This is a genomic window from Myxococcus sp. AS-1-15, from assembly GCF_020037055.1.
Taxonomy (GTDB): Bacteria; Myxococcota; Myxococcia; order Myxococcales; family Myxococcaceae; genus Myxococcus; species Myxococcus fulvus.
This window is the reverse complement of the sequence record NZ_JAIQDF010000003.1, coordinates 569,137-626,807: the sequence shown is the minus strand read 5'-3', so window position 1 is coordinate 626,807 and position 57,671 is coordinate 569,137. Positions and strand designations below refer to the sequence as shown.

Annotated in this window: 41 protein-coding genes (2 of these 41 only partly in view); 21 read left to right on the top strand and 20 right to left on the bottom strand. The window is 70.4% G+C overall.

Annotation, left to right across the window (positions count from 1 at the left end):
• Positions 1-639 carry the 5' portion of a hypothetical protein gene (locus K8625_RS12010; protein ID WP_223749698.1) on the bottom strand. It extends 147 nt beyond the left edge of the window, so the window shows 639 of its 786 coding nt (coding positions 1-639); the start codon lies at positions 637-639; its stop codon lies beyond the left edge, outside the window.
• Positions 640-755: 116 nt separating this feature from the next.
• On the bottom strand, positions 756-1,328 hold the full coding sequence (locus K8625_RS12005) for a hypothetical protein (protein ID WP_223749699.1): 573 nt from the start codon (positions 1,326-1,328) through the stop codon (positions 756-758).
• A gap of 404 nt (positions 1,329-1,732) precedes the next feature.
• Here K8625_RS12005 and K8625_RS12000 point away from each other — a divergent pair, with 404 nt between their 5' ends.
• The 3 genes from K8625_RS12000 (at position 1,733) to K8625_RS11990 (ending at position 5,186) form a co-directional block, all read left to right on the top strand.
• The gene (locus K8625_RS12000) at positions 1,733-1,969 is read left to right on the top strand and encodes a hypothetical protein (protein WP_046716565.1); all 237 of its coding nucleotides are present in this window, start codon (positions 1,733-1,735) and stop codon (positions 1,967-1,969) included.
• Between the two features lie 72 nt (positions 1,970-2,041).
• Complete coding sequence (locus tag K8625_RS11995) at positions 2,042-3,658, top strand: phospholipase D-like domain-containing protein (RefSeq protein WP_223782783.1); 1,617 nt, start codon at positions 2,042-2,044, stop codon at positions 3,656-3,658.
• A 124-nt stretch (positions 3,659-3,782) separates the two neighbouring features.
• Positions 3,783-5,186 carry a hypothetical protein gene (locus K8625_RS11990; protein WP_223749701.1) on the top strand — a complete coding sequence of 468 codons (1,404 nt, stop codon included), beginning with the start codon at positions 3,783-3,785 and terminating at the stop codon, positions 5,184-5,186.
• An 11-nt stretch (positions 5,187-5,197) separates the two neighbouring features.
• Here K8625_RS11990 and K8625_RS11985 read toward each other — a convergent pair whose 3' ends face one another.
• Positions 5,198-7,516, bottom strand: coding sequence for an ATP-binding protein (locus K8625_RS11985; RefSeq protein WP_223782782.1), 2,319 nt, complete (start codon positions 7,514-7,516; stop codon positions 5,198-5,200).
• 182 nt (positions 7,517-7,698) lie between these two features.
• On the opposite strand from K8625_RS11985, the gene K8625_RS11980 reads away from it, so the two are divergent.
• From K8625_RS11980 to K8625_RS11965, 4 genes are all read left to right on the top strand, one after another.
• The gene (locus tag K8625_RS11980; protein ID WP_141330281.1) at positions 7,699-8,082 is read left to right on the top strand and encodes a BlaI/MecI/CopY family transcriptional regulator; all 384 of its coding nucleotides are present in this window, start codon (positions 7,699-7,701) and stop codon (positions 8,080-8,082) included.
• A 3-nt stretch (positions 8,083-8,085) separates the two neighbouring features.
• Positions 8,086-10,272, top strand: coding sequence for a M56 family metallopeptidase (locus K8625_RS11975; RefSeq protein ID WP_223782781.1), 2,187 nt, complete (start codon positions 8,086-8,088; stop codon positions 10,270-10,272).
• Between the two features lie 91 nt (positions 10,273-10,363).
• Positions 10,364-12,082, top strand: coding sequence for an aldehyde dehydrogenase family protein (locus K8625_RS11970; RefSeq protein ID WP_223782780.1), 1,719 nt, complete (start codon positions 10,364-10,366; stop codon positions 12,080-12,082).
• Positions 12,083-12,160: 78 nt separating this feature from the next.
• A complete protein-coding gene (locus tag K8625_RS11965) occupies positions 12,161-13,333 on the top strand; it encodes a tetratricopeptide repeat protein (RefSeq protein WP_141330287.1) in 1,173 nt (390 codons plus the stop codon).
• A gap of 237 nt (positions 13,334-13,570) precedes the next feature.
• On the opposite strand, the gene K8625_RS44160 is transcribed toward K8625_RS11965, so the two are convergent.
• Genes K8625_RS44160 through K8625_RS11945 form a run of 3 tightly spaced genes read right to left on the bottom strand, consistent with a single transcriptional unit; the run spans position 13,571 to position 17,508 of the window.
• Positions 13,571-14,701 carry an NAD-binding protein gene (locus K8625_RS44160; protein ID WP_223749705.1) on the bottom strand — a complete coding sequence of 377 codons (1,131 nt, stop codon included), beginning with the start codon at positions 14,699-14,701 and terminating at the stop codon, positions 13,571-13,573.
• A complete protein-coding gene (locus tag K8625_RS11950; RefSeq protein ID WP_223749706.1) occupies positions 14,698-16,293 on the bottom strand; it encodes a sodium:proton antiporter in 1,596 nt (531 codons plus the stop codon). The genes K8625_RS44160 and K8625_RS11950 overlap by 4 nt, the downstream gene beginning before the upstream one ends.
• Positions 16,294-16,341: 48 nt before the next feature.
• Positions 16,342-17,508, bottom strand: a complete 1,167-nt coding sequence (locus K8625_RS11945; RefSeq protein WP_223782779.1) for a sorbosone dehydrogenase family protein — start codon at positions 17,506-17,508, stop codon at positions 16,342-16,344.
• Positions 17,509-17,719: 211 nt separating this feature from the next.
• Here K8625_RS11945 and K8625_RS11940 point away from each other — a divergent pair, with 211 nt between their 5' ends.
• Positions 17,720-18,301, top strand: coding sequence for a type 1 glutamine amidotransferase domain-containing protein (locus K8625_RS11940; RefSeq protein WP_223782778.1), 582 nt, complete (start codon positions 17,720-17,722; stop codon positions 18,299-18,301).
• A 141-nt stretch (positions 18,302-18,442) separates the two neighbouring features.
• On the opposite strand, the gene yjjJ is transcribed toward K8625_RS11940, so the two are convergent.
• Positions 18,443-19,744: a type II toxin-antitoxin system HipA family toxin YjjJ gene (gene yjjJ / locus K8625_RS11935; protein ID WP_223782777.1), complete on the bottom strand. Its 1,302-nt coding sequence runs from the start codon at positions 19,742-19,744 to the stop codon at positions 18,443-18,445.
• Between the two features lie 194 nt (positions 19,745-19,938).
• Positions 19,939-20,868, bottom strand: coding sequence for a DUF1684 domain-containing protein (locus K8625_RS11930; RefSeq protein WP_223782776.1), 930 nt, complete (start codon positions 20,866-20,868; stop codon positions 19,939-19,941).
• Between the two features lie 113 nt (positions 20,869-20,981).
• On the opposite strand from K8625_RS11930, the gene K8625_RS43735 reads away from it, so the two are divergent.
• The 3 genes from K8625_RS43735 to K8625_RS11910 are packed head-to-tail and all read left to right on the top strand — an operon-like array spanning position 20,982 to position 22,408.
• Positions 20,982-21,827, top strand: a complete 846-nt coding sequence (locus tag K8625_RS43735) for a 2-oxo acid dehydrogenase subunit E2 (protein WP_223750650.1) — start codon at positions 20,982-20,984, stop codon at positions 21,825-21,827.
• Positions 21,828-21,859: 32 nt separating this feature from the next.
• Positions 21,860-22,093, top strand: coding sequence for a hypothetical protein (locus tag K8625_RS11915; RefSeq protein ID WP_141330261.1), 234 nt, complete (start codon positions 21,860-21,862; stop codon positions 22,091-22,093).
• 18 nt (positions 22,094-22,111) lie between these two features.
• Entirely contained in the window at positions 22,112-22,408 is a 297-nt protein-coding gene (locus tag K8625_RS11910) for a cyclic-phosphate processing receiver domain-containing protein (RefSeq protein ID WP_223782775.1), read from the top strand.
• 147 nt (positions 22,409-22,555) lie between these two features.
• On the opposite strand, the gene K8625_RS11905 is transcribed toward K8625_RS11910, so the two are convergent.
• From K8625_RS11905 to K8625_RS11895, 3 genes are all read right to left on the bottom strand, one after another.
• Positions 22,556-23,461 carry a hypothetical protein gene (locus tag K8625_RS11905; protein WP_223782774.1) on the bottom strand — a complete coding sequence of 302 codons (906 nt, stop codon included), beginning with the start codon at positions 23,459-23,461 and terminating at the stop codon, positions 22,556-22,558.
• Positions 23,462-23,544: 83 nt separating this feature from the next.
• Positions 23,545-24,324, bottom strand: a complete 780-nt coding sequence (locus tag K8625_RS11900) for a hypothetical protein (protein ID WP_223782773.1) — start codon at positions 24,322-24,324, stop codon at positions 23,545-23,547.
• Positions 24,325-24,374: 50 nt separating this feature from the next.
• A complete protein-coding gene (locus K8625_RS11895; protein ID WP_223782772.1) occupies positions 24,375-26,816 on the bottom strand; it encodes a TonB-dependent receptor in 2,442 nt (813 codons plus the stop codon).
• A 173-nt stretch (positions 26,817-26,989) separates the two neighbouring features.
• On the opposite strand from K8625_RS11895, the gene K8625_RS11890 reads away from it, so the two are divergent.
• The 3 genes from K8625_RS11890 to K8625_RS11880 all read left to right on the top strand — a co-directional run bounded on the left by K8625_RS11890 (position 26,990) and on the right by K8625_RS11880 (position 37,569).
• On the top strand, positions 26,990-27,880 hold the full coding sequence (locus K8625_RS11890; RefSeq protein WP_223750655.1) for a hypothetical protein: 891 nt from the start codon (positions 26,990-26,992) through the stop codon (positions 27,878-27,880).
• A 420-nt stretch (positions 27,881-28,300) separates the two neighbouring features.
• Positions 28,301-35,467, top strand: coding sequence for a HAMP domain-containing protein (locus tag K8625_RS11885; RefSeq protein WP_255653666.1), 7,167 nt, complete (start codon positions 28,301-28,303; stop codon positions 35,465-35,467).
• A gap of 122 nt (positions 35,468-35,589) precedes the next feature.
• Positions 35,590-37,569 carry a PAS domain S-box protein gene (locus K8625_RS11880; protein WP_223750657.1) on the top strand — a complete coding sequence of 660 codons (1,980 nt, stop codon included), beginning with the start codon at positions 35,590-35,592 and terminating at the stop codon, positions 37,567-37,569.
• Positions 37,570-37,596: 27 nt separating this feature from the next.
• Here K8625_RS11880 and K8625_RS11875 read toward each other — a convergent pair whose 3' ends face one another.
• The gene (locus K8625_RS11875) at positions 37,597-39,888 is read right to left on the bottom strand and encodes a hypothetical protein (protein WP_223750660.1); all 2,292 of its coding nucleotides are present in this window, start codon (positions 39,886-39,888) and stop codon (positions 37,597-37,599) included.
• A 116-nt stretch (positions 39,889-40,004) separates the two neighbouring features.
• The gene (yedA, locus tag K8625_RS11870) at positions 40,005-40,949 is read right to left on the bottom strand and encodes a drug/metabolite exporter YedA (RefSeq protein ID WP_223750661.1); all 945 of its coding nucleotides are present in this window, start codon (positions 40,947-40,949) and stop codon (positions 40,005-40,007) included.
• 260 nt (positions 40,950-41,209) lie between these two features.
• Here yedA and hrcA point away from each other — a divergent pair, with 260 nt between their 5' ends.
• A complete protein-coding gene (hrcA, locus tag K8625_RS11865; protein WP_046716540.1) occupies positions 41,210-42,241 on the top strand; it encodes a heat-inducible transcriptional repressor HrcA in 1,032 nt (343 codons plus the stop codon).
• 32 nt (positions 42,242-42,273) lie between these two features.
• On the opposite strand, the gene K8625_RS11860 is transcribed toward hrcA, so the two are convergent.
• The 3 genes from K8625_RS11860 to K8625_RS11850 all read right to left on the bottom strand — a co-directional run bounded on the left by K8625_RS11860 (position 42,274) and on the right by K8625_RS11850 (position 47,425).
• Positions 42,274-45,144, bottom strand: a complete 2,871-nt coding sequence (locus K8625_RS11860) for a carboxypeptidase regulatory-like domain-containing protein (protein WP_223750662.1) — start codon at positions 45,142-45,144, stop codon at positions 42,274-42,276.
• 52 nt (positions 45,145-45,196) lie between these two features.
• Complete coding sequence (locus tag K8625_RS11855; protein ID WP_324289149.1) at positions 45,197-46,102, bottom strand: lipid kinase; 906 nt, start codon at positions 46,100-46,102, stop codon at positions 45,197-45,199.
• Positions 46,103-46,564: 462 nt separating this feature from the next.
• The gene (locus tag K8625_RS11850) at positions 46,565-47,425 is read right to left on the bottom strand and encodes a calcium-binding protein (RefSeq protein WP_223750663.1); all 861 of its coding nucleotides are present in this window, start codon (positions 47,423-47,425) and stop codon (positions 46,565-46,567) included.
• 163 nt (positions 47,426-47,588) lie between these two features.
• Here K8625_RS11850 and K8625_RS11845 point away from each other — a divergent pair, with 163 nt between their 5' ends.
• Positions 47,589-48,059: a transcriptional regulator gene (locus K8625_RS11845; protein ID WP_223750664.1), complete on the top strand. Its 471-nt coding sequence runs from the start codon at positions 47,589-47,591 to the stop codon at positions 48,057-48,059.
• A gap of 155 nt (positions 48,060-48,214) precedes the next feature.
• Here the strand turns inward: K8625_RS11845 and K8625_RS11840 are convergent, their stop codons facing one another.
• From K8625_RS11840 to K8625_RS11830, 3 genes are all read right to left on the bottom strand, one after another.
• Positions 48,215-48,931, bottom strand: a complete 717-nt coding sequence (locus K8625_RS11840; protein ID WP_141326661.1) for an HAD family hydrolase — start codon at positions 48,929-48,931, stop codon at positions 48,215-48,217.
• 42 nt (positions 48,932-48,973) lie between these two features.
• Positions 48,974-49,774 (bottom strand): hypothetical protein, encoded by an 801-nt coding sequence (locus tag K8625_RS11835; protein WP_223782771.1) that lies wholly within the window; start codon positions 49,772-49,774, stop codon positions 48,974-48,976.
• Between the two features lie 101 nt (positions 49,775-49,875).
• On the bottom strand, positions 49,876-50,223 hold the full coding sequence (locus K8625_RS11830; protein WP_223750666.1) for a hypothetical protein: 348 nt from the start codon (positions 50,221-50,223) through the stop codon (positions 49,876-49,878).
• 212 nt (positions 50,224-50,435) lie between these two features.
• Here K8625_RS11830 and K8625_RS11825 point away from each other — a divergent pair, with 212 nt between their 5' ends.
• The 5 genes from K8625_RS11825 (at position 50,436) to K8625_RS11805 (ending at position 57,275) form a co-directional block, all read left to right on the top strand.
• Positions 50,436-51,431 carry a site-2 protease family protein gene (locus K8625_RS11825; RefSeq protein ID WP_223750667.1) on the top strand — a complete coding sequence of 332 codons (996 nt, stop codon included), beginning with the start codon at positions 50,436-50,438 and terminating at the stop codon, positions 51,429-51,431.
• A complete protein-coding gene (locus K8625_RS11820) occupies positions 51,428-52,180 on the top strand; it encodes a hypothetical protein (protein WP_223750668.1) in 753 nt (250 codons plus the stop codon). Before K8625_RS11825 ends, K8625_RS11820 begins: the two co-directional genes overlap by 4 nt.
• Positions 52,181-52,319: 139 nt before the next feature.
• Positions 52,320-54,317 (top strand): ATP-dependent DNA helicase, encoded by a 1,998-nt coding sequence (locus K8625_RS11815; protein ID WP_223782770.1) that lies wholly within the window; start codon positions 52,320-52,322, stop codon positions 54,315-54,317.
• Positions 54,318-54,419: 102 nt separating this feature from the next.
• Entirely contained in the window at positions 54,420-55,769 is a 1,350-nt protein-coding gene (locus tag K8625_RS11810; RefSeq protein ID WP_223782769.1) for a hypothetical protein, read from the top strand.
• Between the two features lie 102 nt (positions 55,770-55,871).
• Complete coding sequence (locus K8625_RS11805; protein WP_223782768.1) at positions 55,872-57,275, top strand: hypothetical protein; 1,404 nt, start codon at positions 55,872-55,874, stop codon at positions 57,273-57,275.
• Between the two features lie 3 nt (positions 57,276-57,278).
• Here K8625_RS11805 and K8625_RS11800 read toward each other — a convergent pair whose 3' ends face one another.
• Positions 57,279-57,671: the 3' end of a TonB-dependent receptor gene (locus K8625_RS11800; RefSeq protein WP_370640425.1), read on the bottom strand. Its footprint extends 1,521 nt past the window's final position; only the last 393 of its 1,914 coding nucleotides appear in the window; its start codon lies beyond the right edge, outside the window — the gene reads right to left on this strand; the stop codon is at positions 57,279-57,281.

Genomic DNA, 57,671 nt, shown 5'->3' with positions numbered 1-57,671 from the left:
CAGCCCGTCGAACATGGTGTCGAACGCGCGGTAGACGCGGTCCACCATGGCCAGGGCGTCGCGGCGCACCTCGGGCTCCAGCACCATGGCCTCCAGCTCCGCCGCCAGCTCCTGCTCGAACATGGCGTGCTGCGCCTCGGCCTGCATGTGGTGGTCGGAGAAGTACTTGAGCCGCTCGTCGGCGCCCTGCGCCGCGCTGACGATGGCGGTGCGGCTGAAGAACACGTGACTGGTGGACTCCAGCGCCCACAAGAGGACGATGCGCAGCCGGTCGTCCACCGGCCGGTACACCTCGCTGATGATGGCGTAGGCGGCGTCGCGCGTCTTCGCGTGCGCCTTGCCGTAGAGCGCGCCGATGCTCAGCGAGCCCCCGGTGAGCTGGGCGATGTCGTCCTCGAACCACTGGTCATGACCGCCCTCCTCCGCGTGGTGGCGCGTGGCGAGCATCTTGAGATGAGCGTCCTGGATGAAGTGCGCGTTGAGGCGCAGCACGTCCTGGAACGTCATCACCCAGAACGTCAGGCGCGGCGCGAACGCCATCACCTGCTCAATCGGGCGGTCCTGCTTCAGGTCCGAGAAGAAGGGGTGTGAGGCGAACCGCTCCTCGCACACCGCGATGTGTTGGAGCACGGCCTTCATGGATGTCCCTCCCAGATGCGGATGCTTGGACTCCGCTCGGCCCTGGCGGAGTGTCTTGTCGAAGCGCCCAGGCCCACGCAGGGGAGATGTGTGGGCTTGGAGGCCAGCGGTGTGCGCTACCAACTGATGTTGTACGTACAGGCCCCATCTCCCCGGCGACGGCAACTCTTGGGGTCATGTTCAATACGCACCCAAAGAGAATCCTTGGGGCGGAATTTGTCGGTGATTGCCTCCAGGAGGCCGTAGTCCAGGTCGCACGGGTAGGGATTGTCGCAGCGCATCCTCGCGTTGCGCTTGTCCACGGGCTCGAAGTGGTAGCCGCCGATGTTGCCCTTGCCGCGGTGGTTCATGCCGTAGGCCATGTTCACGCCGCGCAGCCCCTTCTCCAGCGTGTCGATGTCCGGCGGGAAGTGCGCGCTGTCCGGAATCTTCCGGCCAATCGTTCGCACCGTGCTGGGGCCAATCTTGTCGAACACCAGGCTGAAGGACTTCAGCAGCGCGGACATCGGGTACCAGGTCTTGGCCTCCAGCGGGGTGATGCCATTCTCCGCGAGGATGCGCAGCGCCCGCGCCTGGGCCAGCTCCATCCCGTTGACGATGGCGAGGATGGACTGACCGATGACCTCGATGCCCTGGTAGGACGCGAAGGCCGGAGGGGTGGGATGGACGGAGGGGGTCTTCAATTCCATACGTGGCTGACCTCGCGATTCGATGCCACGCATTGAACCGGGTTTCGCGGGTATTTTCAAATTGACTGATATGTTCAAACTTTTCCGTTGCCGTGGATGTTTTGGATTGGGGCGGGGCTGACCCATGTCTCACTGTCTCGTGTCTGATTCCAGACAGTCATGTGTGGCGTGGGACGTGGGGGTGGGTGTGCCCATGCGGGGCTGGGAACATTGGGTGCGGAGATCGCCGCACGGACTGAAAAAATGGCAGTCCTTCCAGCCCTCCGGGCGGGGGCGAGTGCCGCAAACCCGCGAGAGGACAGGGGGAGGCGGCTCGGCACGTGGGTTGCTCAAGGGCAGGGGGCAGTCGGGCGGCGGCGGTGGCGGCGGGATTACGCGGTAACCCTCATCCTTGGAGAAGAACCATGGCGAAGACTCAGCGGCGTGGAGCGGTCATCCGGAAGGCTCGGCAGGTCAAGGCGACGACGGCCCGTGCGGTGTCGGGGGCTGGCAAGAGCGCTCGCAAGGTGCAGGTGACGCTGGGGGACCTCATCGCGGCCGCGTTCGACACGGTGGGCGGCGAGGTGAAGAAGGTGAAGCAGGTGATGTCCTCGCAGGACATGGTGCTGGCCACCGGCAAGCACATCGTCTTCGTGGGCTGAGGGCCGGGGCCTTGGCGGTGAGGGCGCCACGAGCGCGTGGCGCCAGGGGAGGGCGGCGAGGGGGTTGGGTGTGTGAAGCGCATCATCATTCCCGGACGCAACTGCTGGACGGTGGAGGAAACGAGCGACGCGGGCGTTCTCGTGGATGGACGCGCCTACTACCGTGAGCTGTACCGGGCCGCGAAGAAGGCCCGGCGCTACATCGCGATGACGGGCTGGCAGTTCGACAGCGACGTGTCGCTCCTGAGAGGCGAGGACCTGGAGGAGGCGCGCGGCGGCGAGGTCCGCCTGCTGCCCATGCTGGACGCGCTGTGTCGGGCCAACCCCGAACTGCACGTGTACATCCTCGCGTGGGACTTCAGCCTGCTGCTCGCGATGGAGCGCGAGTGGATGCAGCACCTGCTGTTCAACTGGACGACGAACGAGCGCGTGCGCTTCCGCTTCGACCCGTCCAGTCCCTTGTATGGCGCGCACCACCAGAAGCTGGTGGTCATCGACGGCGTGCAGGCCTTCAGCGGCGGCATGGATGTCTGTGATTGTCGTTGGGACGACCGCGACCACCGGCTGAGCTCGTCGCTGCGCTGCGACAGCGGCAGGGACCCGCATGGGCCCTACCACGACGTGCAGGCCGTGTTCACCGGACCGGTGGTGGGCCGACTGACGGAGCTGTTCGAGGCGAGATGGGCGCACTCGGGCGGCGGCGAGCTGCACCTGCCGACGGTGGCGCGCGACGACGTGACGTTCAGCTCGAGCGTGCCGGCGCCGCCGGGGCCGGTGGCCATCAGCCGCACGTTCGGCAAGACGCTGCTGCCGCCCCAGGAGGCCGTGCAGGAGGTGCGCGCGCTGTTCCTGGACGCCATCGAGGCGGCCGACCGGTTCATCTACATCGAGAACCAGTACTTCTCCTCCCGCGCCATCTTCCAGGCGCTGGTGCGCCGCTTCCGCGAGTCCGGGCGTCCACCCATCCAGGTGGTGCTGGTGTTGCCCAAGCAGCCCGAGGCGCTGCGCGAGCAACTGGCCATGGGCATCGCGCAGGTGCGGCTGCTGCGCGCGCTGGAGCGGGTGGCGCGCGAGACGGGCAACACCTTCCGCGTGTACTGCTCGGCGGCGCGCGACGAGCAGACGGGCGAGGACGTCTATACCTACATCCACTCGAAGGTGATGGTGGTGGACGACCGCTTCCTCACGCTGGGCTCGGCCAACACCACCAACCGCAGCCTGGGGTTGGACTCGGAGCTGAACCTGAGCTGGGAGGCGGAGGCCGACGGCGACGCGGTGTCGCGCGCCATCCGCCGCGTGCGGGTGTCGTTGATGGCCGAGCACGCGGGGCTGTCCGGCGCGGAGACGCTGGCGCCGCTGATGCGCGCGGACGCGGGGCTGGTGGACTGGCTGGACGCGGTGGCGAGCGCGGGGCTGCACCGGCTGCGCCCGCACCCCATGGAGACGGTGTTTGACCAGAGCCCGCTGCTCAAGTCGCTGGAGCCCGAGGACCTGGTCATCGACCCGGAGGACTCCGTGCTGGACGAGTCCCTGTTCGAGGCGCTGCGCGGCGGCGAGGACGGGCTGTTCGCCTCCGGCATCCGCCTGCTGTCGCGCTGGCTGGTGGGCGCGGCCGAGGAGCGGCCCCACCGGGCCATCCTCCCCGCGGACGCGGACTCCGAGGGGGGCGGCCACTACGGCGGAGGGTGACGCACCCGTCACTCCCGGGGTGTCACCCGTCGGGTGGGTGTGCCGAGGCTCGGCAGTGTCACCCACACCCGGGCGGCGGCCGGGCGCTTCGCCGGAGGGCGGGGCCGGGTAGACTCGGGAGACGATGACTGGCGCCCCCCTCCTCGTCCTGTTCGCCCTCGTTACCCACCAGAGCTCCACCATCTCCGAGGAGGGGCCCTCGGATGAGAGCTCCATCTCCTCCGGCCAGCAGACGCCCGTGTCCAAGGCGCGCCTGGACGAGCCCGCGCCCCCGGGCAGCCGCAAGGGCGGTGACGGCTTCGGCTTCGGCGGGCAGCTGGAGGTGGGCGGGCTGAGCCTGCCGTCCGGCACACCGGGGGGCGGGCAGGACCTGTTCATCCGCGTCTACCCGTCGCTGGGGCTGACGAAGGGAGACTCCTTCGTGCTGCGGCTGGGGGCGAACCTCCGGATGCGCATGGTGGACGAGGAGCCGAAGCAGGCGGACGGGGACTACGGCGCGCGCCTGCGCCGCGAGGACTGGGATGAGCTGAGCGACATGGGGCAGGTGGTGCGCATGCTGCGCATCGGCCAGGAGGGCCGGCCGTTCTTCCTGCGCGTGGAGCCCTTCGTCGAGGAGTCGCTGGGCCGGGGCTACCTGATGGGCCGCTACAGCAACGTGCTGTCGCCCGACTACCACCCGGCCGGCGGCTCGCTGACGGTGGTGAAGGGGCCGGTGCGCGCGGAGGTCATCGCGAGCGACGTGCTCGCCGCGCGCATCTTCGCCGCGGAGGTGATGTTGGACCTGGGCCGCGCGGCCAGCGACGACGCGAACCGCTTCGACCGCTACCTGCTCCGCCTGTCCGCCGCGCACGACGCGGGCAAGGCCGGCGGCGAGTCCCCCAACATGACGCTCACCTCGCTGGGCGGCGACATCGCGCTGTACAAGGGCGAGCGGCTGCGCGCGTGGGCGCTCCTGGGCGGCGGCGCGCGCTTCGCTGAGTCGCACTCTCCGGCGGTGGGCGGCCTGTTGGGCGTGGCCTTCGAGGGGCAGCTGGCCAGCGGCACGCAGCTGAGCGTGACGGTGCAGGGCCGCCGTCAGGGCGGGCGCTTCCGCTTCGGCATGTTCGGCCCGGACTACGAGCTGGGGCGCTTCTCCGGCACGGGCCTGGCGGAGCAGCCCATCGCGGACGAGGAGCTGCCCACGGGCTTCTCCGGCTACCTGGAGGCCTCCATCGCCAAGGGCAGCGCGGACACCACGCTGCTGCTGGGCAGCGTGGCCGCGCAGTATCACGGCTTCGGCCGCACGGACCTGGACGTGTCCGCGGGCTTCGAGCTGCCCGGCGGGCGCACCCGCGTGCTGGGCCGCGCGGTGCTGACGGCGCTGGGAGACCGGCCGCGCTACTCGGTGAGCGCGGAGGTGCGTCAGCGCCTGGTGAACCACCTGTACGCCTGGGGCTCCGGCGGCACGGTGCACTTCCCGCAGGCGGACAACGTGCTGGTGCGCGGCGTGACGGTGGGCGCGGGCGTGGGTGTGGACTTCCAGCGCTGAAGGCGCGCGCCTCAGGGGGCCAGGGGCAGGGTGAAGTGGAAGGTGGAGCCGTGGCCCACGCGGGTGTCCACCCAGATGTGGCCGCCGTGGCGCTCGATGATGTCGCGGCAGATGTAGAGCCCCAGGCCCAGCCCGCCGAAGCCGGAGATGGGCGCGTTGCGCGCGCGGAAGAAGCGCTGGAACAGGTGCTCGCGCTGGTCCTCGGGGATGCCGATGCCGGAGTCGCGCACGGACACGTGGACGCAGCTCCCGTCGCGCTCCAGCTTCAGCCGCACGCAGCCCCCGGTGGGGCTGTACTTGAAGGCGTTCTCCAGCAGGTTCGACAGCACCTGCGCGAGCCTGCCCCGGTCCCCCAGCACGACGAGCGGCTCGGGCGGGACCACGCGCTCCAGGGTGTGCTGTCCCGTGAGCGGGCGTGTCTCCGCGAGCACCTCGTCGATGAGCGTCTGGAGCTCCACGGCGCCCCGGTGCAGCTCCAGCCGTCCCGCCTCGATGCGGGTGGCGTCCAGCAGGTCGTGGATGAGCAGCGACAGGCGCGACACCTGGGAGAGCGCCTTGTCCACGTGGTGGGGCTTGGGGGCGTGGCCCTGGGTGGCCTGCTGCTTCATCATCTGCAGGTGCAGCTTGAGCGGCGTCAGCGGCGTCTTCAGCTCGTGGGCGGCGATGGACAGGAAGTCGTCGCGGACGCGGATGGCCTCCTGGGCCTCCTTGAGCAGCCGCTCGCGCTCCTGTCGGGCGCGGTGCTCCTCGGTCACCTCCACGACGACGGCGCCCAGGCCGACGATGCCCGCGCTGGGCGTGCTCACCGGGTAGTAGCTGACGCGCCAGTGGCGCAGCTCCTCCGGCGTCGCGGGCACGTTGCCGGACATCTCCATGTCGCTCATGGGGATGCCCGTCTCCATCACCTGGAGCATCAGCGGCGCGAAGTGCGGCGCCATGAGCGGGTTGGCCTCCCACACGGTCCGCCCCAGCTCCCACTCGCGCGAGTGGCCGTGCAGTGACGCGAGCGCGGTGTTGATGCGCAGGTAGCGCAGCTCCCGGTTGAGGAACGCGAGCCCCACGGGCGCGTGGGCCAGGAAGGTGTCGAGCAGCGCGAAGGACTCCTCGGTCCGCTCGCGCGCGTTCTGCTCCGCGACCAGCAGCCGCTCCCGCTCCACCTTCGCGCGGCGCTCCTGCGTCACATCCCGGTAGCTCCACACCCGGCCGATGATGGCGTCGCCCATCCGCTGTGGCAGCGACGTGCCCTCCAGCACGCGGCCGTCCTTCATCTCGATGACGTCCACGTGGACGGCGTCGGAGGGGATGTACTGCGCCTGGATGCTGGCGAGGAACGCCTCCGGGTCCGCCGTCTGGGGCGCGGCGTGGCGGAGGGCCGCCTCCGCGATGCGTGGGCGCAGCAGCGCGTCGCTCAGGTCCCACATGTCCTGGAAGCGCTTGTTGAAGGCGATGATGCGCCGCTCCGCGTCCACCACGATGACGCCGTCCGCGATGGAGTCGAATGTCGCGCGCAGCACGGAGTGGGTGTGCTCCAGGCGCTCGCGCGCGCGGCGCTGCTCGGTGACATCCACCAGCAACCCGCGCAGCCTCACCGGCCGGCCCTCCTCCGCGGTGGCGGTGACCTGCGTCCGCATCCACACGGCCTGGCCGCTGTCGGTCATCATGCGGAACTCCAGCTCGTGGGTGCGCCCCTGGCGCAGCGCGCCCAGGCAGGTGGCCATGACGCGGCTCCAATCCTCCGGATGGACATGGCGCGCCCAGAAGTCGGGCTCGCTCACCCAGCGCCGCGCTTGCAGCCCCAGCAGCCGCTCCGCCTGGTTGCTGACGAAGGTGAAGCGGAACTCCGCGTCCGCCTCCCACACGATGCCGTCGATGCTGTCGATGAGGCTCTCGTAGTGCTCGCGCACGTGCTCCGCGCTCGGGACGGCGTGCGCTGTTCGCGGGGCCTGTCGCGGCTGAAGCCGGGCGCATGCGCCCACGAGCGAGCCGTCGTCCCCGTACACGGGGAGCACCACGGCGAAGAGACGCTGTCCCTGGCCGCTGCCCTCACCCAGCCCCTGCTCGCCCGCCAGCGCGGCCCGCACGGCGGTGAAGAGCCAGGGCAGGCGCGCGAGGACCTCTCGGCAGGAGCGGCCCTGCTCTCCACCGCCCTCCCAGCCGGCCGCCAGCGCGAGCACCGGGTCCATCCAGATGACGCCTCCCTGGGCGTCGACGACGAGCGCGGCGCGCAGGTCGCGGCCCACCTGGAGCAGCCGCTCGTGGGGCGTCACGGGGCGCGAGGCGGCCTGGGCACCCGGGCCCGCCTGCCATCGCCGCATGTCGCCCTTCGCCATGTGCTCCACCTTCCGTGCCCATGTCGCCTGCTCCCGTCCCGGGCCTGGGAGGGCCGTGTTTCAAACATGGGACGCGCTCCGGGCCCGCGAAAGGGCGCCGCTCCCCTGGAGCCTCGCGCTTGACTACGTTTGTAGTCACGCGTACCTTCTTCGTGACTACAGTTGTCGTCACGGGATGCGCCATGAAGAAGCCGGTGGGTGAGCAGGAGCTGTCGGTGCTGCGGTACGTGGCCGAGCATGGGCCGGCCACGGTGGGCGAGGTGGCGGAGCGCTTCGGCGAGGCGCAGGGCCTGGCGCGCTCCACCATCCTGACGGTGATGGAGCGGCTGCGGCAGAAGGGGTACCTCACGCGGCGCAAGGTGGACGGCGTGTTCCAGTACGCCTCGCCGGTGCCGGAGGGGGAGCTGCTGCGGGGCGTGGTGGACGACTTCGTGCAGAGGACGTTGTCCGGCTCGCTGTCGCCGTTCGCCGCGTATCTGTCGGAGGCGGAGGATGTCTCCGACGCGGAGCTGGCGCAGCTGCAGGACGTGGTGGCTCGGCTTCGCTCGAAGAAGAAGAAGGACTAGCCCATGCGAACGGAATGGCTCGTGGATGTGGCCGCGTGGCTGTCGTCATGGCCGGAGGGACTGTGGCGCGCGTCGTGGCAGGGCGCGCTGTGCGCGGGGCTGGTGTGGGCGCTGACGCGGCTGTGGGCGCGGATGCCGGCCGCGGTGCGCGCGGGGCTGTGGTGGCTGGTGGCGCTCAAGTTCGTGGTGTCGCTGGTGGGGCCTCATCCGCTGTCGCTGCCGGTGTTGCCCGCGTCGCTCTCGTTCCTGGGCGGCGCGTCGGCGGAGCCGGTGGCCTCGCTGGCGCAGGTCGAGCCCTCGGCGCCGGTGGTGCATGGGGCGTACGTGGAGGCGCCGGTGTACCGCGGGGTGGGCACGCGGGAGGTGCACGTGGAGAAGCGCGAGGTCGCGTCGGAGGGGCTCGTCGTGTCGCCGGTCGCGCCTCGCGGTGAGGTGGCGGGGTGGACGCGGGTGCTGGCGTCCCATGGGAAGGCGCTCCTCTTGTGGGCGGTGCTCGCGGCGTGGCTCGGGGGCGTGGTGTGGCGGGTGCGGGCGCAGGCTCGCAACTGGGTGACGATGGCGCGGCTGCGTCGGGATGCGCGGTGCTTGAATCATCCGGACCTGGAGGAGGAGGTCCGCGAGCTGGCCGCCAGCGCGGGGCTGCGGCGCGTGCCGGCGCTGCTCGTGTCGGACCAGGTGACGAGCCCGCTGGCCACGGGGTTGTGGAAGCCCGTGGTGGTGCTGCCGACGAAGGCGGTGCGACGGCTGCCGCTGGCGGGGCTGCGCATGGCGCTGGCGCACGAGGTGGCGCACCTGAAGCGCGGCGACTTGTGGCTCGGCTGGGTGCCGGCGCTCACGGAGGCGCTGCTGTTCTTCCATCCGCTCGCGCGGCGCGCGGTGAAGGAATACGCGCTGGCTCGCGAGGAGGCGTGTGACGCGGAGGCCCTGCGTCTCACCGGCGCGGAGCCCGCGGATTACGGCGAGCTGCTGCTCGCCTTCGGGGTCGCCCGTCCCCATGGAAGCGCCGCGGCACTCGGCGCCTCGGACCACGTTCACGCGTTGCACAGGAGGTTGAGCATGCTGGAGCACGTCGACATCGGTTCCTCCCATTCCCGTCGCTGGTTGAAGGTGACGCTGTCCGTGCTGGGCCTCGTGGCCCTGGTGCCCTTCCAGGTCGTCGCCCGGCCGGAAGGACAGGACACGTCGAAGGCACAGGCGCCCGCCGCCGCGCCTTCTCCGGCGCCCGCCGCCGAGACGCCGGCCTCGCCGTCCCAGAAGCAGGGCACGACGCGCACCGGCGTGATGCCTGCGCCGACGCCGGCCTCGCCCGCCGCTCCGCGAACGCCGGTGTCGCCCACGGCCCCGGCTGCGGTGACGCCGCCGACGCTCGTGACGCCGCTGACGCCCTCGATGCGCGTGATGCCGCCGACGCCTCCGACGCCGATGATGGGGAGCGCGCCGCGTCCTCCCACGCCGCCGACGCCGATGATGGCCATGGCGGGTGGGCCCCCGGCGCCGAAGCCGCCGCGTCCTCCCGAGCCGCTCGATGACGACTCCGGCTACGTGCTGCTGTCCGGCGACAGCGCGACGATGAACGGCAGCATGGTGGACCTGCAGCTCGCCAAGATGTTCAAGGACAAGAAGGGCGGCGAGCTGCTCTACGTCCGCCGCAAGGGCGAGACCTTCCTCATCCGCGACGCGGCCACGCTGAAGACGGTGCGCGAGGCGCTCAACGACGTGCGGACCGCGGGCGAGGCGCAGGGCAAGGTCGGCGAGCGCCAGGGCGCGCTGGGCCGCGAGCAGGGCGCGCTCGGCATGAAGCAGGGCGCGCTGGGCATCAAGCAGAGCGAGCTCGGCCTGCGGCACGCGGAGCTGGCCCACAAGCGCGCCGGGCTGCGCTTCGAGTCGAACCGCGCGGACGCCCTGCCCGAGGCCGAGCGGGAGCGCCGCCAGGCGGAGCTCGACAAGCAGGAGGCGGAGCTGGACAAGCAGATCGACGCGCTCGACGAGCAGCAGGAAGCGTTGAGCCGTGAGCAGGAGGCGCTCGGCCGCGAGCAGGAGAAGCTCGGCGAGCGTCAGGAAGCGCTCGGTCGCGAACAGGAGAAGGTCAGCGAGAAGGCCGAAGCCCTGCGACGCGAGGCCGAGCGCAAGGTCCAGTCCCTCATCGACGAGGCCCTGAGGAAGGGCCTGGGCCAGCCGCTGCCCACCTGATGACGGTTGCCGGCGGGCACCTGGGACGCGGGGATGAGCGCTCCTCTACCGTGAGAGGAGCCACCCGTCCTCTCACAGGAGGCCCCGTCCGATGAGTCTCGCCGCAAGTCCGCAGGGAACCCCCGCCGGAGCGCTCGAGTCCGCCATCCAGCGCGTGAAGTCGGGCTCGCTCTCCTGGGTGAAGCTCACGCTGCCGGAGCGAATCTCCCTCCTGGAGGAGCTGGGGCGGGGCTATGTCGCCATCGCGGAGCCGAGCGTGCGCGCGGCGTGCGAGGCGAAGGGCATCAAACCCGACAGTCCGCTGGCCGGTGAGGAGTGGCTGTCGGGCCCCATGGTGGTGGTGCGCAACCTGCGCCTGTTGGCCGCCTCGCTCCGGGACATCCAGCACCACGGGGTCCCCCGCATCCCCGCCTCCCGCCTGCGCACGCTCGAGGACGGGAGGCTCGCGGCGCGCATCTTCCCCATGGACTCGCTGGAGGGGATGTTGCTGCCGCGCAACGAGGGCGAGGTCCACTTCCAGCCCGGCGTCACCGCCGCCAACCTGCGCGAGCACCAAGCCGCGTTCTACCGGGAGCCGCACGGCGGCCGGCTGTGCGCGGTGTTGGGCGCGGGCAACGTCAACTCCATCCCCCCGGCGGACTGTCTCTACAAGCTGTTCGTCGAGGGCACCGCCTGCGTGCTCAAGATGAACCCGGTGAACGCCTACCTGGGGCCCTTCCTGGAGCAGGCGTTCGCCCCGCTGGTGCGCCGGGGCTTCTTCGCGGTGGTGTACGGCGGAGCGGCGGAGGGCGCGGCGCTGGTGTCACATCCCGCGGTGGACGAGGTCCACATCACCGGCAGCGACAAGACGCATGACGCGCTGGTGTGGGGACCGCCGGGGCCCGAGTCGGACGCGCGGCGGGCCCGGAACGAGCCGCTCCTGAAGAAGCCCTTCACCAGCGAGCTGGGCAACATCTCCCCGGTGGTGGTGGTGCCGGGGCCGTACTCGGACGGCGAGCTGCGCTTCCAGGCGGACAACATCGCCGGCATGGTGGCCAACAACGCGTCCTTCAACTGCAACTCCGCGAAGCTGCTGGTGCAGCCGAAGTCGTGGAGCGCGCGCTCGCGCGTGGTCGACGCGGTGGAGGCGAGCCTGGGCAAGGCGGCCGTGCGGCGCGCGTACTACCCGGGCGCGGACCAGCGCTGGCGTCAGTTCACCGAAGGCCGCGCGCACCTGCGCCAGGTGGGCCGGGCCGCGGAGGGTGAGCTGCCCTACGCGCTGATTGCCGACGTGGACCCGCTCCAGACGCAGGACCGCGTCTTCCGCCACGAGCCGTGGTGCACGGTGTTGTCGGAGACGGGGCTGGAGGGGACGGACGACCCGGTGGCCTTCCTGGCGCGCGCGGTGGCGTTCCTGAACGAGAAGGTGTGGGGCACGCTGAACGCCACGCTCATCGTGCATCCGGGCTCGCTGAAGGACGCGGAGGTATACCGCGCGGTGGAGCAGGCGGTGCGCGAGCTGCGCTACGGCACGGTGGCGGTGAACACGTGGCCCGCGGCGGCGTACGCGCTGGTGTCGCTGCCGTGGGGCGGGCATCCGTCCTCGACGCCGCGAGACATCCAGAGCGGGCTGGGCTGGGTGCACAACACGTTGATGCTGGAGGGGGTGGAGAAGTCGGTCCTCCGCGCGCCGCTGACGAACCTGCCGGCGCCTCCGTGGGTGCCGGGGCACCGTGGGGTGGGTGAGCTGGGACAGCGGCTGGTCCAGTTCGAGAAATCGCCCTCGTGGCTCAAGGTGCCGGGCATCGCGGCGGCGGCCCTGCGTCGCTGAGTGTCACGACCCGCTCTCCCAGCGCAGGGCGGGGGGCCTCGGGGTGTCGGGGCGCCAGCGCCGTGATAAACCCGGCGCATGTCATCGACGCATGCTCGGGAAGGCGGACGGCTGCTCCAGGTGGGGCAGCCGCAGGAGGCGGTGAAGAGTTTCCAGAAGGGGCTCGCCATCGACCCGGACGACGTGGAGTGCCTGCTGGGGCTCGTCCGGACGTACCTGAGCACGGGCGCGGCGGCGGACGCGGAGACGGCGGCGCTGCGGCTGTTGAAGGTGAAGCCGGACCACGCGGAGGGCCAGGCGCACCTGGCCATGCTGCGGGCGCAGGCGGGGAGCGCCGAGGCGCTGGAGGCGCTCAAGGCGTTGGCCTCGGCGCCGACGGCGGGCTACTTCGAGCGCTTCAACCTGGGCGGGCTGCTGCTGGACCGGGGGGATCTGGAGGGCGCGAAGGCCGCGTACGAGTCCGCGCTCCAGGTGGCGCCGGGCAGCGCGCACGTGCACTTCGAGCTGGGCCGCATCGGCCTGGCGCAGGGGCAGGCGGGCGCGGCGGTGACGCACTTCCAGAAGGCGTCCGAGGCCGCGCCGCAGGAGGCGATGCCGCTGCTGATGCTGTCGCGCGCGCACGCGGCGCAGGGCTCGCTGGGGCTGGGCATCCAGGCGGGCACGCAGGCGCTGGAGAAGGCGCAGGGCGGGCTGCGGCGCGCGGTGCTGGAGGATTTGTTCAAGCTGTACCTGTCCGGGGGCAGCCCCGAGGGGGCGAAGCGCACCGCGCAGGAGCTGCGCCAGTTCGACCCGTCGCACGTCAACTACGTCTACATGCACGGCCTCGCGATGATGAGCGCGGCGCAGTTCCCGGAGGCGAAGGCGCTCTTCGAGGAGGCGCTGCGGCTGGCGCCGCGAAGCTGGCAGACGCTCCAGGCGCTGGCGCAGATGCATGGCGCGCTGGGTGAGCGCGCGGAGATGCGCCGACGGATGGAGGAGGCGGTGGCGCTGGTCCCCACGGAGCTGGGGCCCGTGAATGACCTGGCGTTGCTGCTGATGCAGGACGACCAGCACGCCGTCGCGAAGCCCCTGCTGGAGCGCGCGCTGGCGGCGCATCCCGAGGATGCGACCACGCACCTGAACATGGCGGTGGCCACGTTCCTGACGGACCGTCAGGCGTGCATCCACCACGCGCAGAAGGCGCTCGCGCTGGGCGAAGGCGTGGTGCGCGAGCAGGCCGAGCGGTTGTTGAAGACGCTCAACGCGGGCTGAGGTGTCCGAGCGACGGGGCGCATCGGTGCCCCGTCCGCTCCGGTCCTCGATTCGTGCGCTCGCGCTGGGTGAGCGCATCGTGCGCGAGCAGAGAAGACGCTGTCCGAGGGGGCGGGGCATCGCAGTGCCTCGTCCGCTCCGGTCCTCGATTCATGCGCGGTGCCCGTGCCGCCCGGAGACGCGAGCCTCGCGATGCCGACGGTTCAGCGCCATCGCCTCGCGCTCAGGTCCGAGCCCTTACCGTCCGAAGAGCCCCCACCGCTTGTGCGCCTTGCCACCCTGGGCCCGTGACAGCCGCTCGCCCAGGATGCGGCTCATCTCCAGCGCCACGCCGGGGTTGGCCATGACGACGCTGCGGAAGTCCTCGCGGCCCACCGCGGCCAGCTCGCACGCCGTCGCCGTCACCGCCGTGGCCGTGCGCGGCTCGCCCGTCAGCAACGCCAGCTCACCGAAGAAGCCCCCGGGCTTCACCAGGGCCACGGCCTGTCCACCCGTGTCCTTGAGCTGCACCTCGCCGGAGAGCACCACGTAGAAGCTCTCGCCCGCGTCACCCTGGCGGAACAGCTCCGTGCCCGCCGGCCGCTGGAGGTGCTCCGCGCCGCGCGCCACCGTCTCCAGCTCCTCCGGATTCAACGGCGCCAGGAAGTCCACCTTGCGCAGCGTGGCCGCCAGCGCCGCCGCGCCCGTGGTGCCCACCGGCTCCGCCGTGAGGAACGTCACCGCGTCCGCCAGGTGCGCCCGCCGCGCCACGAGGATGATGGTGTGCCCCGCGCGCAGCACGGTGCTCCCGTCCGGCAGCGTCGCCCGCCCCTGCGGGTCCACCATGCCGATGAACACGCACTCGCGCGGGAAGCCCTCCATCGCCCGCACCTGCGCCACCGTCTGCCCCGCCACCCGCGCGCGCAAGGGCAGCTCCAGCTCGAACAGCACCGTGTCGCCGTCACCCAGCGGCAGCGAGCCCGCCACCTGCGGGAAGTCGATGGCCGTGGTCATCTTCGCGACCACCACCTCGGCCTCGGCCACCAGCTCCTTCACGCCCGCGAGCCGGTACGCCTCGCGATAGCTGGTGTCCAGCATGCGCACCATGATGCGCGCCGGCGACATGCTGCGCACCAGCATGGCGAACGCCAGGTTCTCCGGGTCCCGCGCCAGCACCCCCGCGGCCACGTCCGCCGAGGAGATACCCGCCGCCTCCAGCACCTGGGGACTCGTCGCGTCCCCGCACACGGCCACCACGCCCACCTCGTCGAACAGGCGCGCGCAGATGCCCGCGTCCCGCTCGATGACCGTCACCGTGTGCTGCTCGGCCACCAGCCGCGCCGCCAGCACGCTGCCCACCCGGCCCCCTCCCGCGATGATGATTTTCACGACGCCTTCCTCCCGTGCTCCGCCGTCGGCTCCTCGCCGTGCGCGCCGTGCAGCATCTTCTCCAGGTTCAACGTGCGCTCATCCAGCTGCGCCAGCATGTGCTCCGCCGTCGTCTCGGGGATGAGCCCGCTCCTGCGCGCGTTCTGCAACGCCGTGCGCTCCGCGTCGATGAGCCGCCGCCGCATGGCGATGAGGTCCTTCGCGCCCTGCGCCAGATGGTGCTCGTTGAGCCGGCGCAGCTCCCGCTCCGCGCGCGCGATGCTCACCTGGTACTCGCTGCGCAGGTGCTCATACGCCGCCCGGGGCACCAGCCCCTGCTCGTGCAGCGTCGCCAGCTCCTGATGCGCCGCCCGGCTGGCGATGAGCCGGCCGCGCTGCTCGGACATGGACAGCGCCACCTCGTCCTGCTGGAACAAGCCCAACCACTTCAACGCGCGCGTGAGCGCCATGCCCTGTCCCACGAGCGACACCAGCGTCACGCCGAACGCGATGGCCACCAGCTTCTCGCGCCCCGGCGTCGTCGCCGGCAGACCCAGCGCGAGCCCGATGGAGAGCGCGCCCTTGATGTTCCCCACGATGAAGACGTGCTGCCACCGGGGCGGCACCGCCTCCGCCGGACGCGCGAGCTTGAGCAGCAGGAAGGGCAGGTAGATGGCCACCGCGCGCCCGGCGAGCACACAGCCCACCGCGATGAGCGTCTCCGGCACGTAGTCGCGCAGCGTCTGCGGCTTCGTGGTGAGCCCCACCGCGAGGAACAGGAAGGTGTTCACCCCGAAGGTGGCGTACTCCCAGAAGGAGTGGATGGCCACCTGGCTCTGCGGCGACGCCTCCCTGCGCAGGCTGACCCCCACGGCGAGCCCCGCGACGACGGCGGCGATGGCGCCCGACAGGTGGAGCTGCTCGGCGACCACGAACGACGCGAGCGCCACGGCCGTCGTCACCATGATTTCGGCGAGCGGGTCCTCGGTGCGACGGATGACGAAGCCGCCGAGCATGCCCACCGCCAGCCCCACCACCGCGCCGCCCGCGGAGGCCAGCAGCACGCGCGCGGCGAGCATGGGGATGGACGGCGCCGCCGCTCCCGCCACCACGCTGGCGATGGCCGCGTAGGCCACCAGCGCGGTGCCGTCGTTGAAGAGGCTCTCCCCCTGGATGATGCCCGACAGCCGCGAGGGCACCGGCGCGCGGCGGAACGCGTAGAGGATGGAGACGGTGTCCGTCACGGCGAGCAGCGCGCCCAGCAGCAGCGCGGGCCAGATGGGCAGGTCCACCAGCACGTGCAGGAGCGAGCCCGTGGCGCCGATGGCCAGCACCATGCCCAGCGTGGACAGGATGAGGATGGGCAGGGCATTGGCGCGGATGCCGTTGAGGTCCGCGGTGATGCCTCCCTCGAAGAGCAGCGCCGGGAGGCAGACGAGGAACACCACCTCCGGGTTGAGGGGCGGCACGCCGGGGAGCAGGTTGCCCACCGAGATGAGCAGCCCTCCCACCACGAGCGCCACGTTGTAGGGCATGTTCGCCCGTTTGGCCGCGATGGCCAGGACGATGGCTGCCACCATCAATCCAATGACGAGGGGCATCTCCAAGTGCACGGCGCGCAGTCTTCCAGAACGCGCGAGCGCCCGTAAGGCCCCCGTGCGTCAACGCCGCAAGCGCAGGATGAGGTCCTTGCGAGGCCCGCAGTCGCCTCGGCCGTCGCAGTTGCTGGTGGTGACGTACAGGTGGCCGTCCGGCCCCATGCTCACCTCCCGCAGCCGGCCATGCGTGTCGCGCAGGTACACCTCGTGCCGGGCCACCCGGGCGGGGTTGCCCTGGTCGAACTCCACCCGGTGCAGGTGCTTTGAGCCCAACGTTCCGATGAGCAGCGAGCCCGTCCACTCGGGGATGGCGGTGCCGGTGTAGAGCGCGGCGCCGCCGGGAGGCATGGCGTCCGCGAAGGTGAGCGACGGCGTCACCCAGCCTTCGTGCACCTCGCACGAGTAGATGCCGGGCCAGCCCAGGTTGCCGCCGGGGCGCGCGAGGCTGACCTCGTCATGTCCTCGGCGCATCGTCTCGCCGCTCGGGCCGTGGTCGGTGACGTACAGCGTGGTGGCATCCTTCCAGTCCCAGCCCTGGAGGTTGCGCAGGCCGGTGAGGAAGGCAGGCGAGTGGGGGAAGGGGTTGTCCTGGGGCACCTGGCCGTCGGGGGTGAGGCGCAGGAGCTTGCCGGCGGGGTCGTTCACATCCTGGGAGCGGTCGGGTGAGCGGGCGTCGCCGGTGCCCGCGTAGAGCATGCCGTCCGGGCCGAAGCGCAGGCGTCCGCCGTCGTGGTACGTGGCGGAGGGGATGTTTCCGAAGACGACGCGGTCGAAGGTGGCGGTGGTGTGGTCCTCGGAGAGCGTCCACCGCTCGATGCGGTTCTCGTCCTGTCCGCCGGCGTCGGTGGTGACGTAGACGTAGAACTGGCGGTTCGTGGTGAAGTCCGGGTGCGCGGCGATGCCGAGCAGTCCGCCCTCCGCGGCGCGGGTGATGCGCACGGTGGCCACGGGTTGGGGTTGGAGGGTGCCGGCCTTGAGCAGGCGGATGCGGCCGGGGCGCTCGGTGACGAGCGCGTCACCGCCGGGCAGCCAGGCGATGCCCCACGGGACTTCGAGTCCCTCGGCGACGACGTCCACGGTGATGGGGACGGTGCCATCCGGGCCCCAGTCGTCGGCGACGCGCACGCAGTCCTGGGAGTTGGCGGTGCCCTGGGACTGGCTCTTGCGGCAGGCGGAGGCCGACAGGGCGAGCACGACGAGGCTCGGGGCGAGCAGGCGAGAGACGCGCATGGGGCGATTAATGTCCGGCGGTGAGCGCTCACGCCAGCGCCGAGGGTGCTCGGGTGCGGAGGGGTGGACGGTTCATCGGGTGAGAGGGTCCCTGAGGGCAGGGCGGGCAGGCGGACGGGCTGGGGCTGCGATCACTCCTTTTTCGCGGTGGGGCGCGTGGGCACCTTCAGCGCACGGGACAACCCACCCAGGTGAAGCAAGGAGACGTCCTATGGCGCGCATCGCGTTCATCCTCGCCGACGACTTCGAGGATGCGGAGTTTCGTGTGCCCTATGACCGCGTGAAGCAGGCGGGGCACGAGGCGGTCATCATCGGCCTGGAGGCTGGCGAGCCGGTGAAGGGGAAGAAGGGGGAGGAGGTCATCACGCCGGAGAAGGCCGTGAGGAACGTGTCCTCGCGGGAGTTCGACGCGCTGGTGATTCCTGGCGGTTATTCGCCGGACCACCTGCGCATGGACATCGACATGGTGGGCTTCGTGCGGGACTTCTTCCGGGCGGACAAGCCGCTGGCGGCCATCTGCCATGCGCCGTGGATGTTCGTGGAGGCGGACATCGCGGATGGGCGGACGCTCACCTCGTGGCCGTCGTTGAGGACGGACCTCATCAACGCGGGCGCGCGCTGGGTGGACCGGGAGGTGGTGGAGGACGGCAACATCATCACCTCGCGCAACCCGGGGGACCTGCTGGCGTTCAGCGAGGCGCTGCTGCGTCAGGTGGAGCACGGGATTGCGCAGCCACTGAAGGCCCCGCTCGCGCCCGAGGCCGTGTCGGAGCAGCCTCCGACGATGCACTGAGCAGGGGCACTCTCGTATCGGTCCTCTCCAGGGCTGCATGCTCATGGGCGAGCTCCCGCGAAGACAACGCGGGAGCAGCGCTCCCCTCATGCTGCCGCGCATGTCGGTGCGCTCCCGCGAGAGAAGACGCAGTGCCCTCGTTCAAACGGGCTGCTGTTGCATGAATGCTCGCAACGACTCGGCACAGGCCGCGCAGCGCTCGCGGAAGTGGGCGCTGAGCGTGAGTTCCTGGGTGAGTCGCTCCCAGTAGGCGAGGGCCCGACGGGCGGCGTCAGGCCAGACGTCCAGCGTGGTCGCGTTGGGAGGCTGGGGTGTGTACTCGCGCTCGACGAGGTTCGTGCCCACGGGCGCGAACATCATCGGCAGCATGTCGTACGCGGGTGCGAGCCGGAACCGCTTCGGTCCTTCCGTGAAGAAGGCGAGGTTGCCGAAGTGTCGGTCGGTGTTGCCAATGAGTTGGCCGAAGACGTCGAGCCACCGCGCCTGGCGTGCGTCCTCCTCGGAGATGAAGCGGGCCTCGCACAGCTTCAGCGTGGCCTGGGTCCAGGTGCCGCGCACGCCGAGGTACTCATTGTCGATGGCGCCGAGTGAGAGCAGGCCGCGTCTGCCACGGAGGCCGACGCGGTCGAAGCGCTCGACCTCGAGGAAGCGATAGCCCTCCGCATCGAACCAGCGTGTCGACGCCGCCGCGTGCCCCGCGTCACGGATGGCTTCGAGCGCGAGGTGCTCGGTGACGAGCAGGTCCTTCCATCGGGACACTGCCGCGCCTTCGTCATTGCCCGCGAACTTCACGATGACGTGCCGGTCCTTCACGCGCGTCGCGAACTTGAGATGCTCGCCTCCCACGGAGGAGCCAGGATGTCCCTGTCCCGAGGCTCGAGCGAGCCGGGGATAGTCGTCGGGAGTGGCGTGTGTATCGGGCGTCGCGAGATACCGGTCGAGTGATTCATCGCCGAGGATGAAATCTCCGACGCAGTCCTCGCCTCGCAGCGCGAGCGCGACCAGACAGTCATCATCGGTCCAGTCCGTCACACGCTGGGGCAGGGCGAGCTCGGGACATCGCAGGGAGAAGGTCCGACCGATGTAGCCCTGGGGACTCATGTCCGCCGCGAAGGGTGGCAGTCCCTCGAACAGCTCGGATTCTCCCCTCACGCGTTCGAGCCAGTGACGTCCCTCCGCGAGCAGGTGGAGCTCTCCGTCCCGATGGATGGTACCTGTCTCGTCGATGCGATGGAGGCTCAGCCGCGTGCCGAGTGAAGGCAGTGAGCGTGTCCGCGCATAGCGCGTCGCGGGGCCTTTCCCCATGCGGCACAGCCGGTCTCCCGCGGCCGCGAGCAAGCGTGTCACCGTGGGCCGAGAGACCTGGAGCCACGTGGCGAGCTCGCTCGCCTGCGCATCGCCGCGACGGCCGAGCGCCGCGAGAAGCTGTTCCACCGTGGCCATGCCCGTGCCTCCGCATACTCCCGAAGTCCTCCTCCGTGAGCAGAAGAGTGATTCGATTCGTGAGCAGAACACAGGACGCGCGCGCGCCGCGTTCTGAGGCTTCCATCTCTTTGGAATCACGATGGAGAATGAACGGGCCGGCCCGCGATGGATGCGGAGCCGGCCCGTGGGATGAGTCGATTTTCGTCCGTGGCTCAGTGGTCGCCGTAGCGCTTCTCACCGGCCTCCACGCGGAGGGCCAGGCGGTTGCCGCGCGGGGGCAGGGGGCAGGTGGCGAAGCGGGTGAACGCGCAGGGCGGGTTGTAGGCGCGGTTGAAGTCGAGCACCACCTGCCCGTCCTTCGGCATGTCCGCGTACAGGAAGCGGCCCGCGCCGTAGGTGGCGTCGCGGTTGGTCTCGTCCGCGAAGATGACGAAGAGCTGGTTGGAGCCGTCCTCCACCGGCGTCAGGCGGTACTCCTTGCCCGCCACCGTGAAGACGAGCGTGCCCGGGGCCTTCATCTCCTCCGTGGTGCCCAGCACGTTGGGGACCTGGAGCATGCGCGGCGTCTCGGCGGGCTCGAAGCGCGCGGTGACGCGCCAGGCGTTGCTCGCGGGGTACGTGGGGATGCCGTGGAACCCCGTGCGCGCGGGCGACTGCGAGTCCTTCACCCGCACGCCCACCTTGTCGCCGCGCTGGATGACGTGGAAGTTGAGGCTGCCGAGCTTCAGCACATCCGGCGAGCCCTGCTCGTCCGTCTTCAACGCGCCGCCGGTGAAGGGCTCGCCGTTGCGCGTGAACTGCACGCCCTTCTCGGGCTGGAAGGAGACCTCCTTCCCCTTGCGCGTGAAGGTGCCGAGCTTCGGCGGCGTGCCGTCCGGGAAGTCCAGCTTGTTCTCCGGCGCGGAGCCGGCGGTCTGCGAGCCCTCCTCCAGCCAGAACAGACCCACGAGGGACAGCCAGCCGTCCTCGGACTGGAGTCGCTGGAGGCGCTGCTCGTGCCACGTGCGGGTGGCGGCGGTGATGTCTTCGGGCGTCGTGGGGGCGGACACGTTCTTGGCGGGGGCGGCGGGTTTCGGGGGCGCGGCCTTGGGGGCCGGCGCGGCGTGAAGGGCGAGGGACAGGGCCAGGGCGATGGGCGTCATGTCGGGGGCCTCGGTGGAGGGCTGGCTGCGGACGACCTGTCTAACAGGGTGCCCTCCGCCGCGCAGGGTGGGGTTGCAGGAGCGTTGGACTCCATGCGAAGCCCGGGCTCTTCGTGGACCTCGACCTGAAGCCGGCGCCGCCTCCTGGGGCCTTCCGCAAGCTCGCCCTGGGGGCCTGGGGCGCGCCTCGGGACCCGACGTCCTATGCCGCACTCGAGGTGCGCATGGAGCGCGCGCTCGTGTTCCTGGAGGCGTGGCGCGAGCGGACGGGGCAGCGGCTCACCGTGACACACCTGGTGGCCAAGGCCGCCGCGGACGCGCTGCGGCTGTACCCCGAGGCCAACGTGCTCATGCGCTGGGGCAGTCCGTCTCCGCGCGTCGACGTGGGCGTGTGCGTGCTCGTGGTGCAGCCCGAGCCGTCGGGGCGCGTGGACCTGACGACGGCCACGGTGCACCGCGCGGACACGCTGTCGCTCGCGGACTTCGTGCGGGCGATGGAGGGCGTGGTGGGGCGGGTGCGCTCGCGGGAGGACGCGGTCATCGAGCGGGGCAAGCGCCGCTCGTATCGCATCCCGGGGATGTTCATGGGGTGGGCGCTGCGGCTGTTGTCCTTCGTGTGGTTCACGCTGAACGTGGACCTGCGCTGGGTGGGGATGCCGAGAGACCCGTTCGGCTCGGTGGTGGTGACGAGCCTGGGCACGCTGGGGCTCGAACGGGGCTACGTGGCGACCGTGCCGTACACGCGGGTGCCGTTGGTGCTGGCGCCTTGCTCCGTGCGGACCGAGCCGGTGGTGGAGGCGGGGGAGCTGGTGCCGGGGAAGGTGATGACGCTGACGTGTACGTGGGATGCGCGGGCGCTGGATGTGGAGGTGGTGGCGCGGGTGCTCCGGCATGTCGGGGAGGTGCTGGAGTCGCCCGAGGAGACCCTGGGGGCTGCGAGCGGGACGCAGGTGGGGTAGAACGGGGCGTCGTCACCGCTGGAGGTCTGGTCATGCCCGTGGATACGAACCGCCGTGTTGCTTCCGCTCGCCCCGTGGGACGCGCGCTCGGAGGGCAGGACCGCTACGAGAAGGAGGCCCTCGAGGGCCCCGCGGAGGGAGGTCTGGCGATGGCTCGGCGGCAGCGGCTGGCGGGCGGTCCCAACCGGGTAGAGGGGGAGAGCCCCTTCGCCGCGAAGATGCGTCAGCTCGCCGAGGGCAAGTCGTCGAAGGACGGCGGACGCTGACTCGCCTGGGGTGACGCGGTGAGAGTGTATCTGGATGACGAGCGGCCCACGCCCGAGGGCTGGGTGGCCGTCCGTTGGCCGGAAGAGGCCATCGCGTTGCTCGAGGGAGGACAGGTGGTCGAGCTCAGCCTCGACCATGACCTCGGGGATGACGAGCACGGCACCGGGTATGACGTGCTGCTGTGGCTGGAGGAAGCGGTGGCCACGCGAGGCTTCGTTCCTCCGCGAGTCCGCGTGCACTCGGCGAACAGCTCGGCGCGCCAGAAGATGGAGCTGGCGATTGTGCGCATCGAGCGGTTCGCGCGCGAGCGGTGAAGCTCCTTCGCACATGAGCTGGCGACACGAGGCGCGCAGGCCGCGCGCCGAGGCGCCCGCGCGGGCAGGACGCGGACCCAGCTCATGGTTCGCGCGTGAGCGAGAGGTGCTTGCGCCGGGGCCTGACGTGAGCGCCTCCGCCGGGAATCAGCGCGAGCGCGGTGTCACCTGGATTCGGGTCGCGTCGGAGGTGCCATCCGCGATGAGGTTGTAGGCGGCCTGGACGGCGGTGCCCTGTCGCAGGCCCTGCGTCGAGATGCGCTGCCCGTTGCGGACGATGCGGGTGTTCTCGCCGACGCGCAGGTCGTAGAGGTCCCCGGTCTCCGAGTCCTTGATGACAATCCGGTCCTGGGTGGCCGAGGTCACCTGTCCGCGCATGACGACGTTCGCGACGATGGTCTTCTCGGGGTCGGCGTTCACGTCGCCGGTGTCATTGGCGGAGGCGTCCTGTCGAGGCGCGCTCGCTGGGCCCGAGCCTCCCGTGCCGTCCTGCTGCTTCCCTGAGTCATCGTCATTGGCATGTCCGCCTCGGAGCGCGTTGACCTGTCGCTGGAGTCGCAGGACATCGTTGCGAAGCATGGCGACCTCTCGGGTCAGGTCTCTCTGGCTCAGGTCCTCTCCGGACGCGGCTGCCTCCGCGCTGCCGCCTCGTGCATCGCCCGCCGCATCTCGCGGCTCGGTGCCCTGGCGCGTGGGCTCGGGGCGACCGGCGGGCACGGAGTCCTTGTTGCCAGAGCCGCCCGTTCCGCGCGCATCCGACGCATTGTTGCCTGTGTCCGTGCCGCCAGCGTTGGTGTTCGAGGTGTTGCCAGAGCCACCGGTCGCCTGCGTGGTGGTGGTCGTGCTGGAGATGTCTTCAGCGCCCGTGGACCCATAGGGAACGACGGAGAAGGTCCCGGACGGATAGGTGCCAGGTGCCTGGTTGGCGCCGACGCCCGACTGGGATGGAGAGGACGTCCCTGCGCCCGCTCCGCTGCCCGCTGATTGGGCGAGGGCGACAGGAGACAAGAGGAAGCTGAACGTCAGGGTCGCGGTGCAGAGCGCTCGTCGCATGGGTGGGGTCCTTTCCTCGTGCTCAAACTTGAGGCGAGGACGGCCAGCGACAAGCGAGCCTCACGGAGGGCTCGGCCCCGTGGCTACTCGGGGAGCGGCGTGGTGACCCGAGACTCCAGGACCCGTGTCAGCGCGGGTTGTCCACAAGTTCCCCAGTCGATGGGGCGCACCGTGAGGAACAGCGGTGCGCGGAGGGCCGTCGCCAGCGCCGGCTCATCGAGCCCCTCGCGGTCATGCAGCGTCCACAGCAGCGCATCACGGACCGCATGGAGTTGTTCCCGCTCGCACCAGGGGTCCACGCGCCAGGAGAGTTGCCCCAGTGCCATGAGCAACGCGAGGTCCTCGACGGGGAGCTGGGTCCAGCTTCGCGCGAGGAACACGGGGACGCCGCGCCTCACGCTCGACGCGTGCCACCGTGACTCGATGGCGGCGACCCGCCAGTCGACCTCGTCCCAGTGGCGCGTGAGCCAGATGGCCAGGGCGACCCGGTCGAGCTCTCGGAGCGGGACCGTTGCGCGTGCATTCAGGACGTTGAGCCAACGGCTCGCCGCATCCAGCGCATGCTCGAAGCCCTCGGGCAGGGATTCGTCCTCACACGCATGTCGGGAGAGCGTGAAGTCCAGGAGGCCGTGGACCACGGTCCAGGACCAGATCGGCTGGACGTGCCGCGTGGAGGAGTCCAGGTCCCGCCACCATGTCACCCGCTGACGCGCGGACGGCGTGAGCCCTTGGGTGGGCGATGGAGGAAGCTCCGGTAGCCGCGCGAGCGCGTACCGGTAGACACACTCCACCGTGGCCAGCGGCGCCACGAGGATGAGGCTCAGCAGCCACAGGAGGGTCCGCGCGGGGAGGATGCGACGCATGGCCGGCCCGCTGTGCAACACGTGGACCAACTCGAGCCCGCACCCCGGGCTCAGAACGCGTACCGTGCCCCGAGCCGTACCTGTCGGGGCGTCTGGTACGCGGGGAGGATGGCGACTTCACGGTCCGAGGCGAGCGAGTCGTCGTCCTGGGAGTCGAAGACGTTGAGGACGTCGAGGTGGAACTCGATGGCCTGCCTCCGCTCCACGTTGTAGCGGACAGCCAGTCGTGCATCCACGGTATGCATCCACGGCTCGTGTTGCTCGGTGGTTCCAATGCGTGCCCCAGCAATGCCAACGTACGAGGCACCCACGGATACCCCCCAGCTTCCGTTACGCGGATTGAACGTCCGGCTGCCGGAGAGCTTCAGTACATGCGGCCGATTCAAAATGCCGCGCTGTTCCTCGAGGGTCGCTCCTTGGAGCCGTGACCACGTGTAGGCGAGCAACATCGACCAGCTGTCATGAAAGTTTCGATCCACCTCGAACGTCACCGAGTCGTGTCTGCTCCGAGGTGCGGGGAACTCCGCGCCCAGGCCGCGTCCGGGATTGACGAGCAGGAGGTCACCACGCTCGAGGTCCTGGATGAGCTGGAGTCCCGCGGTCCGTATGCGACGTGCATAGACAATGCTCGCGGAAGTGATGAACTCGGGAGCGAACTCGACGCCAGTCACCCACTCCGTGGTGGCGGGAGGTGTCAGTGAGGGGGCCAGCCGGACGTTCGTCACCACCCCCTCGGTGTCCTGGTGGGGGCGCAGCAGGCTGAGCAGGACACGTCCGTGATACCTCGCGTAGTTCGCGAAGATGCGCAGTTGCTGCTGTCCCCGGGACACGGTCGAGGACGACATCGTGACGCCAAGGCGCGGCGACAGCGTGTGTGACGCCACGTCTCCCCCGTGAATCCGACCTCCGACCGACTGGGCGTCGTACCGGAGCCCGGTATTGAAGGTGAGCCAGTCAGAGGGGCTCCAGGTGTCCTGGAGATAGGCGCTCACGAACCCGCTGTGGGTCTCAGGGAGTGGTGTCGCCACCAGGGTATTTCGCTCCCAACGATGGATGCCCCGCTCGACCGAGACGCCCATCTGCGGAATATGGAGCAGTCCCCATATCTCGCCGGAGTACATCGCCCGGGCTGAGGCCTGATATCGGTGTGTCGCCTGGTCGCCGACGTCGCAGTCCATGGGCCAGTCGTCGACAGAGCCGCCGCAGACCGAGCCAGTCTCTTCAGCCGGTCGATGCTCACGTGGGGGGCTCGTGGTCACGCGCTGTCCCAGCCAGCCTGCATGGGCATCCAGCAGCAGCCGCTTCTCGAAGAACGCGCCGTTGTAGTCAAGCGCCACCCGCGAAGTGTCGCGGTCCACTTCTCCTGACGCCGATTCGACGGTCTGCCATCGAGAGAGGGAGGGGGCGGTTACCGCAATCAAGGAGAGGTTGTGGTCGTAGTTGAGGAGGTAGGTCAATCTTCCCAAGGCCTGGACCTCGCGGTGGTCGATGAACGACCGGCTCCCGCCAGCGTGCTCGGTTGGGGTCTGTTCCACTCGTGCGAGGGCGGGGACCACCCCCATGAAGAACCACAATTTGTCCTTGGCGACGGGGCCATGGAGCGTCACTCCGAACGCGCCTTGATTGAGGACGGCGCGTCGCACGGAGGGCTCCCCGAGCCTCGTGTTGACGTGACCACTCTCCGCCAGCACGCCAGGGACCCACTCAATGAAGGCGTGTCCTCTGAGGTCGTTGGAGCCGGAGCTGGAGTTCTGTTCGACGATGACACCTGTCGCGCCTCCCTGCTGCGCCCTGAGGCCATGGGTGAACACGGTCGCGTCCTGGAGGAACTCCAGGCTCAGTGGGAGTGCGTTGCGCCCCGTTACGGCATCCCGCGTGGACAGGCCATCCAGGAGGTACTCATTCTCCCAGGGGCTCGTGCCCAGCAGCGTGCTGCCCTGGCGTGTCTCCACCATGTTCGATGCCAGGAGGAGGAAACCCTCCAGGGTGCGCATGGCTCGCCGTCCCGCCAATGGGCGCTGTGCCAACGCGCTGAAGCCAAGGTCGGTTGAGAGGTCCGTCGACACGCTCGAACTGGAGTCGTCGGCAACGGTAGGGCCGCAGTAGAGTATGTCCTCCCATTCGTCGGGTGACCCCTGCTCGAGCAGGACATCGACCCGGAGTTCTTGCCCCGCGAGCTTGCGGACCTCGGTTCGACGCAAGGGGATGTACAGCTCATGCTCGAAGAGAAGGGTATAGGTCCCTGGGGGCACCGACGGAATACGGTACGTGCCCTCCACATCCGTCACGACAGTGTTCTCCTCGGGAAGCTCCGCCGTCATGGCCGTCACCACCACGTCCGGCACGGGCAACTGGCTCACCGCGTCCACCACCTTGCCCACGATGACGTCCGTGGCCTCCTCTGCGCGCGTCGTGGGCGCCCAGGCCACCCCCACCAGGACTCCGACGACACCGCACACCCGCGCGAGCTGAGACACAGTCAGGTTCTTCACCCGCGTGAAGATTCCACGCAGCTCTCGCGCGCTTCCTCATGGTTCCCTCACGAAGCAGGCGAGCATCCATGCCGATTCCGTGATGTGCTGGAATGCACCTCGGGGGGAGTGGCCTGGAGACAGGCCGGGCGCTATGCGTAGGGCCGGGCGGCGCGAGGTAGCGAGGAGTCACCTTGAGCGGACGCGAGAGCGCGGTGACCACGGGAAGGAAGAACGCGCGTGCTCCCGCCAGGAACACCCGCGCGCGCAGCCTCAGGCCCTGGCCCCTGACCCTCGCCTCCGCCGTCTCCCTGGGCCTGCTCCTCTACGTCGCCACCACCAGCCTGCCCTACCTCGTGTCCTCCCCCACGACGGACCCGAACTTCGGCGCCCTCAACCACTGTCTCTTCAAGGCCCACCCCGAGGCCCGGCTCGGCTGGGCCGTCTCGCCCGATGCCTCCCGCGCCGCCGTCTTCGGCGCCCACTCCGTCGCCACCTGCGGCCCCGCCAACGCCACCACGCGCCATGACCTCACCGGCGCGCTCGCCATCGCCTTCGACGCGGACAACCACCTGTGGCTCTCCGCCGGAAACCGCCTCCTGCGCGAGGACGGCGCCACCCTCGTCCCCATGGGCGACTTCCAGCCCATCGCCCTCGCCGGACACGCGCACGGCATGCTCGCCCTCGATGCCTCGGGGCAGCTCGTCTCCGTCTCCTCCAACGGCTCCGTGCTCGCGCAGACCCAGGTCCCCGCCTCCACCGCCCGGCTCTCCGTGGGCGCCGGCGGCGTGCTGGCCGCCGTGCTCTCCGACGGACACCTCCGCGTCTACGACACCCGCTCCCTCTCCCACCGCCCCCTCGATGTCCCCTGTCAGGTGGAAACGATGTGGTGGCTGGACGCACCCGAGCAGTTGATGATCGGCTGTTCCCCGACCGGGGCGCCGTCGTTCTCGCTCGATGTGCGGACGGGGGAGCGGACTCCCGTGCCCGAGGGCCGCGCGTTGGCCCCTGCTCGCCGGCTCTCCGGTCGGCCGCTTTATGTCCAGGGCTGCGACGGTTTTCCCTGCACGGCGCCGCCGCCCTGACATGTTGGACAGAGGCTGTGGGTTCCGCATGTTTCACGCGCGGTATCCATCGCCCGGGCTCGAAGTTCAGTAAGCGACAAATCACCTGGAGGACCGGGGCTTTGATTCGACAAGCCCGCGAACTCACAGGAGATTCGCTCCTGCCCGTCCGCTGCGAGGTCTCGGCTCGCGGCGTTCATCCCGATCAGAAGGGTTCTCCTCGTGGACGACACCAAGGTTCCCAGCTCCAACGGCAATGGCAGGAAGCGCGCCTCGACGCGCAAGCCCCGGAGCGAAGCGGCGTCCAGCCCGCAGCTCGCGGCCAACCGCGTCGAGTCCGAGCGCACGCGCGGCCGTGCCGCCGAGGACGGCGGCAGACAGACGGGCGGCCGAGGCGGCGGCGCGAGGACGCCGGGCGCGCGCATCCGCGGGGATGACCCCATGCAGACGCTGCTCGCCGCGCTGCGGGCCGTGCAAGGCGGCGACTTCTCCGTGCGCCTGCCGGACTTCACCTCCGTGCCGGTGATGGACGACATCTCCCGCGCCTTCAACGCGGTGGTGACCCTCAACTCCGCCATGACGCACGAGATGGTGCGCGTGGCGCGAGTCGTCGGCCGCGAGGGCCGCATGGCCGAGCGCGTGTCCTTGGGCGACGGGCGCGGCGACTGGGCCACGAGCATCAACTCCATCAACGCGCTCATCGGCGACCTGGTGCAGCCGACCACGGAAGTCGCGCGCGTGCTGGTGGCCGTGGCCGAGGGCGACCTCACCCAGAAGATGGCCCTGGAAATCGACGGCCAGCCGGTGAAGGGCGAGTTCCTGCGCATCGGCACCACCGTGAACGCGATGCTCGACCAGCTCAACTCGTTCGCCGCCGAGGTGACGCGCGTCGCGCGCGAGGTCGGCAGCGACGGCAAGCTGGGCGGTCAGGCCGAGGTGAAGGGCGTCTCCGGCGTCTGGAAGGACCTCACCGACAACGTGAACCTGATGGCCAACAACCTCACGGCCCAGGTGCGAAACATCGCCGAGGTGTCCACCGCCGTCGCCAACGGCGACCTGTCGAAGAAGATCACGGTGGACGCGCGCGGCGAGGTGCTCGAGCTCAAGAGCACCATCAACACGATGGTGGACCAGCTCAATGGCTTCGCCTCCGAAGTGACGCGCGTGGCGCGCGAGGTGGGCACGGAAGGAAAGCTGGGCGGTCAGGCCGCGGTGCCCGGTGTCTCCGGCACGTGGAAGGACCTCACCGACAACGTGAACTTCATGGCGTCCAACCTCACGACGCAGGTGCGCGGCATCGTGAAGGTGGTGACGGCGGTCGCCAACGGCGACCTCACCCAGAAGCTGATGGTGCCGTCGCAGGGCGAAATCGCCGCGCTGGGCTCCACGCTCAACAACATGACGGACACGCTCAACGTCTTCGCGCAGCAGGTGACGAGCGTGGCGCGCACGGTGGGCGTCGAGGGCAAGCTGGGCGCCCAGGCCCAGGTGCCCGGCGCCGCCGGCACGTGGAAGGACCTCACCGACAACGTGAACCTGATGGCCAACAACCTCACGGCCCAGGTGCGCAACATCGCCGACGTGACGACGGCCGTCGCCAAGGGTGACCTCTCCAAGAAGATCACCGTGGACGTGAAGGGCGAGGTGATGGAGCTCAAGGACACCATCAATACGATGGTGGACCAGCTGCGCGCCTTCGCCTCCGAGGTGACGCGTGTCGCTCGCGAGGTGGGCACCGACGGCAAGCTGGGCGGTCAGGCCGACGTGAAGGGCGTTGCCGGCGTGTGGAAGGACCTCACCGACAACGTGAACTCGATGGCCTCCAACCTCACCACCCAGGTGCGCAACATCGCCCTGGTGACGACGTCGGTGGCCAACGGCGACCTGTCCAAGAAGATCACCGTGGACGCGCGCGGCGAGATTCTGGAGCTCAAGAACACCATCAACACGATGGTGGACCAGCTCAACTCGTTCGCCTCCGAGGTGACGCGCGTGGCTCGCGAGGTCGGCACCCACGGCAAGCTGGGCGGTCAGGCCGAGGTGAAGGGCGTCTCCGGCACCTGGAAGGACCTCACCGACAACGTGAACGTGATGGCCGTGAACCTCACGACCCAGGTGCGCGGCATCGCCAAGGTCGTGACGGCGGTCGCCAACGGTGACCTCACGCAGCGGCTGAAGATGGAGGCCAAGGGCGAGGTCGCCGAGCTGGCCGACACCATCAACGCGATGACGCAGACACTGTCCATCTTCGCGCAGCAGGTGACGGACGTCGCGCGCACGGTGGGCGTGGAAGGCAAGCTGGGCGCCCAGGCCGTGGTGCCGGGCGTCGCGGGCACGTGGAAGGACCTCACCAACAACGTGAACCTGCTCGCGAACAACCTCACCGACCAGGTCCGCAACATCGCCGAAGTCACCACGGCCGTCGCCAATGGTGACCTGTCCAAGAAGATCACCGTCGACGCCAAGGGCGAGGTGCTGGAGCTCAAGAGCACCATCAACACGATGGTGGACCAGCTCCGAGGCTTCGCGTCCGAGGTGACCCGCGTCGCCAAGGAAGTCGGCACCGAAGGGAAGCTGGGCGGTCAGGCCGAGGTGCGCGGGGTGTCCGGCGTCTGGAAGGACCTCACCGACAACGTGAACTTCATGGCGTCCAACCTCACCAGCCAGGTGCGCGGTATCGTGCGCGTGGTGACGGCGGTCGCCAACGGTGACCTCACCCAGAAGCTGATGATGGACGCGAAGGGTGAGATCGCCGCGCTCGCGGACACCATCAACGCGATGACGCAGACCCTGTCCATCTTCGCGCAGCAGGTGACGGACGTCGCCCGCACGGTGGGCGTGGAAGGCAAGCTGGGCGCCCAGGCCGAGGTGCCGGGCGTCGCGGGCACGTGGAAGGACCTCACCAACAACGTGAACCTGCTGGCCAACAACCTCACGGCCCAGGTGCGAAACATCGCCGAGGTGACGACGGCGGTCGCCAATGGCGACCTGTCCAAGAAGATCACCGTCGACGCGAAGGGCGAGGTGCTGGAGCTCAAGAGCACCATCAACACGATGGTGGACCAGCTCCGCGCGTTCGCCGCCGAGGTGACCCGCGTCGCCAAGGAGGTCGGCACCGAAGGAAAGCTGGGCGGACAGGCCGACGTGAAGGGCGTGTCCGGCGTGTGGAAGGACCTCACCGACAACGTGAACGTCCTCGCCGGCAACCTCACCGACCAGGTGCGAAACATCGCCAAGGTCACGACGGCCGTCGCCAATGGCGACCTGTCCCAGAAGATCACCGTCTCCGTGAAGGGCGAGGTGCTGGAGCTCAAGAACACCATCAACACGATGGTGGACCAGCTCCGGGGCTTCGCGTCGGAAGTGACTCGCGTCGCCAAGGAGGTCGGCACCGAGGGCAAGCTGGGTGGTCAGGCCGCGGTGCCCGGGGTCGCCGGCGTGTGGAAGGACCTCACCGACAACGTGAACGTGCTGGCCGGCAACCTCACCGACCAGGTGCGAAACATCGCCAAGGTCACGACGGCGGTCGCGAATGGCGACCTGTCGCAGAAGATCTCCGTCGAGGCCCGGGGTGAGATCCTCGAGCTCAAGAGCACCATCAACACGATGGTGGACCAGCTCCGCGCGTTCGCCGCCGAGGTGACCCGCGTCGCCAAGGAGGTCGGCACGGACGGCAAGCTCGGTGGTCAGGCCGCGGTGCCCGGGGTCGCCGGCACGTGGAAGGACCTCACCGACAACGTGAACTCGATGGCCTCCAACCTCACCGCGCAGGTGCGAAACATCGCGCTGGTGACCACCGCGGTGGCCAACGGAGACCTGTCCAAGAAGATCACCGTCGACGCCAAGGGTGAGATCCTCGAGCTGAAGGACACCATCAACATCATGGTGGACCAGCTCAACTCGTTCGCCTCGGAAGTGACGCGCGTGGCGCGCGAGGTCGGCACCGAAGGAAAGCTGGGCGGTCAGGCGGAAGTGCGCGGGGTGTCCGGCGTCTGGAAGGACCTCACGGACAACGTGAACTTCATGGCCCGCAACCTCACCACGCAGGTGCGCGGCATCGTCAAGGTCGTGACGGCCGTCGCCAACGGCGACCTCAAGCAGAAGCTGGTGGTCGAGGCGAAGGGCGAGGTCGCCGCGCTCGCGGAGACCATCAACAACATGACGGACACGCTGGGCACCTTCGCCGAGCAGGTGTCCACCGTGGCCCGCGAGGTCGGTGTCGAGGGGAAGCTGGGCGGCCAGGCCCGCGTGCCCGGTGTGGCCGGCACGTGGAAGGACCTCACGGACAACGTGAACTTCATGGCCTCCAACCTCACCACGCAGGTGCGCGGCATCGTGCGCGTGGTGACGGCGGTGGCCAACGGTGACCTCACCCAGAAGCTCATCGTCGACGCGAAGGGCGAGGTGGCCGCGCTCGCGGACACCATCAACAACATGACGGACACGCTGGGCACCTTCGCCGAGCAGGTGTCCACCGTGGCCCGCGAGGTCGGTATCGAAGGAAAGCTGGGCGGCCAGGCCCGCGTGCCCGGCGCTCGCGGCACGTGGCGGCAGCTGACCGACAACGTGAACCAGCTCGCCGGGACGCTGACCAGCCAGCTGCGCGCCATCTCCGACGTGGCCACCGCGGTGACGAAGGGTGACCTCACCCGCAGCATCACCGTCGTCGCCGAGGGCGAGGTCGCCGCGCTGAAGGACAACATCAACCAGATGATCGTCAACCTGCGTGAGACCACGCAGAAGAACCAGGAGCAGGACTGGCTCAAGACGAACCTGGCGAAGTTCAGCGGCATGATGCAGGGCCAGAAGAGCCTGGACGCCGTCAGCCGCCTCATCATGAGCGAGCTGACGCCGCTGGTCTCCGCCCACCACGGCGCGTTCTTCCTGATGGACACCGACTCCGGGACGCCGGTGCTCAAGCTGACCAGCACCTACGCCTACCGGGAGCGCAAGCACATCGCCAACCGCTTCCGTCTGGGCGAGGGGCTCGTCGGTCAGTGCGCCCTGGAGCGCAAGACCATCCTCCTCACCCACGTCCCGCCGGACTACATCACCATCTCCTCCGGCCTGGGTGAGTCCGCCCCGCTCAACATCATCGTCCTGCCCGTGCTCTTCGAGGGCGAGGTGAAGGCGGTCATCGAGCTGGCCTCGTTCCACACCTTCAGCGCCATCCATCAAATCTTCCTGGACCAGCTCACCGAGAGCATCGGCGTGGTCCTGAACATGATCATGGCGAACATGCGCACCGAGCAGCTCCTGCAGCAGTCGCAGGGGCTCACTCAGGAGCTGCAGAGCCAGTCGCGCGAGCTCACCCAGCAGCAGGACGCGCTCAAGCGCAGCAACAGCGAGCTGGAGGAGAAGGCGAAGCTGCTCGAGGAGCAGAACCGCCGCGTCGAGGAGAAGAACAACGAGGTCGAGCGCGCCCGCGTCAGCCTGGAGGAGAAGGCCGAGCAGCTCACCGTCATCTCCAAGTACAAGAGCGAGTTCCTGGCCAACATGAGCCACGAGCTGCGCACGCCGCTCAACAGCCTGCTCATCCTGGCCAAGCTCCTGTCGGACAACAAGGACGGCAACCTCTCCACCAAGCAGGTGGAGTACGCCAACACCATCTACGCGTCCGGCGGAGACCTGCTCAGCCTCATCAACGAAATCCTCGACCTGTCCAAGGTGGAGGCCGGCAAGATGCAGGTGGAGCCCCGGGACATCGTCCTCACGGAGCTCAACCAGTTCATCGACCGCGGCTTCCGCCCGGTGGCCGAGCAGAAGAACCTGGCCTTCACCGTGGAGGTCGCGCAGGGCACCCCGCGCGCCATCCGCACCGACCCGCAGCGGCTGCAGCAGGTGCTCAAGAACCTGCTCTCCAACGCCTTCAAGTTCACCGACGAAGGCAGCGTGAAGCTCACCGTGAAGCTGGCCGAGCCCGGCGCGCGGCTGGAGCACGAGGTGCTCAAGCGCTCGCGCTACGTCATCGCCTTCGCGGTGTCGGACACGGGCATCGGCATCGCCAAGGACAAGCAGCGCCTCATCTTCGAGGCCTTCCAGCAGGCGGACGGCTCCACCGCCCGCAAGTACGGCGGCACGGGCCTGGGCCTGTCCATCAGCCGCGAAATCGCCAAGCTCCTGGGCGGCGAAATCCACGTCAGCAGCGAGCCGCGCAAGGGCAGCACCTTCACGCTGTACCTGCCGCCCGAGTACGTGGGCCCCGACGACGACGGCCTGCCGGCCCTGCCCGCCATGCCCGCGCCGCTCGAGCCCCTGATGCCCCGCGGCAGCAACGTGGTGCCGGAGGCCCCGCTGCCTCCCGCGCCGGCGCCGGTGCCTCCCGCCGTGGCGGAGAGCGGCCACGTGCTGGACGCCGCGCTGCCGCCCCCGGTGGACTCGCTCCTGCCGCCGCTCGCGGTGGAGGATGACCGCGACCACATCCGCGAGGGTGACCGCGTCCTGCTCATCATCGAGGACGACCTGAAGTTCGCCCGCATCATGGTGCAGCTGGCGCGTGAGAAGGGCTTCAAGGCCCTGGTCGCCACCCGCGGCGACACCGGCCTGTCCATGGCCAACGAGTTCCAGCCGCACGCGGTGACGCTCGACATCCAGCTGCCCGTGGTGGACGGCTGGAGCGTGCTCGACAGGCTCAAGCGCAACCCGCGCACGCGCCACATCCCCGTCCACATCATCAGCGTCATGGACAAGCACCTGGGCAACGCCCAGGGCGCGTTCGGCTACCTCACCAAGCCCGTCAGCAAGGAAGGGCTGGAGCGGGTGTTCAACCAGCTGGCGCGCTTCCTGGAGCGCAAGGAGCGCCGGCTGCTGCTCGTCGAGGACGACGACGTCCAGCGCAGCAGCCTGGTCAGCCTGCTCGCCGAGGGAGGTGACGTCGTCGTCACGGCCGTGGCCACCGGCCAGGAGGTCCTCCAGAAGCTGGAGGAGGGTGAGTACGACTGCCTGGTCATCGACCTGCTGCTGCCCGACATGGACGGCATCAAGCTGGTGGAGGAGGTCAAGACCCAGCAGCGCTTCCGGGATTTGCCCATCGTCATCTACACGGGCAAGGAGCTCACGCCCAAGGACGAGGCCCGCCTGCGCCGCTACACCGGCAGTGTCATCCTCAAGAGCGGAACGAAGAGTCCCGAACAGTTGCTCAGCGACACCGCGCTGTTCCTGCACCGGCTGGACCAGAATCTGCCTCCCCGGGCGCGGGCGGCGCTGGCCCAGCGCAACGAGGAGGAGTCCGAGCTTGTTGGCAAGAAGGTGCTCGTCGTCGATGACGACATGCGCAACATCTTCGCCCTCACCAGCGTGCTGGAGAACCACGGCATGCAGGTGGTCTTCGCGGAGAACGGGCGGGCGGCCATCGAGACGCTCGAGCAGCACCGCGACGTGGATGTCGTCCTGATGGACGTGATGATGCCGGAGATGGACGGGTACGAGACCATGCGGGCCATCCGCAAGGACCTCCGGTACGCCAGCCTCCCCATCATCGCCGTGACGGCCAAGGCGCTGAAGGACGACCGGGAGAAGTGCATGGCCGCAGGGGCCAGCGACTACCTGCCCAAGCCGGTGGATACGGACAAGCTTCTGGAGCTCATCCGTCTGTGGGTATCGGCATGACGAAGAGAGGGTCCGATTGATGGCTAGCGCACGACTCGTCTTTGCCGGGCTTTTGACCGGCGGAGGCCGCGCCTAGCCTGTCCGGCCAGTAAACGGTCGGGGCATACCTTGCTCCTATTTCAATGACGCCTAGCGAACACATCTCCGCCGAACGCCCGCAGGACAGCAGCACCCGTTCCAGGGCGAGCATCTTGATGGTGGACGACCACCCGTCCAACCTGCTGGCGCTGGAGGCCATCCTCGAGCCGTTGGGGCAGGAGCTCGTCAAGGCGACGAGCGGCGAGGAGGCGCTCAAGTTCCTCCTGCAGCGCGACTTCGCCGTCATCCTGATGGACGTGCAGATGCCGGGGCTGGATGGCTTCCAGACGGCCACGCTCATCAAGCAGCGCGAGCGCACCCGCACCATCCCCATCATCTTCCTCACCGCGCTCAGCCGCGACGCGGCCCACATCTTCAAGGGCTACGCGCACGGCGCGGTGGACTACCTGCTCAAGCCCTTCGACCCGGAAATCCTCCGCTCGAAGGTCAGCGTCTTCGTGGACCTGTTCCTCAAGGAGCAGCAAATCCAGCGGCAGGCGGCCTTGCTGCGTCAGCGCGAGCGCGAGGCGATGGAGCGCCAGAGCGAGCTGCGCTACCGGCGGCTCACCGAGTCGCTGCCGGAGGTGATGTGGGCGGCGCGCGCGGACGGCTCGTTCACGTACGCGAACCGCGCGGGGCGTGACTACACGGGCATCCACGAGGAGCAGCCGCTGTCCTTGAGCACCTTCCTGGAGTTCGTGCACCCGGTGGACCGCGAGGAGATGCGGCAGGCGTGGGAGACGGCCATCCGCTCCAGTCAGCGGGTGGAGCGCGAGTTCCGCCTGCGCCGGTTCGACGGTGTGTATCGCTGGCACCTGGCGCGCGCGGTGCCGGAGCGGGACGAGACGGGCCACGTGGTGGGATGGATTGCGGTGGCCACGGACATCGACGACAAGCGCCGCGCCGAGGAGGCGCTGGGGCGCTTCAAGATGACGCTGGACGCGACGCTGGACTGCGTCCTGATGTTCTCGCCGGACTCGCTGACGTTGACGTACGCGAACGCGGGCGCGGCGAAGCAGCTGGCGAGCACCACGGATGAGCTGGTGGGGCTGTCGGTGCTGGAGGTGGAGGGGGCGTTCGACGAGGCGGGCTTCCGCAAGCTGCTGGCGCCGCTGGTGAGTGGGACGCTGCCCAGCCAGACGTACTCCACGACGCACCGGCGGCGGGATGGCAGCGAGGTGCCGGTGGAGGTGGTGCTCCAGTTCGTGTCGGCGGCGGAGGGGCCCGGGCGGTTCATCTCCGTGGCGCGCGACATCACCGAGCGGCAGCGCGCGGAGACGGCGCTGCGGCTGGCGAGCGAGGCGAAGGACGCGTTCCTGGCGGCGGCGAGCCACGAGCTGCGCACGCCGCTGGCGGCGGCCAAGGGGCACGCGCACCTGGCGCTCCTGAAGCTGGGGGGCGAGACGGAGGCGGGGCCGGGCAAGTCGCTGAAAATCATCAACCGTCAGATTGACCGGATGGCGAAGCTGGTCGAGGACCTGCTGGACATCAGCCGGCTGCAGGCAGGAAGGCTGTCGCTGGAGCTGGAGCGGTTCGACTTCAGCCAGCTGGTGCACGAGACGCGCGACCGGATGGCGGTGTTGTCGCAGGGGCATGAAATCCAGGTGGAGACGCCGGAGAACCTGGAGGGCATCTGGGACCGCGGGCGGTTGGACCAGGTGCTGACGAACCTCTTGTCCAACGCCATCCGTTACTCGCCGGAGGGCGGGGCGGTGCTGGTGCGGCTGACGGGGGAGGGGAGCGAGGGCGTGCACCTGTCCGTGAAGGACAGCGGCGTGGGGATTCCCAAGGACAAGCAGGCGCTCATCTTCGAGCGCTTCGGCCGCGCGCACGGCAGCAAGTACGGCGGACTGGGCCTGGGGCTCACCATCAGCCAGGGCATCGTCGAGCAGCACGGCGGCCGCATCTGGGTGGAGTCCCCGGGCGTGCCGGGACAGGGCTCCACCTTCAACGTGTGGCTGCCGCGCGAGACGGAAGTGCCGGGCGTGCACCACACGCAGCCGGGCCCGCGCACGGCGAGCTGACGAGGGGCGCGAGGGCGCCCCCTCGCGTCACAGGTTGAAGCCCACGTTGCCCACGGAGATGCTGGGTCCGAAGATGAAGGACCAGCGGCTCGAGTCGACGACGGAGCCGTCCGAGCGGCGGGTGATGTCGTCGCGGAACTCCCGCGCCACCCACGCCTGCGCGCCCACCGCCGCGCCCGGACCGATGGGCACCCGCAAGCTCAGCCCCATCACCACCGCCAACGTCGGCGGGAACTCGATGTCGCCGGACTGGGGAATCAATCCCATGCCCATCAGCCCCATCTCGAAGCCGAGCAGCCGCTCCTGGCCTTCGTCATTCAAGAGCGCCAGGCGCGACACCACGCCGAAGTTGAGGATGAGCTGACCGCTGGGCTCCGTGGCCCGGTAGAGACCCGCCGGAATCGTCGCCGTCGTGTACAGCCGCAGCCGCCCGCCGCTGACGATGGCCGTCCACTGCGCCGACGGCAGCCCCGAGCGGTCCGCCGTGCTCAGCGCATAGCGCGACTCGTCCGCCACCAGCGACACCTGCACGAGAATCCGGTCGAACTGGCCCAGCTGCCCCGGCACCGGAATCGTGCGCGTCTCCCCCTGCGGCCGCAGCAACATGCGCTGCTCCACCTGGCTCTCCCCGCGCGCCGAACCATCCGGCTTGGTGACGCCGATGCGCAGCACCACCTCCTGCGCGCCCTGCTCGGGCTTGAGCCGCTCGCGGTGGATGACCACCCGACAGGAGTTGCGCATGGCGTAGTCGATGCGGTGCGGACGGCTGGGCTCCAGCACCCGGTCCTTGCCGTCCTTGTCCGCGCACACCAGCTCCACCACGCTCTCCACCCGGATGGGCACGCTCGCCTCGCGCACCGAGCGCTGCACCCGCTCCGTGACGACCACCAGGTCCGTGGTGGCCAGCTCCCCCGGCAGCGTGGAGAGCTGATAGCCGAAGCGCAGCGACACGAAGCCGCCCGCGGTGGGCTCGCCCTGCACGTACGTCGTCCCGTCGCGCGTCGTGACGGTGTACGCGCCCGCCACGGGGCGCGGCACGAAGCGGCCCTGCTCGCCGCTGGCCGCCACGTGCAGCTCCGCGGGCCGGTTGATGGGGATGAAGTCGATGGTGCCCTGGTCGCCCAGCTCCAGCGACGCCCTGGGCACCGGCAACGGCTGCGTCCTCGTCGTGTCCGACGCCACCACCGAGCCCTCCACCCGCGACGTCTGCGCGCTCACTGTCACTTGCTGCTCGGACGTGCCGCCGGTGCGCAGGAGCACGTAGGTGCCGTCGGAGGCCTTCACCACGCGCTCCACGCGGGCGCGCTGGTCGTTCATGGCCCAGAGCAGCTTGCGCGGGTCGTGCTGACAGGACACGTCCAGGCGGACCACCATCGCGGAGTTCTCCGCGTCGCGCAGCACCGTGCCGTCCACCGCCGTCAGCGGACACGCGAGCACCGGCAGCGTCTCCACCAGCACCTGGTCCAGCGCCTCGCCGCGCGCGAAGTAGATGCGCGGCGCGAGCCTCAGCCGCAGCGTCACGCTGACGTCCACGCCCGGCACGTTGCGCAAGGACACCGAGCCCTCGTTCACCTCGCAGCGCACCGGACCGCAGTCCACCGACGCCAGCGCCTCCGAGTGGCTCAGCGCCACGAAGCCCGGCCCGCGCGACACGTCCACGCCCGCCGACTGGATGAGCGGCTGGGTGAGCACCACGCGCCCGGGACGCAGGCGGAAGGTCTCCGGGTCCACCACGTTGCCGGACGCATCGAACGTGGTGACGTCCTTGCCCCAGCGCCCATGCGGCGGCGTCCAGTACAGCGCCGCGTCCGTGGGCAGCCCGCGCGCCACCGGCACCGTGCAGTTGCCCGGGCCTCGCTCCACGGATGGCGTCAGGCACACGTCCTGACCCTCCATCAACGTCGGCTCGGCCACCGTGCGCGGCGTGCCGCTCCAGGCGACGCCCACGTGCGACAGCCCCGTGCCGCGCAGCTCCACCCGGCCCTCGTCGGGGAAGAAGTTGGTGCCCGCCGCGTCCACGCGCGGGAAGGGGCCGGTGGCGATGACGGTGACGCGCTCCTCCGTCGTCTCGCACTGGCCACCCGTGGGCGCGACCTTCAGCTCGAGGATGCGCGCGTCATCCTGCTCCACGCGCGCGGGAGGCTTGAGCGAGCGTCCGTCCGGCGACAGCGTCCAGCCGGCCCTCACGGGGCCACACAGCGTGCCCTTGGCGGTGACGGGGACGCTCGGGCCTCCCTCGGGGACCTGGATGACGGGAGCGGCGGTGGACACGCCCGTCACGAGCAGGCAGGCGAGGCAGAGCGCGCGAAGGGATTCCATCCCTCCGTTAAACAGCCCGAGACACAACCCACGTCAAGCGCCGTCTGGCCTCGTCGGCCCGGGTTGACACCGCACGTGTGTCCCCCCGGGCACGGCGGGTCCGCGAACGTCGTCCCTCAGCGCTTGCGTGTCAGCAGCACCACGGCGCCAAGAATCGCGGCCATGGCCACCCACGCCAGGGGACTCAGGGATTCGCCGGCGAACACCGCGCCCAGCAGCACCGCCACCACCGGGTTGACGTACGCGTAGCTGGTGGCGAGCGAGGGGCTCGCGTGCCGCATCATGTACGCATACGCGCTGTAGCCCACCAGCGAGCCGAACGTCACCAGGTACGCGAAGGCCGCCCACGCGCGCGGCTCCGGCATCACGTCGAACGATTCGCCGCGCAACAGCCCGAAGAGCAGCATCAGCGCGCCGCCGCACAGCATCTGCGCCGCGGGCGCCATCATGCCCGTGGGCATGGGCATGCGCCGGCCCAGCACCGAGCCCAGCGCCCAGCTCGCCGGCGACACCAGCAACACCAGCGTGGGCAGCAGGCTTCCGCCCAGCTCACCTCCCAGGTTGAGCAGCACGATGCCGCCGAAGCCCACCGCCAGCCCCCAGCGCTCCAGCTTCCCGGGCCACTGTCCGAAGAGCCCACCGAACAGCGCCGACCACATGGGCAGGCTGCCCACCACCAGCGCCGCCACGCCCGAGGGCACCCACTGCTGCGCGAAGACGAGCCCGCCGTTGCCCACGCCCAGAAGCAGCGTGCCCACCACCGCGCTCGCGCCCCACTGTCGCCCGGTGGGCACGGGTGTGCCCTTGAGCCACAGCGCCGCGAACATCAGCGTCCCCGCCAGCAGGAACCGCGTCCCCGACGCGAGGAACGGCGGCATGCCTCCCTGGAGCACCCAGCGGATGGCCAGATAGGTGGACCCCCAAACGAGGTACAGCGTCACCAGGCACAAGAGGAGGCGGCCGCGCGGGGCGCTCGGGGTGGGCGTGTCCGCGAGGGAGACGGAGGTGAGGGTGGGGGCGGGAGGCGTGGACAGGGATGACGCGGCGGATGAGGCGGTCACGGTGGCGCGGCTTGTAGCGTCGGCACACCCCGTCGGCCATGTGAGCATTGCCATACCCCACAGTCGGTCGTTCTCCCGGGCGATACAGTGCGAGTGCACGCCCGCTCGGACGCTGGCGGACGGGGCGCGGTGGGGGCCCGCTGTCGGCCGCTCGGCGGATGGGGCGTGGATTGAACCCGCGGACGCGCTTTCTTACACTTGGGTGTTGGAGCGGTGGCCGCGAGGTGGTGGGCCACGGGCTCCCAAGTGAGAGCGCCTGGATGTCCGAAGAGCTGGGTGAACGCGAGAAGGAAGTCCTGCGAGCCGTGGTGCAGGAGTACATCTCCACGGGCGGGCCGGTGGGCAGCCAGCAGCTCACCCGGCGCCCTGGGTTCGAGGTCTCCTCGGCGACCATGCGCAACGTGCTGGCCGACCTGGAGGAGCTGGGTTTCCTGGAGAAGCCGCACACGTCGGCCGGCCGGGTCCCCACGGATGCGGGCTACCGCTTCTACGTGGACACGCTCGTCAAGCTGAAGGACCCGACGCCCAGGGACCGGGAGCTCATCCACGCGGGCCTGTTCCATGAGGCGAACCTGGAGGAGATGCTGGGCGAGGCGAGCCGCATCCTCCACTCGCTGACGCGGCATGCGGGCGTGGTGGTGACGCCTCGGCCCGACTCGGCGGTGTTCCGGCGCATCGAGTTCGTCCGGCTGCGCGAGGACCGGGTGCTGGCCATCCTCGTCGGGCAGAGCGGGCAGGTGGTCAACAAGGCCATCACGGTGGACTTCCCCATCACCTCGGACGAGCTGATGCGGGCGAGCAACTTCCTGTCGGAGCTGCTGCACGAGGTGCCGCTCGAGGAGGCGCGCGAGCGCATCCGCGCGGAGATGGACCAGGAGCAGGCGCTCTACAACGCGCTGACGGCGAAGGCGCTCAAGCTGGGCGCGGCCGCCACGGACCTGCCGACGACGGAGCGCGTGCTCATCCAGGGCACCGGCTCCTTCCTGGAGCAGCCGGAGTTCGCGGACGTGGAGCGGATGCGCGCGCTGTTCAAGGCGCTCGATGAGAAGCACCGGTTGCTGTCGCTGCTGGACCGGGTGCAGCGCGCGAACGAGATGCAGATCTTCATCGGCGCGGAGAGCGACTTCTCGGCCGCGGGTGACGTGACGGTCATCGCCAGCCCCTATGGGAACCAGGAGCAGGTGCTGGGCACGGTGGGCGTCATCGGCCCGACGCGCATGGACTACCGGCGCGTGATTCCGCTGGTGAACTTCACCGCGCAGGTGCTCTCGCGCGTGCTGGAGAAGGTGTAGTCCGACGCAGGGACGGGCGCGTGCCGCGCGGCCTACTCCGCGCGGGTGGCGAACAGCTCGCGCTCCTGCCCTTCGCGTCGCACCTGGAGCCGCACGGGTGAGCCCGGCGTGCCCCGTGTCCTGGCCTCCGCCTCCGCGCGGTCCCTCACCACGAGGCCATCCACGGAGACCAGCCGGTCTCCCACGACCACGCCCGCGCGCGCGGCGGGCCCGTCCGGCGTCAGCCACGCGACCTCCACCGAGCCGCGCGCCTCGCTGAAGCCCGCCCCCACCGTGCCCGGCTGCGCGCGGCGCGGAGACACCGTCACGTCGCCCACGTCCGTCGTCTCGCCCGGCTTCACCTTCACCGCGCGCGTCTCCACGCGGCCCTCGAACGGCATCAGGCGCACCGTGTGCGGCCCGGGGCGCACGTCCGGGAGCTGGAAGCGTCCGTCCGGGCCGGTGTGCGTGTCGGGCTTCGCGGACACGGGCTGGTCCAGGAACACCGCCACGCCCGCGGCCGGTCCCCCATTGCGCGCCCACACCGCGCGCCCCGCGATTCCCGCGGCGCCCGTCCCCTCGAGCTCCACCTCCACCTCGCTCGCGCCGCCCGGCGTCAGCGCCACCTGCGCGGAGCCCGTGCGCCCGTCTCTCGCGCGCACGTGCACCTTCAGCGCCTGTCCCGGCGCGTCGAGCAGCTCGAACGTGTCACCCGTGAAGTGCCGCGTCGACGGCGCCTCCGCCTCCCAGGGCAGCTCCTCGCCGCTCGCCTCCGTCAGCGTCAACGTGAAGCCATCCGGGGGGGTACCCCCTTTCGCGACCAGTTTCCCGCGCAGGCGCGCCGCCGGCTTCAGCCGCAGCTCCACCAGACCCTGACCCTCGCTCACCGAGGGCACCCTCACCGTGCGTCCCGCGTTGTACGCCGCCAGCTCCGCGAGCGGCGGCGCGCCCTGGGGACGCGTGGGGACCTCGAACGTGCCCTCCTCGTTTGCCTGCACGCGCAGGATGAAGGGCATGTCACCGCCCTGCACCGCCGCGACGATGGCGAAGGGACTGGGGGCGCCCGAGGGCTCGCGCACCGTGCCGGAGATGCCGCGCTCCTCGAGCAGCACCAGGTCCTGCTGCACCGCGCTCCCCGCATGGACCGTGACGCTGGGGTCATCGTCCTGGAAGTAGATGAAGCGCGCGCGCGGCAGCACCGCGGTGAGCTGGTACACGCCCGCGGGCAGCTCCATCGAGTACACGCCCTGCGCGTCCGTCTCCGCGTAGCTGATGTTCGCCGCGCCGCCGCCCGTCGACGTGCGGGCCACGGCGCGCACCAGCGCGGGCTCGGACGGAGGCTTGCCGGACGCCTGCGTCACGCGGCCCTGCACCATGCCGGTGTCCGCCAGCACCAGCGTCGTCCAGACAGACCGCTTCGGCAGCAGCGTCTCCACCTTCTCCGTCCATCCCTGGACGCCCTCGCGCCGCGCGCGCACGTGCACCTGTCCGGGGACCAGCTCCCGGAACGCGAACGCGCCCCTCGCGTCGGTGTGCGTGGTGCGCGCCGCCACACCCGAGCGGCGGCCCGCGTCCAGGCGCACCTCCGCGCCCTCCACGGGCGTGCCGCGCGCGTCCTGGACGATGCCCTGCAGGCTGGCGCTCGCGGGCTCCAGCTCGAAGTCCAGCTGCGTGAAGACGCCGGTGCCGACCTCCACGTTCGCCTTCATGCCTCGCGAGAAGCCCGGCGACTGGACCACCACGTCGTAGCTGCCTGGAGGCAGTCCCAGCCGGTAGATGCCGCCACCGCCGAGCGTCGTGCGCGCGAGCTCCCCCTGGCTGTCCGCGGGGTGCACCACCAGCTCCGCGGAGCGCACCGGGAAGGCGACGTCGGTGGAGCGCACCTCGCCCGTCAGGCCACCCTCGGCGCCCAGCGTGAGGGTGAGGCCGCGCAGCGTCTGGCCGGGGCCCACGAACAACGTCCCGGGCGCGCGACCGACCGCGTCGCCACGCTGCGCGGTCAGCACCCAGTTGCCCATGCCCACTTCCAGCGCGAACCCGCCGCCCTCGCTCGAAGTCGTCTCCAGGGGCGTCAGGCCTCCCGTGGCCCGCACCCGCGCGCCAGGGGCGGGCTGCCCCTTCGCGTCCACGACATAGCCCTCCAGCGTGCCCGCGCCCCACAGCCCCACCACCAGCTCCCCCTGCTGCGGGACGTGGAGGAAGAGCAGCTCGCGGCGGCTGAAGCCGGGCGCCTGCGCGGTGAGCCGGTAGCGGCCGGGCGCGAGGCCGGACAGCTCGAACTGGCCACGGCCGTCGCTCGTCGCCGTGGCCGCCTCCTCCGCGAGCTCCACGGGCTGGGCCCAGGAGAAGGCCGTGCCCGGGTAGGGATGGAGCGTCACCTCGGCCAGGGGCACCGGCTCACCGCCGCCCTCCTCCACCGTGCGGCCTCGCAACGTCACGCCCTCGGTCAGCGTCAGCTCGACCACCGTCTGGGGCAGGTCCTCCGGGCGGGTGGCCTCGCGGCGCGCGGGGGCGTGGCCCGGGGCTTGCGCCGTGACGAGATAGTCACCGGGGCGCGCGGGGAGCTGGACGGTGCCGTCCGGGCCCGTGGTCCCCTCGCTGGTGAGTCGCCACGTGGGCTCGCGGCGTTCATCGGGAGGCCGGCGGAAGGCGCGCACCTTCGCGCCCGCCAGGGGCCCCTGGGGCCCGGTGACGCGCACGAGGAAGGCGCCCTCGTCGGGCGTCACCGGCGTGTCACGCGGCGTGGCGGGCGCGGAGCTTCCAGGGGCGGGCCGCGTCGTCTCGCCGTTGAGGGGGCGAGGCGGGGTGGGCTCCTTCGCGGGGGCCGCCTCGCCCTGATGCGGGACTCGGAGCCAGAGCAGGAGCACGGCGCAGAGGGCCAGGAAGGCGGCGATGATGAAGGGACGGTGGAAACGCTGTCGCATGGCTCGTCCTCGCGGAGAGGCCAGCGTAAGCCACCCTGAAACAATTCGGAATTCAGGAGGGCGCGGGGGCGTAGACGCGCAGCGCCGCGGGGGCCACCTCGAAGCGCATGGGCGTCATCCCGATGAGCTCCCCGTCCGCGTTGATCTCCTGGGCGGGCGTGGCCTCGACGTAGAGGCGCGCGGCGCGCAGCGAGGTGACGGCGGGGTGGTCCACATGCTCTCCGCTGCGGAGCGACAGGGCCACGCGCGCCAGGGTGGCCAGGTCCTGGAGCTGGCCCAGGCCCGTGCCGTCGCGGCCCGAGCTCGCCGACGGGGCCTCGATGGCGTAGACGTGCAGCCGTCGGTCGTCCAGTCGCGCGTCCGGCGCCACCATGATGCCCGCGCCGTGGTAGCGGCCATTGCCCACCACGAGCTGGAGCACGTCCATCTCCACCTCCTGTTCGTCCGCCTTGAGCCGGATGCGGAAGGGCTTGAGGTCCATCACCTCGGCGGCGGCGGCCACGGGATAGGCGAGCACGCCGGCGCGCTGCTTGAGTCGCTTCGTCAGGCGCTTGGCGATGGCGGTGGCCAGGCCCAGGCTCGCCGCGTTGAGGAAGGGGCGACCGTTGGCGAGGCCCACGTCCACGCGCGCCGCGTAGCCCCGGGCGATGACGTCGCACGCGGCCTCCACGTCGGCGGGGATTCCCAGCGAGCGCGCGAAGTCGTTGCCCGTGCCCAGCGGCAGCACGCCGAGCGTCACGTCGCGACCCAGCAGGTGGCCCACAGCTCCGCTCAGCGTCCCGTCTCCACCTCCGACGAGGATGCGGCGCGTGCCCCGCTCGAGCAGCTGTTCCAGCACGCGGCGCAGTCGTCCGCTTCTGGACAACGCATGGCTCTCCGCCAGCACGACACCCCGGGAGGCGAGGGCGCTCCTGGCGAGCGCATAGGCTTCCCGGCCCGAGCGGGACTGCGTGTTCACGACCAAAGCCGCGGGGCCCTCGTCGAGAGGCAGCCGGCGGGGAGGCTCGATGAGCGCGGGTTCCAGGGACCTTCTCCTTGTCGCGTGGTCGGCAAGATGTGCACGCCCCGTCCGCGAGGCCAGCGGGCCCCGGAGGACGAGGCTCGCGGCGAGCGCGGGGCCGGGAGCCTCCTCCTGGGGCCAGGCCCTCCATCCGGAGGGTGAAGGGCTCGGTGTGGGCCTGCGAGCCCGCCCGACACGACGGAGGACGTCATGGCTCCATGCGTGGGGCCGGGCTCATGGGGATCTCCCGTAGGGAGGAGCCTCGGGTGGACGCAGTGGCTTCGCGTCGCACGGGCTTGGCGGCCGCAGCGGGCGGATGCAGCGGCTTCGTGTCGGTGGAGGAGTTCGAGCGACCCTGTCCGCCGCAGCGGGTGGGCCCCGCAGCTTCGTGCCGGTTCGGCGGCGCGCGGACGCAGCGGCTCAGCGCTCCGCGTCGTGGCCTTCGGTGATGCGCTGCTGAAGGGCTTCTCTCAGCGGTAAGGCCTCCGCGGTGCTCAGCACGCCGTCCGCGTCGGTGTCGTACGTGGTGAGCACCTCCGCGCGCCGCTTCCAGGCCGCCTCCACGCGCGCCTTGCGCAGCGTCGCGCGCTCCGATGCATCGAGCACACCATCGCGATTCACATCGTACGTCTCGAGCCGCTCCCGTCGCAGGAGCTCCCAGCGGGCGCGCCGCGCCTCACGCACGACCCGTCGCTCGGTCTCATCCAGGACGCCATCGCCGTTCGTGTCGTACTGCTCCCGTCGCTGCGCACGCAGGCGCTGGCAACGTGCCTCCATGGCATCCCCCAGCGCGGCGCGCTCCTCGGGCGACAGCGCGCCGTCCGCGTCCTGGTCGAAGACCCAGCGCACACGCCAGAAGGCCTGCGGTCGGACACGCCGGCCCTCGTGCACCCGTCGGGAGTCGAGGCTGTCGCGTCGCTCGCCCAGGTCCACGCGCAGCGCGCGAAGCTCTCGCCGTCCCAGCACACCATCCGCGTTCTCGTCATGGCGGGCCACGACTCGAGCGCGGTGCGCCTCGAAGTCGCACACGTCACCGGTGTCCGTGGGCTCGGTCCGCCCGTCCTCCAACTCCTCCTCCACCATGGCCTCCAGCCGTGGCGTGTCCGCGTCCACCACCGCGTCCTCGCCGAGCCCGCCCTCTTCCTCGGCGAGCGCGAGGTAGGACGCGGCCTCGCGGACATGGGGCGCGGCGGCTTCGTCCGACTCGGGGCCGCAGGCGGTCAGTCCCCACGCGAGGGCGAGGCGCAGCGTGGCGGCGAGGATGCGGGTGCGTCGGTTCATCGGATGCGCTCCGGGTGAGGGGCCGCGGTGTCCGGCCTCGCACGGCTCGAACCCCTTGGGTGGGAAGAAGTTGCCGCGCCCCTTCCCTGTGCATGGGCGGCTGCGCACCTTCCAGGCAAGGCCGGCCCTGTGCCGGTGGAGCACACAGCCCGGAGGGCGACGCATGGCACGAGGAAGCAAGGCGAAGTACACGGCGAAACAGAAGCGGATGGCCGAGCACATCGAGAAGGGCTACGAGGACAAGGGCACTTCGGAGAAGACCGCGGAGGCTCGGGCCTGGGCCACGGTGAACAAGCTCACCGGTGGCGGCATGAAGGGCGGCTCCGGCAGCAAGGCGAAGGCGGCGCGCCGTCGTCCCAAGGCCCGCGCCAACGCGCGCAAGGCCGGAAGCAAGGGAGGCCGCCGCACGGCCACCAAGCGCGCCACGTCCAGCCGGAAGTCCACCGCGCGCAAGCCCACGCGCGCCACGCGCTCCGGCAGCAAGTCCACCGCGCGCCGCACGGCCGCCAGGCGCGCCACGGCCCGTCGCTCATCCACGAGCAGCCGCTCTCGCGGCGGCACGGCGCGCAAGACCACCAGCCGTCGCGGCACCACCGCCCGGCGGACCTCGCGCCGTGGGCGCTCGCGCAAGTAGCAGTCCCCAGGTCAGGCGCCTCCATCTCGAGTGAGGCGGTGCGCCTGGCCTGTCATGCGTTTCGAGCCAGGCTCGACGAGGTGCCTGACGCGCGCCAGCGGGAGAGCAGGACCCGATGCGCCGTCCGGAGTCCGGCGGCGCATCGGCGCACGCGCTCAGCGCGGCTCTTCATCCTTGGCGGCGGGCGACGCGCCCGGCCCGTTCCACGGCCACTCCACCGAGGACTCCTCGGCCAGCCGCAGCAGCTCCCCCGCGTCCTTCACCAGCGTGCGGCAGCCCGCCGCGCGCAGGTCCTCGGCCAGGAAGCCCCCGGCCAGCACACCCACCGTGGGCAGGCCCAGCTTGCCGGCGGCGAGCGCGTCGTAGGGCGTGTCCCCCACGACCACCGCGGTGCTCACGTCCGGGCGACCCAGCCGCGCCAGCGCGCTCTCGAAGATGTCCGGGTGGGGCTTGCTCTTGTCCACCTCGTCCTTGCTGGCCTTGGCCTCGTACAGGCCCTCGATGCCGCACAGCCGCACGTAGTGCTTGAGCTCCTCGTCCTTCGCGCTGGACGCCAGCGCCAGCCGCCGCCCCTGCTGACGCAGCCGCTGGAACAGCTCCCGCACGCGCGGGAAGGGCCGCACCTTGGGCAGGAACTCGTCCAGGAACAGCTTGGAGCGGTACTCCTCGATCTCCTTGCCGAAGCGCTCCAGCTCCTCGTCGTTGAAGAACACGGGGATGAGCTGGTCGGCGCCCTTGCCAATCTGGCTGCGCACGTGCGCGAAGGGGACATCCCGTCCGAAATGCAGGAACGAGCGTCGCCACGCCTCGGCGTGCTCGTCCACCGAGTCCACCAGCGTTCCATCCACGTCGAAGATGACGTTCTCCACCATCACTCGCCTCCCGGGCGAAAGTGGGGACGCACCTGTCGAGGGTCAACCGCCCGAGGGAGGGTTCTCCTCCGTGGCCTCCACGAGTGTCCGCGTCTTCACATCGTAGCCCTCGGGCGCCACGAGGGTGAAGGCGTCGTTGGGCGGCGGCTTCGTCAGCTCCAGCTGGATGAGCGTCGTCGCGCCCACCTTGCGGCCTCCCAACCAGCGGCTCAGCCGCTTCGGCACGCACAGGCCCAGCTGGGGGTCGCAGTGCTCCTCCTCCATCCGCACCTCCGCCTCCGTCCCGTCCGGCGAGCGCGAGCGCTTGGTCAGGAAGTCGAGCTGCGGCCAGCGCAGCACGTACACCAGCTCCACTCCCTGGGCCTCGCCGCCGAGCGACAACGAGAGCTCCACGGCCTCCTCGGCGCGCACGTGCTTCACCCGGCGCAGCGTGGCCCCGTGCGACACCAGCGGCGCGCGGAAGCCCTCGGGGATGAAGGCGCTGAAGGTCTGCGTGAGGAAGCCCGCGAGCTTCGCCGGAGGCAGCTCCGACTTGAACGTGGTGAAGCGCTTCTCCCCGTCGAGCTGCTCGAACAGGTGCGTGCCGTCCCACGAGAAGATGCGCGCGGGGGGCTCGCCCAGCGTGCCGCGCATGCGGTCCGGCGCGCGGTGCTCGAAGGTGAAGGGCACCGCGTCCTGGCCCTCGTCCTTCACAATCCCGATGATGCCGTAGCCGGACAGCTTCTGGTCACGCTCGACCAGCCGCGTCTTCACCTGCGAGGCCAGCGCCGCGACGTCGTCCGACTTCCGAGAGCAGCCCGCGAGGACGAGCACGACACAGCACACGAAGAGGCGAGGGGACATGGGGCGCGAGTGGGGCAGGAGGAGGGCTGAAAAGCAAGGAGGCCCGCCTGTCGCCAGGGGGCCTCCCGAGGTCGCCGAACCCTGAAGGGCCGGCTGCCTGACTACTTCACCGCCACGCCGGTGGCCGTGGAGGAGGTCACGCCGATGATGGTGCCGAACAGGGCGTAGATGCCGTGGCGGGGCGTGGTGCTGGCCGACTTCAGGTCGACCTTGGAGGCGCCCATGGCCTTCGCCTCGGCGATGAGGAGCTTGTTGACGACGGTGTCCAGGTCGCTCTGGACGATGTCGATGATGTGGAAGATGGCGGTCAGGCCCAGCGCGTTCGTCTGGATGACGGCCACGGCCTCACCGTTGGCGGCGATTTCGGTCCCGGAGACAACGGCGCTCTCGACGCTGGTGCAGCCGATGAGGCTGGACGCGGCAACGGCCGACAGGATGAGCTTCTTCATGGTTTTCCCCTCTAGTGAGTGTCGCTTGTCCGGTGGACGAGCACCCACGAGGGCGCACGTCCGTTTGAAAGTGACCTTCAAGCGGGCGCGGTCGTACCAGATGTCGACCCCATGTCAAGGTCCGTCCGGACACACTGTATGGCCATGGTGGATGCGCGCCCGCGTTGTAATGCGCACCTCGCCTTGCTAGCCCAGAACCCGAGGCTCCCTGAATGGACTCCGTCCCCGTCGCACGTCCCGCGCCCAGGTACTGGCTGCACCTCTTGCTGCTGCTGTTGACGGTGGCGACGACCTTCACGTCCTACCTGCTCTACTTCCACTTCCAGCGCCCGTACTCGCCCGACGAGGTCTCCACCGAGGCCGCCACGCGCGCGCTGTCGTTCAGCCTTTCTCTGCTCGCGATTCTTGGTTCTCACGAGATGGGTCACTACGTGCTGGCGCGCCTGCACCGGGTGGACACGTCGCTGCCGTACTTCATCCCGCTGCCGGTGTTGGGCGTGGGCACGCTGGGCGCGGTCATCCGCATCCGCGACCGAATCCCCCACCGCAACGCGTTGGTGGACATCGGCGCGGCGGGGCCGCTGGCGGGGCTGGTCGTCGCGCTGCCCATCCTCTACTGGGGGCTGTCGCACTCGGCGGTGGTGGACGCGCCGCAGGTCGCCTCGCAGTTCCCCGGCGAGTCCTCGCTGTGGGTCTACGGCAAGGAGCTCTTCACCTGGGTGATGGCGAAGGTGACCCACGCGCCGCCCGCGCCGGAGCAAGCCTTCCATGGCGTGCAGACCCTGTTTGGTGACAGCCTGTTGATGCAGGGGCTGACGTGGCTGGCATTGGGCCCCCTGCCGGAGGGGAAGGACGTGCTGGTGCATCCGGTGGTCATCGCGGGCTGGTTCGGTCTGCTCGTCACGTTGCTCAACCTGATGCCCATGGGGCAACTGGATGGGGGGCACCTGGCGTTCGCGGTGCTGGGGCGTCACGCGCACTGGGTGGGGCGGCTGATGGCCGCCGTGCTGCTGTTCCTCACGCTCTTCGTCACCGCGTCCTGGGGGCTGTGGCTCCTGGTGACGAGCAAGGTGGTGGGCTTCGGGCATCCGGAGGTCGTGTACCCGCAGGAGCCGCTCAGCCCCACGCGCAAGCTCATCTGCGCGCTGTGCCTGCTGGCCCTCATCGGCTGCGCGATGCCCGTGCCCCTGCGTCAGGTGGTGTCATGAAGTTCCAGTGCGAGGCGTGCGAGCGGCTCATCCCCCTGGAGTCCTACCGGCTGGAGTCCGGAGGGCTGGTGGTGTCGTGTCAGCGGTGCGGCGCGGAGAGTCGCGCCCGGGCCGCGCAGCCGCTGGCGGTGACGCCGTCGGTGGGCGGCGAGCCGCTCGCCAGCGCGAGGCCCGCGGAGGAGCCCGTGTTGGAGTCCGCCGCGCGCGCCGGTGCTCCGGCCCTGCGGGTGGTGCGGGGCGCGGTGGCCGCGGCGCCGCCGCTGGACGACGAAGCGCTCTTCGTGCCGCCGCCCGGTCACTGCCCCAAGTGTGTGTCGACGCGGCGCGAGGTGGACACGTCCTGCTCGCAGTGCGGGTTGGTGTACGCCAACTTCGTGGAGTCGGAGCACCAGCCCTCGGAGGCGCTGCGCGAGGAGTGGCGCCGGCTGGCGGGGGAGTGGGGACAGTGGGAGGCGCATGACCGGCTGCTGACCCTGGCCATGGGGCGCGGGGAGCTGGCGACGGCGGGCCGGCTGTACCGCGTGCGGCTGGCGCGGGCGCCGGACGACGCGGTGGCGCAGCGGGCGCGGGAGGAGATCGTCCGCCGCGCCACGGTGGTGGTGCCCACGGAGGTGGAGGGCGCGGGGGCGTCGCTGCTGTCGCGGCGGATGCGCGGGGTGGCCATCGCGGTGCTCTTCCTGGTGGTGCTGCTGATGTCCGCCTTCATCATCCAGCGCGTCGGCGTGCTCCTGTCCGGCGACGTGCCCTGACGAATCCTCCGGCGCGAAACGCCCCGTCGCCAGGCGGCCGGCCGTGCGGGCCGTGGCGCTCGCGGGTGGTCGGAAACGGGCTCCGGACGCGGGTGGCTGCTATCGTGTCGGGCCGCTTGCGCGAGGCTGGCCACTCCCGATGACGCTCCCCGTCTCTCCCACTCTGTCCGTCGATGGCCTGCTCGGTCCGGGGGGCGCGCTCCAGGTGGCGCTGCCGGCGTACGAGCACCGCCCGGAGCAGCTCCAGATGGCGCGCGCCGTGGAGCGGGCCTTCGCCGAGCGCAGCTACCTGTTGGCGGAGGCCGGCACGGGCACGGGCAAGACGCTCGCCTACCTGGTGCCCGCGCTCTTGTCGGGCCGGCGCGTCGTCGTGTCCACGGCGACGAAGACCTTGCAGGACCAGATCTTCTTCAAGGACCTGCCGCTGTTGCGCGAGAAGATGGGCCTCACCTTCGAGGCGGCCTACCTCAAGGGGCGCAACAACTACCTCTGCCTGCACCGCTACGAGGCGTTCTCCAAGGACCCGCAGTTCGCCACGCGCGAGGAGTCGCGCTACTGGCCCAAGCTGAAGGCCTGGGCGGAGGACACGCAGACGGGCGACCGCGGCGAGTTGGATTTGCCCGAGTCCTTCAGCGCCTGGCCCCGGCTGTCCACCACGTCCGAGACGTGCGTGGGCACGCGCTGCCCGCTGTACGAGACGTGCTTCGTCACGCGCATGCGGAAGCGCGCGGAGGGCGCGGACCTGCTGGTGGTCAACCACCACCTGTTCTTCGCGGACCTGTCCCTGCGCAGCTCCGGCAAGCGCACCGAGGGCGTGCTGCCCTTCTACGAGGCGGTCATCTTCGACGAGGCGCACGCGCTCGAGGACGCGGCGAGCGGGCACTTCGGCGTGGGTGTCTCCAACTACCGGTTGGAGGAGCTGGCGCGCGACGCGGTGGCGGCGCTGAAGGAGGAGGACTCGCGGCACGCGATGCTGCGCGCGCTGGCGGCCCGGCTGCGCACCGGCGCGGACGCCTTCTTCGCGCAGGCACCCCGCGCGCTGGGGCTGTCCGGCCACGAGGCGTCGGTGACGCTCCAGGCGGAGGGCATGGCGAAGCTCACCAGCGCGCTGGGCGGCGTGCGCGAAGGGCTGGGCGCGCTGTCCGCCTTCACCGCGGGCGAGCGCGAGCCGGAGCTGGCGGCCATCACGCGCCGCGCGGACGAACTGGAGGAGCAGCTCACCTTCCTGGAGAAGGCGGAGTCGACGGACCACGTGTACTGGGCGGAGCAGCGCGGCAAGGGCCTGTTCCTGCGCGCCAGTCCCATCGACGTGGCGAAGGAGCTGCGCGAGCGGATGTACGGCGCGCTCGACACCGTGGTGTACACGTCCGCGACGCTGGCGGCGGAGAGCCGCTTCGACTTCTTCGCCCGGCGCATGGGGCTGTACGGCGAGGACGGCCAGACGGTGACGCGCGTGCGGACGCTGGCGGTGCCCAGCCCCTTCGACTATCCGCGCCAGGCCGCGCTGTACCTGCCCACACACCTGCCGGACCCCACCGCGCCGGGCTTCATCGAGGCGGCGGCGGAAGAAATCATCCGGCTGTGCGAGGTGACGGGCGGGCGCGCCTTCGTGCTCTTCACGTCGCTGCGCAACATGGTGCGCGCGTACGAGCTGACGGCGGGGCGGCTGCCGTATCAAGCCCTGCTGCAGGGCGAGCGTCCCAAGGCGCAGCTCCTGGAGGCGTTCCGCGACACGCCCAGCGTGCTCTTCGCGGCGCACAGCTTCTGGGAGGGCGTGGACGTGCCCGGGGACGCGCTGAGCCTGGTCATCATCGACCGGCTCCCGTTCGCCTCGCCGGGAGACCCGCTGGTGGCCGCGCGCATCAAGCAGCTGCAGTCCCGGGGTGAGGAGCCCTTCGAGCAGTACCAGCTGCCCCAGGCGGCGTTGGCCTTGCGCCAGGGCTTCGGCCGGCTGATTCGCACACAGTCCGACAAGGGCATCGTCACGATGCTGGACCGGCGCATCCGCACCAAGGCGTACGGGCAGGTGTTCCTGGACAGCCTCCCGGACGCGCGCCGGGTGGATGACCTGGTGGAGCTGAGCCGCTGGTTCAACGGCCCGGTGCGCCCCCTGCGCATCCTGCGGCCGGTGGACTGAGCGGCGGATTTTCCGGGCGGAAATGGCCCGGATAAATCGCCCGCTGCGTATGCCCCTGGCGGGGTGTGTCCCCTCCTGTCGTCCCCGCTCCCAGGGTGTTTCGTGGATTGGGCTGTCCTGCTCTGCTCGAGAGTGCTCCTGCTCGCCGCCGTGGCGGGGGTGGTGGCGTGTGAGCCCATCGTCCTGTCGCCCTGGGCCATCGCGAAGCCGCCCGACGCGGGCGCCGTGGATGACGACCCGGATGTCGATGACGCCGGAGCGGACGGCGGCGAGCCCACGCCGGGTGAGGACGCGGGGGAGGACGGCGGCGAGCCCACGCCGGGCGAGGACGGTGGCGCCGATGGCGGCCCCGGTGACGCGGGGGACGCGGGTGGGGTCGTCGGGAACGACGGCCCGGTGCTGGGAGACGGCGGCGTCGACGTGCGGATGAGCGAGTGGAGCGGGTGCGACGCGGGCTGGCAGCAGCGCACCGTGCTGCCCACGGGCACCAAGGGGTACGGCAGCTTCGCGCTCGACGCGGACGGTGACGCGTACTTCATCGAGCACACCGACGACATCCTGCGCGTGGGGACGACGAAGCCCTGGCGCACGTTCCCGAGGACGGGGTGGTTGGGGCCGCAGCCCTACGTGGTCGGCGTGCGCGTGGGTCCGACGGGAGAGGTCCACGTGGCGTTGAGCCCGCGCTACCTCGAGGGCGACACGGACGTCCCCGTCCACTTCCTGCGCTACACCGCGGGCCGGTGGGTCCACACCGTGAAGCCTGGCGGGTTGCTGTGGGACCTGGAGGTGGACTCGCGCGGACACCTGCACGCGATGTCCACGTGGATCGGCCCGGAGAACCGCCTCCTGTACACACATGGACCGCCGGACGCGCTGGTGGTCGAGGAGACGGGGCTCGTGCTCGATGACGACATCTACCGGGCGAGCCTCCAGCTGGATGCCCGGGGACACGCGCATGTGGCCTTCATCCCGAGGAAGCCCCGGGGCATCCACTACGCCACGAACGCGTCCGGCGCCTGGGTGGAGGAGCCCGTCTCCTCGCAGGGGGACGATGGCTACCTCGCGCTGTCGCCCTCGGGGACGCCGTACATCGCCTGGATGGACAGCACCCACATCATGCTGGCCTCGCGGGACGCGCAGACGGGATGGACCGCGGTGTCCGTCGGCGACGAAAGGGCCTCGATGGAGGCGCTGGCCGTGAGCCCGACGGGTGTTGTGCACCTGTTGTTGACGGTGTGGGACGGCTCGCCGCTGCACCTGAGCAACGCGAGTGGTGGCTGGGTGCGGACGAGGCTCGGCCCCGAGCCCCTCGGCTTTCCTCCTTCCGCGACGGGGTCGTCGATGGAGCTGGATTCACAGGGCCGCGCGCACGTGATGCACACGTGGCTGAAGCCCGACGAGGTGAGCGGCAGGCCGCTGCGAACCATGGACTCCTATCGGCAATGTCAGTGAATGGGCCCGCCTGGGCCCCCGCGTGATTTCGGATACAGTTCCCTCTCGCTTCCTTCATCTCCGACGTGGCCCTCGGGTCCGTCTCCGCTCCCCAGGTTGCTCGTGGACCGCTCGCCCTCTCTCCGACTGCGTCTCGTCCTGCTGTGTGTCTCGGTGGGGCTGTGCGCGTGTGAGCCCATCATCGACCCCAAGAAGTGGATCGGGCTCCAGGAGGACGCTGGCGGCAAGAGCCGGGACGCGGGGAGGGATGATGGCGGCGAGCCGGAGACGGGCCTCGACGCCGGAGACGACGCGGGACCTCCGCCCGTGATGCGGGACGCCGGGCCGGATGCAGGGGAGGATGGCGGGCAGGGGGATGGCGGTGAGCTGCTCCCTCCAGCGGACGGCGGGGTGGATGAGGATGGCGGGACGCCGGACGCGGGAGGGTGGCCGCACAACCCGGATGGCCCCGTGCTGAGTGATGCGGGCGTCGACGCGCGCATGTCGGCCTGGAGCGCGTGCGAGCAGGGCTGGCAGAAGCGCAACCTGCTGCCCGAGGGCACCAAGGGCTACGCGCACTTCGCGCTCGACGCGGACGGTGACGCGTACCTCATCGAGTTCACCGACGACATCGTGCGGGTGCCGACGACGAAGCCCTGGCGTACGTTTCCGAGGACGGGCTTCATGGGGCCGCCGCCCTGGCCGGGTGGCATCCGAGTGGACGCCTCGGGCGAGGTCCACGTGGCCCTGAGTCCGCAGTTCGCGCAGGGCGCCACGGATGTCCCCACGCACTTCTTCCGCTACACGTCGGGCCGCTGGGTCGAGACGCGGATGGCGAGCGGTCTGGTGAAGAGCCTCGAATTGGACGCGCAAGGCCAAATCCATGCGCTGTCCACGTGGATCGGCGCGGAGCACCGCCTCATGTACACGCATGGGCCTCCGGGGGCGCTCGTGGTGGAGGACACGGGCCTGCGGGCCCTGGACCGGTCTGCTTTCACCTCGCTGAAGGTGGACGGGCAAGGCAAGGCCCACCTGGTCTACGAGGGGTATCCGCAGAAGCGCCTCCACTACGCCACGAACGCCTCGGGCACCTGGGTGTCGGAGGTCGTCGCCGAGGTGTGGGGAGACCCGCTCCTCGCGCTGTCCTCCTCCGGTGTCCCGCACGTCGCGTGGAGCTCCTCCGGTGGGACCTGGCTGGCCGTTCGGGATGAGCAGGGGAACTGGAACACGAGCCTCATCGAGCCGGGGGTCCATCCGCTCGAGAGCATGGCGGTGGACAGCTCGGGCGCCGTGCACCTGCTGATGTCGGGGCTCTCGGGGCCGTTGGCCCATTGGGTCCAGACGCAGCAGGGCTGGGTGAAGGCCACGCTGGACGCCAATGTGGGGCCGGACCGACGCGACTACGGAGGGGCCTTCATGGAGCTGGACGCGTGGCAGCGCGTGCACGTGATGCTCACCTCGGTGTTCGTGCCGGAGGTCGGGGCCAGGCCGCTGCGGCGCGTGGACTATTTCCGCCAGTGTCCGTGAGGCTCACGGCGCATCCCTGAGGCGCAGGCCCACGCGCGCGAGCACGGGCGGGCCCAGGGTGTCCACGCCGGCGCGGCCGGCCAGGTACTCGCGGTCGAAGAGGTTCTCCACGGCGGCGAACAGGTCCACCTTCCAGAAGAGCCGTCGACTGACGGCGGCGTCCACCACGAGCGCGCCGCCCATGCCGCGCTCGTTCAGGTCGTCCTCGAACTGGGGGCCGATGACGCGGAGCTGCACGGTGGTGGTGAACAGGCGCGGGTCCTCGAAGGTGAGGCTGGCGGCGCCGCGGTGCCTGGGGTCCTGCGCGAGCTGGCGGCCCACCAGCTCGGGTTGACCGGGGGCCTCGGTGACAGTGGGGTCCACGAAGGTGTACGCGAGCAGCGCGGTCCAGCGGCG

Excerpts from the sequence above, each read along its gene's own strand:
- K8625_RS12005 (WP_223749699.1), bottom strand. The coding sequence starts at position 1,328 with ATGGAATTGAAGACCCCCTCCGTCCATCCCACCCCTCCGGCCTTCGCG.
- K8625_RS12000 (WP_046716565.1), top strand. The coding sequence starts at position 1,733 with ATGGCGAAGACTCAGCGGCGTGGAGCGGTCATCCGGAAGGCTCGGCAG.
- K8625_RS11990 (WP_223749701.1), top strand. The coding sequence starts at position 3,783 with ATGACTGGCGCCCCCCTCCTCGTCCTGTTCGCCCTCGTTACCCACCAG.
- K8625_RS11985 (WP_223782782.1), bottom strand. The coding sequence starts at position 7,516 with ATGGCGAAGGGCGACATGCGGCGATGGCAGGCGGGCCCGGGTGCCCAG.
- K8625_RS11980 (WP_141330281.1), top strand. The coding sequence starts at position 7,699 with ATGAAGAAGCCGGTGGGTGAGCAGGAGCTGTCGGTGCTGCGGTACGTG.
- K8625_RS11975 (WP_223782781.1), top strand. The coding sequence starts at position 8,086 with ATGCGAACGGAATGGCTCGTGGATGTGGCCGCGTGGCTGTCGTCATGG.
- K8625_RS11970 (WP_223782780.1), top strand. The coding sequence starts at position 10,364 with ATGAGTCTCGCCGCAAGTCCGCAGGGAACCCCCGCCGGAGCGCTCGAG.
- K8625_RS11965 (WP_141330287.1), top strand. The coding sequence starts at position 12,161 with ATGTCATCGACGCATGCTCGGGAAGGCGGACGGCTGCTCCAGGTGGGG.
- K8625_RS11945 (WP_223782779.1), bottom strand. The coding sequence starts at position 17,508 with ATGCGCGTCTCTCGCCTGCTCGCCCCGAGCCTCGTCGTGCTCGCCCTG.
- K8625_RS11940 (WP_223782778.1), top strand. The coding sequence starts at position 17,720 with ATGGCGCGCATCGCGTTCATCCTCGCCGACGACTTCGAGGATGCGGAG.
- yjjJ (WP_223782777.1), bottom strand. The coding sequence starts at position 19,744 with ATGGCCACGGTGGAACAGCTTCTCGCGGCGCTCGGCCGTCGCGGCGAT.
- K8625_RS11930 (WP_223782776.1), bottom strand. The coding sequence starts at position 20,868 with ATGACGCCCATCGCCCTGGCCCTGTCCCTCGCCCTTCACGCCGCGCCG.
- K8625_RS11915 (WP_141330261.1), top strand. The coding sequence starts at position 21,860 with ATGCCCGTGGATACGAACCGCCGTGTTGCTTCCGCTCGCCCCGTGGGA.
- K8625_RS11905 (WP_223782774.1), bottom strand. The coding sequence starts at position 23,461 with ATGCGACGAGCGCTCTGCACCGCGACCCTGACGTTCAGCTTCCTCTTG.
- K8625_RS11900 (WP_223782773.1), bottom strand. The coding sequence starts at position 24,324 with ATGCGTCGCATCCTCCCCGCGCGGACCCTCCTGTGGCTGCTGAGCCTC.
- K8625_RS11885 (WP_255653666.1), top strand. The coding sequence starts at position 28,301 with ATGCAGACGCTGCTCGCCGCGCTGCGGGCCGTGCAAGGCGGCGACTTC.
- K8625_RS11880 (WP_223750657.1), top strand. The coding sequence starts at position 35,590 with ATGACGCCTAGCGAACACATCTCCGCCGAACGCCCGCAGGACAGCAGC.
- K8625_RS11875 (WP_223750660.1), bottom strand. The coding sequence starts at position 39,888 with ATGGAATCCCTTCGCGCGCTCTGCCTCGCCTGCCTGCTCGTGACGGGC.
- hrcA (WP_046716540.1), top strand. The coding sequence starts at position 41,210 with ATGTCCGAAGAGCTGGGTGAACGCGAGAAGGAAGTCCTGCGAGCCGTG.
- K8625_RS11860 (WP_223750662.1), bottom strand. The coding sequence starts at position 45,144 with ATGCGACAGCGTTTCCACCGTCCCTTCATCATCGCCGCCTTCCTGGCC.
- K8625_RS11850 (WP_223750663.1), bottom strand. The coding sequence starts at position 47,425 with ATGAACCGACGCACCCGCATCCTCGCCGCCACGCTGCGCCTCGCCCTC.
- K8625_RS11845 (WP_223750664.1), top strand. The coding sequence starts at position 47,589 with ATGGCACGAGGAAGCAAGGCGAAGTACACGGCGAAACAGAAGCGGATG.
- K8625_RS11840 (WP_141326661.1), bottom strand. The coding sequence starts at position 48,931 with ATGGTGGAGAACGTCATCTTCGACGTGGATGGAACGCTGGTGGACTCG.
- K8625_RS11835 (WP_223782771.1), bottom strand. The coding sequence starts at position 49,774 with ATGTCCCCTCGCCTCTTCGTGTGCTGTGTCGTGCTCGTCCTCGCGGGC.
- K8625_RS11830 (WP_223750666.1), bottom strand. The coding sequence starts at position 50,223 with ATGAAGAAGCTCATCCTGTCGGCCGTTGCCGCGTCCAGCCTCATCGGC.
- K8625_RS11825 (WP_223750667.1), top strand. The coding sequence starts at position 50,436 with ATGGACTCCGTCCCCGTCGCACGTCCCGCGCCCAGGTACTGGCTGCAC.
- K8625_RS11820 (WP_223750668.1), top strand. The coding sequence starts at position 51,428 with ATGAAGTTCCAGTGCGAGGCGTGCGAGCGGCTCATCCCCCTGGAGTCC.
- K8625_RS11815 (WP_223782770.1), top strand. The coding sequence starts at position 52,320 with ATGACGCTCCCCGTCTCTCCCACTCTGTCCGTCGATGGCCTGCTCGGT.